General features: G+C 54.3%; 58 protein-coding genes, 4 pseudogenes and 1 riboswitch (1 of these 63 only partly in view). Of the genes and pseudogenes, 43 read left to right on the top strand and 19 right to left on the bottom strand.

Features of this window, described 5'->3' with window-relative positions; translation table 11 throughout:
* Positions 1-1,298, top strand: partial view of a conjugal transfer protein TraG N-terminal domain-containing protein gene (locus C8R14_RS00315; RefSeq protein ID WP_011633206.1) — the 3' portion only. It extends 208 nt beyond the left edge of the window; 1,298 of the gene's 1,506 nt are visible here — the last part of the coding sequence; its start codon lies beyond the left edge, outside the window; its stop codon occupies positions 1,296-1,298.
* On the opposite strand, the gene C8R14_RS00310 is transcribed toward C8R14_RS00315, so the two are convergent.
* From C8R14_RS00310 to C8R14_RS00300, 3 genes are read right to left on the bottom strand one after another with little or no spacing between them, the layout of a single operon-like run.
* Positions 1,295-1,663, bottom strand: coding sequence for a DUF3742 family protein (locus C8R14_RS00310; protein WP_041353624.1), 369 nt, complete (start codon positions 1,661-1,663; stop codon positions 1,295-1,297). The genes C8R14_RS00315 and C8R14_RS00310 overlap by 4 nt on opposite strands.
* 19 nt (positions 1,664-1,682) lie before the next feature.
* Positions 1,683-2,099 carry a PIN domain-containing protein gene (locus tag C8R14_RS00305; RefSeq protein ID WP_011633204.1) on the bottom strand — a complete coding sequence of 139 codons (417 nt, stop codon included), beginning with the start codon at positions 2,097-2,099 and terminating at the stop codon, positions 1,683-1,685.
* Positions 2,086-2,319: an AbrB/MazE/SpoVT family DNA-binding domain-containing protein gene (locus C8R14_RS00300; RefSeq protein ID WP_011633203.1), complete on the bottom strand. Its 234-nt coding sequence runs from the start codon at positions 2,317-2,319 to the stop codon at positions 2,086-2,088. Before C8R14_RS00300 ends, C8R14_RS00305 begins: the two co-directional genes overlap by 14 nt.
* A 269-nt stretch (positions 2,320-2,588) precedes the next feature.
* On the opposite strand from C8R14_RS00300, the gene mobH reads away from it, so the two are divergent.
* Entirely contained in the window at positions 2,589-4,454 is a 1,866-nt protein-coding gene (mobH, locus tag C8R14_RS00295; protein ID WP_011633202.1) for a MobH family relaxase, read from the top strand.
* Between the two features lie 46 nt (positions 4,455-4,500).
* Here the strand turns inward: mobH and cueR are convergent, their stop codons facing one another.
* Together cueR and C8R14_RS00285 are read right to left on the bottom strand one after the other, a co-directional pair.
* Positions 4,501-4,908 carry a Cu(I)-responsive transcriptional regulator gene (gene cueR / locus C8R14_RS00290; protein ID WP_049753072.1) on the bottom strand — a complete coding sequence of 136 codons (408 nt, stop codon included), beginning with the start codon at positions 4,906-4,908 and terminating at the stop codon, positions 4,501-4,503.
* A gap of 19 nt (positions 4,909-4,927) precedes the next feature.
* Positions 4,928-7,441 carry a heavy metal translocating P-type ATPase gene (locus C8R14_RS00285; RefSeq protein WP_011633200.1) on the bottom strand — a complete coding sequence of 838 codons (2,514 nt, stop codon included), beginning with the start codon at positions 7,439-7,441 and terminating at the stop codon, positions 4,928-4,930.
* A gap of 402 nt (positions 7,442-7,843) precedes the next feature.
* Between C8R14_RS00285 and C8R14_RS00280 the strand changes: the two genes are divergently transcribed.
* The 23 genes and pseudogenes from C8R14_RS00280 (at position 7,844) to C8R14_RS13410 (ending at position 27,480) form a co-directional block, all read left to right on the top strand.
* A complete protein-coding gene (locus C8R14_RS00280; protein WP_011633199.1) occupies positions 7,844-8,893 on the top strand; it encodes a YVTN family beta-propeller repeat protein in 1,050 nt (349 codons plus the stop codon).
* Positions 8,894-9,011: 118 nt separating this feature from the next.
* Complete coding sequence (locus C8R14_RS00275) at positions 9,012-9,824, top strand: class I SAM-dependent methyltransferase (protein ID WP_041353621.1); 813 nt, start codon at positions 9,012-9,014, stop codon at positions 9,822-9,824.
* Positions 9,825-9,831: 7 nt separating this feature from the next.
* Positions 9,832-10,254, top strand: coding sequence for a hypothetical protein (locus C8R14_RS00270; protein WP_041353393.1), 423 nt, complete (start codon positions 9,832-9,834; stop codon positions 10,252-10,254).
* 206 nt (positions 10,255-10,460) lie between these two features.
* Positions 10,461-11,075: a cytochrome c biogenesis heme-transporting ATPase CcmA gene (gene ccmA / locus C8R14_RS00265; RefSeq protein WP_011633196.1), complete on the top strand. Its 615-nt coding sequence runs from the start codon at positions 10,461-10,463 to the stop codon at positions 11,073-11,075.
* The gene (ccmB, locus tag C8R14_RS00260; protein WP_011633195.1) at positions 11,072-11,755 is read left to right on the top strand and encodes a heme exporter protein CcmB; all 684 of its coding nucleotides are present in this window, start codon (positions 11,072-11,074) and stop codon (positions 11,753-11,755) included. The genes ccmA and ccmB overlap by 4 nt, the downstream gene beginning before the upstream one ends.
* Before the next feature lie 11 nt (positions 11,756-11,766).
* Positions 11,767-12,504, top strand: a complete 738-nt coding sequence (ccmC, locus tag C8R14_RS00255; RefSeq protein WP_011633194.1) for a heme ABC transporter permease CcmC — start codon at positions 11,767-11,769, stop codon at positions 12,502-12,504.
* Positions 12,399-12,683, top strand: a complete 285-nt coding sequence (ccmD, locus tag C8R14_RS14290) for a heme exporter protein CcmD (protein ID WP_309147351.1) — start codon at positions 12,399-12,401, stop codon at positions 12,681-12,683. The genes ccmC and ccmD overlap by 106 nt, the downstream gene beginning before the upstream one ends.
* Positions 12,680-13,126, top strand: a complete 447-nt coding sequence (ccmE, locus tag C8R14_RS00245; protein WP_011633193.1) for a cytochrome c maturation protein CcmE — start codon at positions 12,680-12,682, stop codon at positions 13,124-13,126. Before ccmD ends, ccmE begins: the two co-directional genes overlap by 4 nt.
* 5 nt (positions 13,127-13,131) lie before the next feature.
* Positions 13,132-15,093, top strand: coding sequence for a heme lyase CcmF/NrfE family subunit (locus tag C8R14_RS00240; RefSeq protein WP_011633192.1), 1,962 nt, complete (start codon positions 13,132-13,134; stop codon positions 15,091-15,093).
* Positions 15,090-15,614, top strand: a complete 525-nt coding sequence (locus C8R14_RS00235) for a DsbE family thiol:disulfide interchange protein (protein ID WP_011633191.1) — start codon at positions 15,090-15,092, stop codon at positions 15,612-15,614. Before C8R14_RS00240 ends, C8R14_RS00235 begins: the two co-directional genes overlap by 4 nt.
* Positions 15,611-16,060: a cytochrome c-type biogenesis protein gene (locus C8R14_RS00230; RefSeq protein WP_011633190.1), complete on the top strand. Its 450-nt coding sequence runs from the start codon at positions 15,611-15,613 to the stop codon at positions 16,058-16,060. The genes C8R14_RS00235 and C8R14_RS00230 overlap by 4 nt, the downstream gene beginning before the upstream one ends.
* A gap of 2 nt (positions 16,061-16,062) precedes the next feature.
* Positions 16,063-16,920: a c-type cytochrome biogenesis protein CcmI gene (gene ccmI, locus C8R14_RS00225; protein WP_011633189.1), complete on the top strand. Its 858-nt coding sequence runs from the start codon at positions 16,063-16,065 to the stop codon at positions 16,918-16,920.
* 297 nt (positions 16,921-17,217) lie between these two features.
* The gene (locus tag C8R14_RS00215; protein ID WP_146208354.1) at positions 17,218-17,556 is read left to right on the top strand and encodes a TlpA family protein disulfide reductase; all 339 of its coding nucleotides are present in this window, start codon (positions 17,218-17,220) and stop codon (positions 17,554-17,556) included.
* Between the two features lie 43 nt (positions 17,557-17,599).
* Complete coding sequence (locus C8R14_RS00210; protein WP_011633188.1) at positions 17,600-18,346, top strand: cytochrome c biogenesis CcdA family protein; 747 nt, start codon at positions 17,600-17,602, stop codon at positions 18,344-18,346.
* A gap of 147 nt (positions 18,347-18,493) precedes the next feature.
* Complete coding sequence (locus C8R14_RS00205; RefSeq protein ID WP_011633187.1) at positions 18,494-18,982, top strand: hypothetical protein; 489 nt, start codon at positions 18,494-18,496, stop codon at positions 18,980-18,982.
* Positions 18,983-19,030: 48 nt separating this feature from the next.
* A complete protein-coding gene (locus tag C8R14_RS00200) occupies positions 19,031-21,295 on the top strand; it encodes a DUF3141 domain-containing protein (RefSeq protein WP_011633186.1) in 2,265 nt (754 codons plus the stop codon).
* 50 nt (positions 21,296-21,345) lie between these two features.
* Entirely contained in the window at positions 21,346-21,825 is a 480-nt protein-coding gene (locus tag C8R14_RS00195; RefSeq protein WP_011633185.1) for a c-type cytochrome, read from the top strand.
* Positions 21,826-21,886: 61 nt separating this feature from the next.
* Entirely contained in the window at positions 21,887-22,303 is a 417-nt protein-coding gene (locus C8R14_RS00190; RefSeq protein WP_011633184.1) for a DUF411 domain-containing protein, read from the top strand.
* Between the two features lie 103 nt (positions 22,304-22,406).
* Entirely contained in the window at positions 22,407-24,743 is a 2,337-nt protein-coding gene (locus C8R14_RS00185; RefSeq protein ID WP_011633183.1) for a heavy metal translocating P-type ATPase, read from the top strand.
* A gap of 443 nt (positions 24,744-25,186) precedes the next feature.
* Positions 25,187-25,873, top strand: coding sequence for a multicopper oxidase domain-containing protein (locus tag C8R14_RS00175; protein WP_011633182.1), 687 nt, complete (start codon positions 25,187-25,189; stop codon positions 25,871-25,873).
* A 373-nt stretch (positions 25,874-26,246) separates the two neighbouring features.
* Positions 26,247-26,546 (top strand): DUF4148 domain-containing protein, encoded by a 300-nt coding sequence (locus C8R14_RS00170; protein ID WP_082211232.1) that lies wholly within the window; start codon positions 26,247-26,249, stop codon positions 26,544-26,546.
* 239 nt (positions 26,547-26,785) lie between these two features.
* Positions 26,786-26,995: pseudogene (locus tag C8R14_RS14500) on the top strand (cytochrome c biogenesis protein CcdA); the annotation flags it as partial.
* Between the two features lie 329 nt (positions 26,996-27,324).
* A complete protein-coding gene (locus C8R14_RS13410; protein WP_166484977.1) occupies positions 27,325-27,480 on the top strand; it encodes a hypothetical protein in 156 nt (51 codons plus the stop codon).
* A 117-nt stretch (positions 27,481-27,597) separates the two neighbouring features.
* Here the strand turns inward: C8R14_RS13410 and C8R14_RS00155 are convergent, their stop codons facing one another.
* Positions 27,598-27,873, bottom strand: a complete 276-nt coding sequence (locus C8R14_RS00155; protein WP_041353617.1) for a metal/formaldehyde-sensitive transcriptional repressor — start codon at positions 27,871-27,873, stop codon at positions 27,598-27,600.
* A gap of 66 nt (positions 27,874-27,939) precedes the next feature.
* Between C8R14_RS00155 and dmeF the strand changes: the two genes are divergently transcribed.
* Positions 27,940-28,872, top strand: a complete 933-nt coding sequence (gene dmeF, locus C8R14_RS00150) for a CDF family Co(II)/Ni(II) efflux transporter DmeF (protein WP_011633178.1) — start codon at positions 27,940-27,942, stop codon at positions 28,870-28,872.
* Positions 28,873-28,915: 43 nt separating this feature from the next.
* Here dmeF and mntP read toward each other — a convergent pair whose 3' ends face one another.
* Complete coding sequence (mntP, locus tag C8R14_RS00145) at positions 28,916-29,506, bottom strand: manganese efflux pump MntP (protein ID WP_258332273.1); 591 nt, start codon at positions 29,504-29,506, stop codon at positions 28,916-28,918.
* A gap of 24 nt (positions 29,507-29,530) precedes the next feature.
* Positions 29,531-29,658, bottom strand: a riboswitch (yybP-ykoY riboswitch).
* Positions 29,659-30,005: 347 nt separating this feature from the next.
* On the opposite strand from mntP, the gene C8R14_RS00140 reads away from it, so the two are divergent.
* The 3 genes from C8R14_RS00140 (at position 30,006) to C8R14_RS00130 (ending at position 33,333) form a co-directional block, all read left to right on the top strand.
* Positions 30,006-31,007, top strand: coding sequence for a glycosyltransferase family 2 protein (locus C8R14_RS00140; protein ID WP_219997556.1), 1,002 nt, complete (start codon positions 30,006-30,008; stop codon positions 31,005-31,007).
* A 302-nt stretch (positions 31,008-31,309) separates the two neighbouring features.
* Entirely contained in the window at positions 31,310-32,005 is a 696-nt protein-coding gene (locus C8R14_RS00135; protein WP_011633175.1) for a heavy metal response regulator transcription factor, read from the top strand.
* The gene (locus C8R14_RS00130; protein ID WP_011633174.1) at positions 31,999-33,333 is read left to right on the top strand and encodes a heavy metal sensor histidine kinase; all 1,335 of its coding nucleotides are present in this window, start codon (positions 31,999-32,001) and stop codon (positions 33,331-33,333) included. Before C8R14_RS00135 ends, C8R14_RS00130 begins: the two co-directional genes overlap by 7 nt.
* Before the next feature lie 142 nt (positions 33,334-33,475).
* Here the strand turns inward: C8R14_RS00130 and C8R14_RS00125 are convergent, their stop codons facing one another.
* Positions 33,476-33,760: a DUF4148 domain-containing protein gene (locus C8R14_RS00125; protein WP_011633173.1), complete on the bottom strand. Its 285-nt coding sequence runs from the start codon at positions 33,758-33,760 to the stop codon at positions 33,476-33,478.
* A 1,085-nt stretch (positions 33,761-34,845) separates the two neighbouring features.
* On the opposite strand from C8R14_RS00125, the gene C8R14_RS00120 reads away from it, so the two are divergent.
* The 3 genes from C8R14_RS00120 to C8R14_RS13405 all read left to right on the top strand — a co-directional run bounded on the left by C8R14_RS00120 (position 34,846) and on the right by C8R14_RS13405 (position 37,117).
* The gene (locus C8R14_RS00120; protein WP_041353389.1) at positions 34,846-35,997 is read left to right on the top strand and encodes a glycosyltransferase; all 1,152 of its coding nucleotides are present in this window, start codon (positions 34,846-34,848) and stop codon (positions 35,995-35,997) included.
* Positions 35,998-36,437: 440 nt separating this feature from the next.
* On the top strand, positions 36,438-36,950 hold the full coding sequence (locus tag C8R14_RS00115; protein WP_011633171.1) for a cupredoxin domain-containing protein: 513 nt from the start codon (positions 36,438-36,440) through the stop codon (positions 36,948-36,950).
* Between the two features lie 14 nt (positions 36,951-36,964).
* Entirely contained in the window at positions 36,965-37,117 is a 153-nt protein-coding gene (locus tag C8R14_RS13405; RefSeq protein ID WP_166484976.1) for a hypothetical protein, read from the top strand.
* 129 nt (positions 37,118-37,246) lie between these two features.
* On the opposite strand, the gene C8R14_RS13660 is transcribed toward C8R14_RS13405, so the two are convergent.
* Both C8R14_RS13660 and merR read right to left on the bottom strand, forming a co-directional pair.
* Entirely contained in the window at positions 37,247-37,585 is a 339-nt protein-coding gene (locus tag C8R14_RS13660) for a DUF305 domain-containing protein (RefSeq protein WP_049753071.1), read from the bottom strand.
* A gap of 129 nt (positions 37,586-37,714) precedes the next feature.
* Positions 37,715-38,191 carry a mercury resistance transcriptional regulator MerR gene (merR, locus tag C8R14_RS00105; protein WP_011633169.1) on the bottom strand — a complete coding sequence of 159 codons (477 nt, stop codon included), beginning with the start codon at positions 38,189-38,191 and terminating at the stop codon, positions 37,715-37,717.
* 71 nt (positions 38,192-38,262) lie between these two features.
* Between merR and merT the strand changes: the two genes are divergently transcribed.
* Genes merT through merE form a run of 6 tightly spaced genes read left to right on the top strand, consistent with a single transcriptional unit; the run spans position 38,263 to position 41,294 of the window.
* Positions 38,263-38,613: a mercuric ion transporter MerT gene (merT, locus tag C8R14_RS00100; protein ID WP_011633168.1), complete on the top strand. Its 351-nt coding sequence runs from the start codon at positions 38,263-38,265 to the stop codon at positions 38,611-38,613.
* A 15-nt stretch (positions 38,614-38,628) separates the two neighbouring features.
* Positions 38,629-38,904 carry a mercury resistance system periplasmic binding protein MerP gene (merP, locus tag C8R14_RS00095; RefSeq protein WP_011633167.1) on the top strand — a complete coding sequence of 92 codons (276 nt, stop codon included), beginning with the start codon at positions 38,629-38,631 and terminating at the stop codon, positions 38,902-38,904.
* A 2-nt stretch (positions 38,905-38,906) separates the two neighbouring features.
* Positions 38,907-39,098: a mercury resistance system transport protein MerF gene (gene merF, locus C8R14_RS00090; RefSeq protein ID WP_011633166.1), complete on the top strand. Its 192-nt coding sequence runs from the start codon at positions 38,907-38,909 to the stop codon at positions 39,096-39,098.
* Positions 39,099-39,145: 47 nt separating this feature from the next.
* A complete protein-coding gene (merA, locus tag C8R14_RS00085) occupies positions 39,146-40,798 on the top strand; it encodes a mercury(II) reductase (protein ID WP_041353388.1) in 1,653 nt (550 codons plus the stop codon).
* Between the two features lie 17 nt (positions 40,799-40,815).
* The gene (locus C8R14_RS00080) at positions 40,816-41,061 is read left to right on the top strand and encodes a MerR family transcriptional regulator (RefSeq protein ID WP_011633164.1); all 246 of its coding nucleotides are present in this window, start codon (positions 40,816-40,818) and stop codon (positions 41,059-41,061) included.
* On the top strand, positions 41,058-41,294 hold the full coding sequence (merE, locus tag C8R14_RS00075) for a broad-spectrum mercury transporter MerE (RefSeq protein ID WP_011633163.1): 237 nt from the start codon (positions 41,058-41,060) through the stop codon (positions 41,292-41,294). Before C8R14_RS00080 ends, merE begins: the two co-directional genes overlap by 4 nt.
* On the opposite strand, the pseudogene C8R14_RS13905 reads toward merE, so the two are convergent.
* Positions 41,289-42,104, bottom strand: a pseudogene (locus tag C8R14_RS13905) (DUF4396 domain-containing protein). The gene merE and the pseudogene C8R14_RS13905 sit on opposite strands and share 6 nt — an antisense overlap.
* A 410-nt stretch (positions 42,105-42,514) precedes the next feature.
* Between C8R14_RS13905 and C8R14_RS00065 the strand changes: the two are divergent.
* The gene (locus tag C8R14_RS00065) at positions 42,515-42,847 is read left to right on the top strand and encodes a DUF4148 domain-containing protein (RefSeq protein ID WP_041353387.1); all 333 of its coding nucleotides are present in this window, start codon (positions 42,515-42,517) and stop codon (positions 42,845-42,847) included.
* Between the two features lie 403 nt (positions 42,848-43,250).
* Positions 43,251-45,500 carry a heavy metal translocating P-type ATPase gene (locus tag C8R14_RS00060; RefSeq protein ID WP_242500182.1) on the top strand — a complete coding sequence of 750 codons (2,250 nt, stop codon included), beginning with the start codon at positions 43,251-43,253 and terminating at the stop codon, positions 45,498-45,500.
* Between the two features lie 21 nt (positions 45,501-45,521).
* On the opposite strand, the gene C8R14_RS00055 is transcribed toward C8R14_RS00060, so the two are convergent.
* From C8R14_RS00055 to C8R14_RS00025, 7 genes and pseudogenes are all read right to left on the bottom strand, one after another.
* The gene (locus C8R14_RS00055; RefSeq protein WP_011633161.1) at positions 45,522-46,007 is read right to left on the bottom strand and encodes a c-type cytochrome; all 486 of its coding nucleotides are present in this window, start codon (positions 46,005-46,007) and stop codon (positions 45,522-45,524) included.
* Positions 46,008-46,088: 81 nt separating this feature from the next.
* On the bottom strand, positions 46,089-46,670 hold the full coding sequence (locus tag C8R14_RS00050) for a M23 family metallopeptidase (protein ID WP_011633160.1): 582 nt from the start codon (positions 46,668-46,670) through the stop codon (positions 46,089-46,091).
* A gap of 201 nt (positions 46,671-46,871) precedes the next feature.
* Positions 46,872-47,384 (bottom strand): cupredoxin domain-containing protein, encoded by a 513-nt coding sequence (locus C8R14_RS00045; protein WP_041353613.1) that lies wholly within the window; start codon positions 47,382-47,384, stop codon positions 46,872-46,874.
* Between the two features lie 63 nt (positions 47,385-47,447).
* Positions 47,448-48,296 (bottom strand): annotated as a pseudogene (locus tag C8R14_RS13645) (copper resistance protein B).
* Between the two features lie 314 nt (positions 48,297-48,610).
* A complete protein-coding gene (locus C8R14_RS00035; RefSeq protein WP_011633158.1) occupies positions 48,611-50,494 on the bottom strand; it encodes a copper resistance system multicopper oxidase in 1,884 nt (627 codons plus the stop codon).
* Between the two features lie 350 nt (positions 50,495-50,844).
* Positions 50,845-51,816, bottom strand: a complete 972-nt coding sequence (locus C8R14_RS00030; RefSeq protein ID WP_011633157.1) for a F510_1955 family glycosylhydrolase — start codon at positions 51,814-51,816, stop codon at positions 50,845-50,847.
* Positions 51,817-51,891: 75 nt separating this feature from the next.
* Positions 51,892-52,167: a DUF2933 domain-containing protein gene (locus tag C8R14_RS00025; protein ID WP_146208353.1), complete on the bottom strand. Its 276-nt coding sequence runs from the start codon at positions 52,165-52,167 to the stop codon at positions 51,892-51,894.
* Between the two features lie 312 nt (positions 52,168-52,479).
* On the opposite strand from C8R14_RS00025, the gene C8R14_RS00020 reads away from it, so the two are divergent.
* From C8R14_RS00020 to C8R14_RS00010, 3 genes are all read left to right on the top strand, one after another.
* Entirely contained in the window at positions 52,480-52,680 is a 201-nt protein-coding gene (locus tag C8R14_RS00020) for a heavy-metal-associated domain-containing protein (RefSeq protein ID WP_011633156.1), read from the top strand.
* A gap of 385 nt (positions 52,681-53,065) precedes the next feature.
* On the top strand, positions 53,066-53,749 hold the full coding sequence (locus C8R14_RS00015) for a heavy metal response regulator transcription factor (RefSeq protein ID WP_011633155.1): 684 nt from the start codon (positions 53,066-53,068) through the stop codon (positions 53,747-53,749).
* 5 nt (positions 53,750-53,754) lie between these two features.
* On the top strand, positions 53,755-55,167 hold the full coding sequence (locus tag C8R14_RS00010; protein WP_011633154.1) for a Cu(+)/Ag(+) sensor histidine kinase: 1,413 nt from the start codon (positions 53,755-53,757) through the stop codon (positions 55,165-55,167).
* Positions 55,168-55,386: 219 nt separating this feature from the next.
* On the opposite strand, the pseudogene C8R14_RS00005 reads toward C8R14_RS00010, so the two are convergent.
* Positions 55,387-55,716: pseudogene (locus C8R14_RS00005) on the bottom strand (IS5-like element ISNieu4 family transposase); the annotation flags it as partial.

Genomic DNA, 55,716 nt, shown 5'->3' with positions numbered 1-55,716 from the left:
GAGTGTGGGTGGCGGTTGTCGTGGTGCTGTTTGCCGGCATTCCGTTCATCGATGTGGATCTGAGCCGGGTGCGCTTTGACGATGCCCGCTCCCGTCAATGCGGAGTGAGCGTACCGCAGCCCTCCGATACGGGCTGGAGCCAGTCCTTCACCACCATCAACGACCAAAGCGCGAAAGTTCCCGTCTGGTGGGCATTTATGCACGCGCTCTCACGTGGCCTCACCAGCGCCTCGGTCGCAGCGATTCCATGCGGTACTGAACTACGGCAAATGCGCATGGAGATCGACGCCACACGCATCGATGACCCGGTGCTGGCTCAAGAGGTATCGGACTTCTCACACGACTGCTATGGCCCGGCCCGCGCCAAGCTGTTTATGAGCCGCCCAGAACTGGATGAAGCGCAGATGCATGATGTCACCTGGATTGGTTCACGGTATTTTGTGGCCTCGGCGGGTTACTACGACACCTACCGTTCACGCACCCCGCGCGACGCCTGGCCGTATGATAGTGGTCGCGATGCGGGGCTGGCCCAGGTACCCAGTGGCGGCGGTTACCCCACCTGCCGGCAGTGGTGGAGCGATGGGAGTGACGGTCTGCGGATGCGCCTGCTGTCCCAGGTCGATTCCAGCTTGCTCAATCGCGTAGCCAGTTGGGCCGGTTTTCTGAGCCGCAATGAGGTGGACGACTCGGTGATCCGTGCGATCGCCGCGCCGCGCCAGCAAAAACTTAACCAGGGGGCTGTCTATACCGACTACGGTGGGCAGATCGATAAGACAGCGCCAAACATCGTGACCCGTGCCGCCAGTGACCTCGGCATCACGATTGGCTCGATCGGTTTTTTCCCGGCCATGGATGTGGTGCGCCAGGCGCTGCCCATGGTGTTGTCGTTTCTGAAGATGGCGCTCGTGATCTGCATCCCGCTGGTGCTCATTATCAGTACCTACGAGCTCAAGGCCGTGGTAACTGTCAGCGTGGTGCAGTTCGCTCTGTTCTTTGTGGATTTCTGGTTTCAGCTTGCACGTTGGATCGACAGCACGATTCTGGATGCGCTCTATGGGCGGGGCTGGGGATGGAATCGACCCGTCACCAACTTTGATCCGCTGATGGGGTTGAACAACAGCTTTGGCGATATGCTGCTGAACTTCGTGATGGCGACGATGTTTCTGATATTACCTGCCTTTTGGATTGCAGCGCTCGCGTGGGCCGGAGTGCGGGCTGGTAATATTGCCCAGATGATGGCTACCTCAACCGATGGGGCCAAGGCCGCGGGAAGCAAAGCCGCCAATAAAGTAGTCTAGTTTTCATCATCCGGCTGACCGGGGTCCACACGCGTATCGCCGCGGTAAAGACCGTAACCGGATAAGCCCACTCGCCATTCCGCGAGCTCATCGTCATCAGAAGAAGTATTGTTAATGGCCCAGGAAGCGATCACTGCAAACATCAGCAACATAGCCAACCAAAACGCGGTATAGAGCAACCCCGCCGCCACGGCTAGTTTGACGATCCACAGTAGAGCGGCGGCAACGGTTGCAGGCAGGCCTTTTGCCACCAACCAGCTAATAGCCTGGTGTTCGCGGCGTTGCAGCCAGCGTGCAGAACGGCTCACAGCACGGCCTAGCCGGCGTGCGAACTGTCCTGTTGGTTTGCGTACTGTCTGCATCATCGTCTCCTTCATGGCTAGACTATACGGTGGAAAATGGATTCCTGAGACTCAAGCTATCTTCCAGTATCTGCCCGTGGTTCATGTCCTCACTATAGAGCGTCTGGCAACCCGCTGCCACAGCTGCTGCGACGATGCAGGAGTCGTAGAAGGACAGCTTATGTCGCTCAGCGATCAATCGGGCCTGATCATGGATGGTTTCCGTGAGTGGGACGACCTTGCAAAAGCTCCGTATCAGTTCCAGGAACTGCGCGATCTCGTCCCAGCTCATTTTGAGCTTGCGTACGCAGACATTCGTCACTTCGTTGAGCACTTGCACGCTGATGACTGGCCCGGCTTTCAGCAGGCTTTCGGCCTTGTCCGCTTTGGTCGAGTCCTCCGACAGCAGGTACAACACCACATTGCTGTCCATAAAATGCTTGAACTTAGTCACGCGCATTGGCCTCGTCCCGGCTGAAGCGGAAATCCGCCGGCAGTTTGCCCCGGAAGGTGCGCAGGCGCTTCAACAAGGCATCGGCGCCTGGCTTTTTGCGAACCGCGAACGCGCGCGGGCCGTCCACGACGATCTCAATATCGTCACCTTCTTGCAACTCCAGCGCTTCTACCAGGCTGGCCGGAAGGCGCACGGCCAAGCTGTTGCCCCATTTGGCGACTTGCATGCTAATAACTCCTGAATTTGATATACATTTTTATTGTATATCTATAAGAGCAAATTGCAAGATATGTGCTGACAGGCAACAGGTTTGGTTGCCAATCCGAGTCTGCCTGTCTCGCATTGATGGTGGCACAGGAAGGGGGGATTGCCCTATACCTAAAGGGTTCAAAGGCTAAAGGGCCAGAAAGAGGCAAGGGAATGGAGCCAAGGGGAAAGGCCCTACCTAAAAAGGCCAAAAGGCGCTCTTGCCAGCCTATCACCAGAGGTTTTGCGATGCTCTCGCTGTTTCAGCGCAAACGGTTACTGCCAACTACCGATATGGCGCCGATGCCTTCGACCGCACCACCGAAAGGGCCGATGCGGCCAGAATCGGCCGCTTCGTTGTTGGCGACCCCGCGACGCCAACGTCTGCTGGAACACATTTGGCAACGCACGTCACTCTCGCGTAAGCAGTTCGCATCGCTGTACCGCGCACCGTTGGAACGCTATGCCGAGCTGGTGCAGCTCTTTCCCGCCTCGGAAAGCCATCACCACGCCTATCCAGGCGGTATGCTTGATCATGGGCTGGAGATCGTCGCCTATGCCCTGAAGCTGAGGCAGTCTCATCTGCTGCCTGCGGGCACAACCCCCGAAGACCAGGCCGCTCAGGCAGAAGCCTGGACAGCCGCCACGGCCTATGCCGCGCTGTTGCATGACATCGGCAAGATTGCGGTGGATCTGCATGTGGAGCATGAAGACGGCAGCCCCTGGCATCCCTGGCACGGCCCGCTGACTCGACCATACCGCTTTCGCTACCGGGAAGATCGTGAGTATCGGTTGCATAGCGCGGCCACCGGACTGCTCTACACGCGGGTGCTCGATGGCGACATCCTGGACTGGCTCAACGGTTTTCCGTCGCTCTGGTCTGCGTTGCTCTATGTGCTGGCCGGACAGTATGAACACGCCGGGGTGCTGGGCGAACTGGTCATTCAGGCGGATCGCGCCTCGGTGGCCCAGGCATTGGGTGGCGATCCCGCGCGTGCCATGGCCGCGCCCAAGCATGCACTGCAGCGCAAACTGCTGGAAGGCCTTCGCTACCTGCTAAAGGAAGAGCTGAAGCTGAACCAGCCCCAGGCCTCCGATGGCTGGTTAACCCAGGATGCACTTTGGCTGGTCAGTAAAACCGTCTCGGATAAACTGCGTGCGCACCTGCTCTCGCAGGGGATCGACGGTATCCCGGCGAACAACACCGCCGTCTTTAATGTGCTGCAGGACCACGGCATGCTGCAGCCGACCCCCGAAGGCAAGGCCATCTGGAAAGCGACGGTCACCAGCGAAAGCGGCTGGTCGAACACGTTTACTTTCTTGCGCTTGTCGCCCGCGCTCATATGGGAGTCTGGTGAACGGCCCGACCCTTTCTCGGGCACCGTAATGATTGATATAACGCTCACCAGCGAGGCGGCAGACCGTAGTGTGGAGGAATCGCTGCCCGTGGCGAGCCCACTGTCATCGTATCGGGAAGCCTCACCCTCAGCCAGCAACACCACAGCCTCATCGACCTCGACAGTGTTTCCGGTGCCGCTCCAGGATACGCCCAGTACGTCTGATGTGATGGATGATCTGCTGAGGATGATTGCCACGGAACCACCTTCCGAAGCGGCCGACGATGAGGGCGCTTTGTCCATTACGATGCCTGAGCAACCAGCGCCAGAGTCGCCTATCCCGCCCACGGAGCTGACGCTCGCGCCCGCCGTCAGCTCGTCGGCTCCGATGGCACAACCGTCTGGTGAGCACTTCATGATGTGGCTTAAGCACGGGGTCACCTCACATAAGCTCATCATCAATGATGCGAAGGCGTTGGTGCATACGGTGAGCGATACCGCTTACCTGGTCAGCCCAGGCGTGTTCCAACGCTATGCCCAGGAACACCCCCAGGTCGCTGTGCTGGCCAAGCAGGAGAAGCAGCAGGATTGGCAATGGGTGCAAAAGCGCTTTGAGAAGCTACAGCAGCACCGGAAACAACCCAATGGGCTGAACATCTGGACGTGCGAGGTCACCGGACCGCGTAAGTCGCGGCGGCTGCATGGCTACCTGCTACAAATTCCCAAGCACTTGTTTGACGAGTTACCGACGAATAATCCCTATCTCAATCTCGAATGATTTAATTTGGGCCGCAACGAACTAGCCAGCAATCGCAGCGGGCTAGCTACAATTGCTGTCTATCGGCTGTGTTCTCGAGGTCATCCAAAATCGGACAATCGGGACGGTCATCGCCGGAGCAACACTCGATCAGGGTCTGAAGCGTACTGGCAATTTGTTCCAGGCTGTCGATCTTCTCGCGCAGCTCTGTTATGTGAGCCGTAGCGATACGTTTTACCTCGGCGCTCTGGCGCGATTTGTCACGCCAGAGGCCTAAAAGTTCATTGATCTGTGCCACCGGGAAGCCAAGATCACGCCCTCGGCGGATAAACCGCAGCATGTGCACATCAGACGCAGAGTAATTGCGATAACCCGACTCCCTGCGATTGGCCGGGGGGATCAGTCCAGTTTGTTCATAATATCGGATCATCTTCGCTGAGACACCTGAGGCTTTCGCTACTTCCCCAATATTCATTTCAATATCTCCTTTCCAACTACGCCGTCGTCGGCAGTTGAGAGGATTTGGTAGCTTCTATCGGTGGGCGAAACCCGCGCAGGCGCAGCGCATTGCCCAGGACGAAGACACTGGAAAGCGCCATTGCCCCAGCCGCGAAGATCGGCGACAAGAGGATGCTCCAGGCCGGATACAGCACGCCCGCCGCCACCGGAATCAGGGCGGTGTTGTAGGCGAAGGCCCAGAACAGGTTCTGACGGATGTTGCCGATCGTCGCCCGCGACAACGCGATGGCGGTGGGCACACCCATCAGGTTGCCCGACATCAACACCACGTCGGCCGCCTCGATGGCGATATCCGTGCCGGTGCCCACTGCAAGACCCACATCCGCTTCGGCCAGCGCAGGCGCATCGTTGATACCGTCGCCGACGAATGCAAGCTGTCCATGTGCAGCTTTCAGCTTGCGCACCGCCTCGACCTTGCCTTCCGGCAGGACCTCGGCGATCACTTCGTCGATGCCAAGCTGGCGCGCGATGGCTTGTGCTGTGCGACGGTTGTCGCCGGTGATCATCGCGACCTTCAGGCCAAGGTTGTGCAACGCGGCGATGGCATCCGGCGTCGTTTCTTTAATCGGATCGGCCACCGCGACGATCGCAGCCAACCGGCCATCGATGGCCGCATAGAGCGGCGTCTTGCCTTCATTACCCAGGCGCTCGGCGGTTGCCGAAAAAACATCAACCTTGAGCCCCAGTTTGCGCATGTAGCGGTCCGCTCCGACTTCAATCAGTTCCCCGTTCACGTGTGCTTTCACGCCGAAGCCGGTGATCGATTCGAAGTCCGTGATGTCGGGAATCGCGATCCCCTCGTTGTCAGCCGCCTCGACGATGGCGCGCGCGATGGGGTGCTCGGACTTCGCCTCGACAGCGGCGATCCGACTGAGTACGTTCTGGCGCTGGAAGCCATTGGCGACTTCGAGATCGGTCAACGTCGGGCGGCCCTCGGTCAGCGTGCCGGTCTTGTCCACGGCGACGACTTTTGCATCCTTCAGCAATTGCAGCGCTTCGCCTTTACGGAAAAGAACGCCCAGCTCCGCACCGCGCCCTGTGCCCACCATGATTGAGGTCGGTGTCGCCAGGCCCATGGCGCAAGGGCAGGCAATGATCAACACGGCCACGGCATTGACCAGGGCAAAGGTCAGCGCCGGCTGTGGCCCGAAGACGAGCCAGACGAGGAAGGTCAGCACGGCAACACCCATAACGGCGGGCACGAACCACATGGTGACCTTGTCCACCAGCGCCTGGATGGGCAGTTTCGACCCTTGTGCCTGTTCGACCATGCGTATGATCTGCGAGAGTACCGTTGCACCACCCACCGCCGTTGCGCGGAAGGACAGTGCGCCTTTCTGATTGACGGTGCCCCCGACCAGCTTGCTGTCTACTGTCTTTGCAACCGGGATGGGTTCGCCGGTGATCATGGATTCATCGACATAGCTCTGGCCTTGCGTGACCTCGCCATCGACGGGAATGCGTTCTCCGGGGCGCACCTCGATGATGTCACCGGCTGCGACGTCGGCGATCGGAATTTCGATCACGGCACCGTTGCGCTGGACGCGTGCAGTTTTCGCCTGCAGCCCGACCAGCCGCTTGATGGCCTCGGAGGTGCGGCCCTTGGCGCGCGCCTCCAGAAAACGGCCAAGCAGGATCAGCGTGACAATGACAGCCGCCGCTTCGTAGTAGACGTTGACGGTGCCCACTGGTAGTAACGATGGCGCGAAGGTGGCGACCAGGGAATAAGCATAGGCCGCGAGGGTACCGACCGCGACCAGCGAATTCATGTCAGGTGCCAGACGAAACAGCGCCGGAATACCTTGCCGGTAGAAGCGGATGCCCGGTACAGCCAGCACCAGCGTCGTCAGTGCGAACTGGATGTACCAGTTCCATTGCGCGCCGATGGTGCGCAGGATCAGGTCGTGTACGCCGGGAATAAGGTGTGAGCCCATTTCCATCACGAAGACCGGCAGTGTGAGAACGGCGGCAAGGGTCAGGTCGCGCTTGAGAGCCGCGCGCTCAGCGTCTTTACGCTCGTTTGCGGCGTCCTCGTCGGTGGATGCCCCAACATCTATGGGTTGCGCCACATAACCGGCCGCCACGATCGCCGTGATCAGAGCGTTGGAATCCACGCTGCCGCGCACGTGGGCGCGTTCAGTCGCCAGGTTTACTGTGGCTTCGGACACACCGGGAACGGCTTTGAGCGCGCGCTCGACCCGGCCCACGCACGATGCGCAGGTCATGCCCTCGACCGCAAGGTCGATGGTGGTGGCGGGTACGCTGTAACCTGTGGCTTCGATGGTGTTGACGAGCACTTGGCGGTCAAGCGGGCCGTTCGCCTTGATGTCGGCCCGCTCAGTCGCCAGGTTGACGGTGACCGAATCAACGCCGTCGACTTTGCTGAGGGCTTTTTCCACGCGGCCTACGCACGATGCACAGGTCATGCCTTCGATCGGCAGACTGATCGCGGTTGTCAAGGCGCTTTCCTGTATGGTCAGGGTATTCAAATCCCATCTCCTTGTCGTTTAGTTCAAATAGATTAAGAGAAGGATATAGGTTCCCATCGTTGGAAGGTCAAGCGTAAAAACTATGCCCTGCGGTAATTGTGCAAAGTACGCCTGCGCCCCATAGTGTCACGCTCACCAATCGCCATTGTGAGCGCAAGTCTGGGGGCGGGCGTAGTGGATCTAATGCTGGTGCATTACGAAAGAGTAATGGTGCAGTCATCGGTTTGTCAGTGGTCGATCAATATAGTTGTCATCAAGCGGCACTGCTGCCACCTTTGAAGCCAAACCACTTTGCTCATATTGGAGATTCAACAATGTTTAAAATGCGTCCCGTACTTGTTGCCATTGCCTTTGCTCTATCTGCAAGCGCAGTGAATCGACCAAGGTTTACTAGACACATTTTTGCCTCATTGGACTGCCCCGCAATTTAAGACACTTTGCCAGCCTCACGCTGCAAGCTTGCCAAATGGCGTCGTGTATAGCGCCAATGAGGGAGACGGCTCTATTAGCGAAATCACCCTAAGTACAGGTGATGTGCGTACAGCTCAAATAGTTGTCCTACCTCACAATGTTCAAATTTCCCCCGATGGTAAGACACTGCTTGCTGTCGGTACATCAGCGGCGAAGACGGGTGGTCACGGGGCGCATGGCGGGGAAGGCAAGGCCGCGAATGATGGCAACGCCGATTCTCACTCTGGCAGTGGCGCCAGTTTGCTGATTCTAAATGCCAGCAACGTTGAGCAGGTACTGCAAACGCTGCCTTCAGGGAGCCATCCGGCTCACGTCGTCACCAGTCCAGATGGCAGTCGCGCTTATATCACCAACTCTGATTCCGATCGGGTTTCAGTGGTCGATATCAATCAAAAGAAAATCATTGCCGAAATTCCGACTGGTAGTTTTCCGCATGGCCTGCGTTTAAGCCCTGATGGGCAAGAAATCTACGTTGCGAATGTTACCGACAATACGGTTTCGATCATCGATACCCAAAGCCTTAAAGAGGCTGAGCGCGTTTCTGTCGGCAAAGCACCGGTACAAGTGGCCTTTACGCCCGATGGCAAACATGTCTATGTGTCGCTACGAGATGAAGACAGTGTGGCGATCATAGACACTTCCACCAGAAAAGTCGTGAAGAACGTAAGCGTTGGACGTAACCCCATTCAGCTCTATGCAGCAGCTGGCGGCAGCAAAATGTACGTAGCTAACCAGGGAAGCGATAGCAATCCAGATGACACGGTATCGGTGATCGACACGAAAAGCCAAAGCGTTATAAATACAGTGGTCACTGGCAAAGGCGCACATGGCGTGGTCGCGAGCACTGATGGCGGTTTCATATTCATTACAAACACCAAAGACAACACCGTAAGTGCAATCGACACAAGCACTCAAGATGTGGTTGCTACTTATCCAGTTGGCCCCAATCCCAATGGGATCACATACCGCAGCATTCGGTGAGACCAGCACTTTCGATGTAGCCCCGGTATGCTGGGGCTACTCAATGGCAAGCCCGATTTGGCAAACTAAATTCGGGCTTTTTGCGAGATTGGAATGTGTGTGTGATCAGGAGAACTCAGTGAGCCAACAATCAAACCTTAGTCTGGCAGAAGTATATGAACGCTACCTTAGCCGTGCTATCGCAGATCCTTGGACGCGCGTACTGCTTGAATTTGCATCACCCAAACCCGGTGAGCGAGTTCTGGATCTTGCCTGCGGTACGGGAAGTGTCGCACGGCAGGTCGCTCCCATGGTTGGGGTAAGCGGTCAGGTCCTTGCTCTGGATATCAATTCAGAAATGCTGGATGTGGGTCGTGCACAACCGCCGCCGGCTGGTGCTTCGATACTTTGGCAAGAGGGTGATGCAACTCGCCTCGAACTTCCCGATGACGCGTTTGATCTTGTGCTGTGCCAACAAGGATTCCAGTTCTTTCCCGACCGAGTGGGTTCAGGTCGTGAAATGCGTCGCGTGCTACGCGATGGCGGTAGCGCAGTTATCAGTGTCTGGCAGTCCCTGAACAGCCATCCTGTGTATGAGGCGTTGTTTACGGAAACCGCACGCCTTCTTGATGTGCCCACCACTGACGTCGATGTTGCCTTTTCATTATCTAACTCCGAGGAGCTATACACATTGCTCAGCGAGGCGGGCTTTCAATATATCGAAATTACTCCACGGGCGCTGTCTATTCGCATGTCTGAGCCAGAAAGGTTTGTTCAGTTTTCGATACTGGGCGCAGCCACGTCAGTGCCAGCGTTTGCATCTATGGATGCCGTAGAGCGCCTCGTTCTTGTGGAGGCAGTAAGGGATGAGACGCACGCTATCGTGCAACACTTTCGGGATGGGGATTTTCTCGCGTTTTCTATGGAGACAAACATCGCGATTGTAAAATAAGCGACCCATGGTTTCTACTTTTCATACCCTCGTTTGTAAGACACGCTTTTCACTTGGTACAATCGTTCTTGCAATGAAGAAATTTCTCCTTATTTTTATGCTGGTCATGCTGCCGCTCCAGGCCTCCTGGGGCGTTGTGAGTGTGTATTGCCAGCCAGAAAGGGAGACTTGCATCGAGCCCTGTTATACCGAAGCTCAAGAGCAGCGTGTCTATTTAAGCGATGGGGCCGAGCAGACTGGTTCAACCTCGGGTTTTTTGGACCAATACGAGCATTCTTGCCAAGCCCCAGCGGCGTCGATTATTTCATCTTCAAATCAAACCATTCCTTCCTTATCGGCTGGCTTGGCCCTTCAGTTTCAAGAGGCGCCTTTGAGCTTGCCGACCTTGTCTGAGCGGCCCGAGCGGCCCCAGTGGCTTTTCGTTGCCTAAGCTGGCACGCCGCTGATTCGACTTTTCTCCTGCCCCACACCTACGTCCTCAGCGTCGTCGCGTTCAATTGACTTTGCGCGCGCGCCCAGCTACTTGCGACGGTAGCGCTTAGCCCCGCATGTAACGGACGGTCCGTTGTATGTTGGCGCTTCGCCAAAATACCGATGTCACCTAGTGATTAACGTTTTTGCGAGCAAAGGTCGACGGTGCTTCAAGCCATCAATCTGGACTGCGTGCGCGGCGAGCGGCGCCTATTTCATAATTTAAGCTTTCAGCTCAAGGCAGGCGAGTGCCTGTTGGTGCACGGCGAGAACGGTAGCGGCAAAACCAGTCTTTTGCGCATGCTGGTGGGGCTAACGCCTACGGCTACCGGCGCAGTTCATTGGCAGGGTAGTCCGATAAAAAAGCTGGGCGATGAGTACCGTCGCGAGCTACTTTATTGTGGCCATCCTTTGGGTCTTAAAGATGCGCTAAGTGCCACGGAAAACTTAATTTCCAGCATGGAGTTGAATGACGAATCGGTTACCCAGGACGTTGTGCACGAAGCCTTACGCCAGGCTGGATTGCAGGGCAGGGAGCATCTATCAGTGCGAGCCTTGTCGCAGGGGCAAAAGCGCCGTGTAAATTTGGCCAGGCTACTGCTGCAAAAGCGTGCTTTGTGGGTGTTGGATGAACCCCTGACGGCATTGGATACCCAAGCCAGCCTATGGGTAGTGGGGCTGATTGACCAGCATCTGAGCAATGGCGGGATCGCAGTTTTGACGACGCATCAGGATTTGACCTTGACAGGCACGACGCACGTTATACGGGTAGGCATATGAGCGACACCATTGGCTTATCCGTACTTCGCGGGGTAATACATCGAGATTTAAGGCTCGCCATGCGACGCAAGTCCGATGTGCTAACACCGCTTTTTTTCTTTGCCATCGTGGTCAGCCTGTTTCCGTTGGGCATTGGTTCTGAGCGCGACACGTTGCGACAGATCGCTCCAGGCATTTTGTGGGTGGCGGCACTGCTGGCGTCTATGTTGTCGCTTGACCGGCTGTTTGAACAGGATTACGCCGACGGCACCTTGGAGCAAATGGCCCTTTCTCCCGCTCCGCTGGGGATGCTGGTGCTGGGCAAGGTGGTCGCGTATTGGCTATTGACGGGTTTGCCCTTGACCTTGCTGGCTCCGCTGCTGGCCTTGCAATTCGACTTGGCAACCCCTTCCTTACTGGTGCTGGCTGCGTCGCTGGCCATTGGTACCCCTGTACTTAGCTTTATTGGCGCGATCGGAGCGAGTTTGACCCTGGGCCTGCGAGGCGGCAGCGTCCTTGTCGCCTTGCTTGTACTTCCGCTTTATGTGCCGGTCTTGATCTTTGGCGCGGGTTCCGTAGACGCTGCCGCTGTCGGTCTGGGAGCTACGGCGCATCTGTCGTTGCTCGGCGCCGTGCTGGTTTTAACGGCTTTTTTTGCACCGTGGGCCACAACCGTGGCATTACGGATTGCGTTGGAATAATGAGTAAATGAATGATTAATTGGTTTAAGTATTCATCGCCCAAAATGTTTTACCCCCTGGCCGGCAAGCTGATTCCATGGTTTGCCGTCGCCGCCGCGATGCTGACGATCATAGGGATGTACGTGGGTTTCTTCATGGCGCCCACCGACGCCCAGCAAGGTGAGGGCTATCGCATCATCTTCCTGCACGTGCCGGTCTCCTGGATGTCGATGTTCATTTATTTGGTCATGGCGTTCTGGGCTGCGATAGGGCTGGCATTTAACAATCGTTTAGCCGCCATGATGGCCTCGGCCTTGGCCCCCACCGGCGCCATGTTCACGTTTCTTTCACTCTGGACGGGCGCCTTGTGGGGCAAGCCCATGTGGGGGACCTGGTGGGTCTGGGATGCGCGCCTGACCTCCGAGCTGATTCTTCTCTTTTTGTACATCGGTTTTATGGCGCTTCAGTCAGCGGTTGATGAGCCACGGCGCGCGGATAAGGCCGGTGCTGTCCTTGCTCTCGTCGGCGTGGTCAATATTCCAATTATTTATTTTTCAGTGCAATGGTGGAACACCTTGCATCAAGGCGCATCTGTTTCGCTGACACAAGCCCCCTCAATGGCGGCACTCATGCTAATTGGCATGCTGCTTATGGCCTTGGCGTCATGGATGTATACGGTGGCGATCGTGCTGATGCGCGTGCGCTGCATCATTCTGGAGCGCGAACAGCATGCCGGGTGGTTAGACGAATTGAAGGAGGTAAAGCAATGAATTGGACGAGTCCCGCTGAATTTTTTGCCATGGGCGGCTATGGACAGTACGTATGGGGTTCATTCGGTGTCGCCCTGGTCGTTCTGTGCGCCGAGTGGCTCCTGCTGCGCCAGCGCCGCCAAGCGGCTTTATCGCAAGTAAAGCGCCAGTTAATCCTAAGGGAAGAGGAATCTCGATGAAAAATCGCCATAAGCGCCTCGCGCTCATTGCTGGCGGCTTGGCCGCGTTCGGCATTGCCACAGCGTTAGTGCTCAATGCTTTTCAGAGCAACCTTGTGTTTTTCTTCACACCTACGCAGGTGAGTGCGGGTGAAGCCCCCCAGGAGCGGACGTTTCGTGTCGGAGGTATGGTGCAAACCGGCAGTGTGCAGCGCCAAAGTGATGGGCTCACGGTGAAGTTCGTTGTCACCGATACCGCCAAAATGATACCGGTCAGTTATACGGGAATATTGCCCGACCTGTTTAGTGAAGGCAAAGGGGTGGTGGCTCAAGGCAAGCTCGGGGCCGATGGATTGTTCCGGGCGGAAGAGGTGCTTGCCAAACACGATGAGAACTATATGCCCCCTGAAGTGCAGCATGCGCTGGATGAGGCCGCCAAGAACACGATTACTGCGAGGCCATAACGCTCATGATTGCTGAACTCGGTCATTTTTCACTGATTCTGACGCTATTCGTGGCGCTTGCGCAGGGCTGTTTAGCCCTCGCCGGCGCGGCGCGTGACAATGCTGTCTGGATCGCCTTTGCTCGACCCGCCGCGCGCGCGCAGTTTCTTTTAATTATTTTCAGCTTTGCGACGCTGGGTTGGTCCTTCATCGTTAAGGATTTTTCGGTGGCTTACGTCGCCCAGAATTCCAACTCGCAACTGCCCTTGCTGTACCGTATCGCCGCCGTCTGGGGTGGTCACGAGGGATCGCTCTTGCTGTGGCTACTGATGCAAACAGGCTGGGCATATGCAGTAAGTGTGTTCTCAAAGCAGCTGCCCGATGTCATGGTGGCACGCGTCTTGGGGGTGTTGGGCCTGGTCACCGCTGGATTCCTGCTCTTTGTGCTGCTTACCTCTAACCCGTTCGAGCGCCTGGTACCTGCACCCATAGAGGGTATGGACCTGAATCCGCTACTGCAAGACATCGGACTGATATTTCATCCGCCACTGCTGTACATGGGCTATGTCGGATTTTCGGTAGCATTCGCGTTTGCCATTGCCGCACTGCTGGCGGGGCAGCTCGATTCGACATGGGCACGTTGGTCTCGGCCCTGGGCGACGGCAGCGTGGCTGTTCCTGACCTTGGGTATCGCCTTGGGAAGTTGGTGGGCCTATTACGAACTGGGTTGGGGCGGCTGGTGGTTCTGGGATCCGGTAGAGAACTCTTCGTTTATTCCTTGGCTGGTGGGTACCGCGTTGATCCACTCCCTGGCGGTGACTGAAAAGCGTGCCAGCTTCAAGAACTGGACGGTGCTGCTTGCTATCAGTACGTTCTCGCTTTCATTACTAGGGGCTTTTCTTGTACGGTCTGGCGTGCTGACGTCAGTACACGCCTTCGCCACCGATCCGCGCCGAGGCGTATTCATTTTGATGCTATTCGCCGTGGTGGTGGGCTCGTCCTTGTTTTTATTTGCACTGCGCGCACCCAAGGTGGGCATGGGCGGGCGGTTTGAACTGATATCGCGTGAATCTCTCTTGCTGGTGAACAACGTATTGTTGGCCGTAGCAGCAGGGGCCGTCATTCTCGGAACCTTGTATCCGCTTTTCATTGATGCGCTCGGGTTAGGCAAACTTTCCGTGGGGCCGCCATACTTTAATGCCGTTTTCATACCGCTGATGGTGCCGGCGCTGCTTCTCATGGCGGTAGGTCCGGTGGCTAACTGGAAGTCGGCCAAGATAAGCGCTCTGATGAAACACCTTCATGTTCCGGCTGTAGTGGCGCTTGTGGTCGGTGTTGGCGCACCGTTCTTGCTGGGGCGTTGGTCGGCGCTGGTGGCGTTAGGTCTGGCACTGGCCACGTGGATTGCCACTGCGGTGGTTAAGGGCATCGTTGACCGTATGCGGGCTACGCGCACTGGGCTGCGAGCCCAACCGCGTAGCTGGCTAGGCATGCATCTGGCCCATTTAGGTATTGCCGTGTTCGTGGCTGGCGTGACGCTCGTCATGGGCTATGAAACTGAACAGGACGTTCGTATGACGCCCGGCAGCACGGTAAGCACAGGGGGCTATGACTTGAAGTTTCTAGGCGTCAATAAAGCACAGGGACCTAATTATGTTGCAGACATCGGTGACATCGAGCTGTCACGCGATGGTCGGGTCTTACGTTTGCTTCATCCCGAAAAACGTAGCTACATCTCCTCGGAAATGCCCATGACAGAAGCAGCCATTGACGCCAACGGCTTGCGTCATGTGTACGTCGCCTTGGGTGAGCCGCTCGCCGACAGCGCCTGGAGCGTGCGTGTTTACTACAAACCATTCGTTGATTGGATCTGGATTGGTTGCATTTTGATGGCGCTGGGTGGGTTGTTAGCTATTAGTGATCGTCGTTATCGACTTAAGCGCCGCGAACGTAAGGCTGCTTTGGTCGCAGCAGGAGCCACAGCATGAGCCGCTTTGTATGGCCGTTGGTCGGCTTTATCGTACTCGTTGGCTTCCTGGCTTTCGGTTTGACCCTCAAGCCCAGCGAAGTCCCTTCGCCTTTTATTAACAAGCCGGCACCAAGCTTCACCTTGCCCCAGTTGGCATCCCCAGAAGACACGTTTTCACCAGAAGCCATGAAAGGCAAAGTGTGGCTGCTGAATGTGTGGGCCTCCTGGTGTTATGCCTGCCTTGAAGAGCATCCCGTGATTACGGCGTTGGCTAAAACACATGGGGTACCCATTGTCGGCCTTAACTACAAAGATATACGCGGGGAAGCTATTTCGTGGTTGGAACGCCATGGCAATGGATATGTGTTGTCCGTATCCGATACGCAAGGGCGCGTGGGCATCGACTATGGCGTTTATGGCGTGCCCGAGACCTTTGTTATCGATAAGGACGGCTTCATTCGTTACAAGCATATCGGTGCAGTAACCGATAGTGCGGTACGCGACACGATACTACCGCTGATACGGGAGCTTGAGCAATGAAACGTTGGTGGCTGACATTATTGTGCGCGGTCATCGCCTTGCCATCGTGGGCGGATAACGGCGCGGCGGAAAAGCGCATGTTGGATATTGCTGGCGAGCTGCGCTGCCTGGTGTGCCAGAACGAGTCTATTGCGGCGTCACGCGCCGACCTGGCCGTGGATTTGCGTCAGCAGATACGCGAACAGATTCAAGTGGGCAAAAGCGATGCCGAGATTAGAGCCTATATGGTTGATCGCTATGGTGATTTCGTACTCTATCGCACGCCATTAAAAGCCACCACGCTATTGCTATGGTTTGGCCCCATGTTGCTGCTGGCCTTTGGGCTCCTCGTTCTGGCGACCACATTGCGTCGCCGGAAAAGCAGTGTGGCTGACGCATTGTTAAGCGACGATGAGCGCAAGAGGGCGCAGGCGCTGCTGGCGCAAACCACGGACAACGGAACATAACCATGAATTTGATTTTTATCCTAATTGCTGCATTACTTGCTTCTGGTGTCACCTTGTGGCTCGGGCTTGCTCTGTGGCGTGGCCCCAAGCTGAATAGCAGTATCGAGCATCACGCCGTCAATGCGACGGTGCTGCGCGACCAATTGGCTGAGCTGGAGCAGGACCGTGCTAACGGTATATTGTCTTCGCATGATCACGCTGTGGCCCAACAAGAGCTCCAACGACGTGTGCTCGATGAAGCAACGCCGGCCCAGAGTACTGGGCTACGGCGCCAGAGCAGCAAGCAAGCTGCGATGGCGCTGGCCATCGTCCTGCCAGTAGCGGCAACGCTTACCTATCTGTCGATAGGGAATCCTGCAGCGATCACGCCACCGCCGGCGCGAAGTGCTCCTGCCATGACACAAGCCGATGTGCAGGCCATGGTGGATTCGCTCGCGGCGAGGCTGGCGCGCAATCCTGATGACGCGCCTGGCTGGCTGATGCTGGCGCGCTCTTATCGCTATTTTGAAAAGTATGAAGATGCTGCCGCAGCTTTTTCTAAAGCGGCTAGCGTCATCCAGACGGATCCTTTGGCGCTGTCGGAATATGCCGAAACACTCGCCAGAAGCAGCCCCGCAGGATTTAAAGGGGAGCCGACGCAATTGCTGGAGCGCGCGCTATCGCTTAATCCTCGGGAACCATTCGCTCTGACCTTGGCGGGCGCCGCAGCACGTGAGCGCCAAGACTATCCGGTAGCTATCGATTACTGGCAACAGTTACTCGGACTGCTTCCAGCTGATTCGGACGCCGCGCAGGCCGTCGCAGACACGATAGAGCGGGCTCGCCGAGAACAAGCCGAAACGGCGACCGCCAAGAACTGATGGGTGCTGAACATTAACAATGAAGAACTCTTTTAAGATAATTGCATGGGCGGCGATGGCGTTAATTTGTGTGATCGCCATCGCGACAGCTTTATTTTTTTACCAACGTAATAATGCCTCGAAAAGCCTTCTTAGTGGCGTAGTTAATGTGTCGGTGGACATAGGAGGGCAGCGCTTCATGCGCTGGCATACTCCACGCGAACTGCCTTTGATCTCCTTTCAGGATGAGACGGGTAAGACGGTAACTTTGGCCGATTTTCACGGGCGTGTCATATTGCTGAATCTATGGGCGACCTGGTGTCCCCGTGTCGAGAGGAGATGCCATCGTTGGACCGGTTAAATGCCAAGCGTGGCGGTCCAGACTTTGAAGTCGTTGCCCTGTCGATTGATCGGGATCCCGATTTGATCAAACCGTTCTATCAGGATTTTGGCATTCGAACGTTAAAGCATTACGTTGACCCGACGACAAGGGTTTCAGACACGCTGCGTGCGCCGGGCGTGCCAACAACTCTACTAATTGACCGAGAGGGCCGAGAAATCGGCCGGGCGATGGGGCCCGCCGCCTGGGATGGCCCGCAAGTCGAAGCCCTAATTGATGGCGCACTGCTGCGCCCCTCTATTCGAGATTCAAAGTGATGAGATATAAGAATAAAGCAGACTACCTACTGGGAATGATGCGATGCTTGAATTAACTGTCATTGGGCTATTAACGGCGTTTTTCGCCGGTATTGCTTCCTTCCTATCGCCCTGTGTTTTACCGCTCGTGCCAGGTTACCTCTCCTATATTGCGGGCGATTCGGTTCAGTCCAGTGCCTCTCATATCGAAGCACGTGTGGCTCGCTGGCGAGCATTGGGCCTTAGTGCGTGTTTCGTTGCTGGCTTCTCCATGGTGTTCCTGATTTTAGGAGCCAGCATTACTGTAATCGGGCGTTTGTTTTTATCGTATCGCTACGAACTGAATATTGCCGCGGGCGGCGTTATTGTCGTCGCTGGCCTGATGGTTATGGGCGTTATACGTGCCCCGCTATGGATGCAACGTTACTACCGCTTTGAACCGCAGGGCGGCGGCGGTAAGCCTTGGTCGGCGACCGTGCTTGGTATGGCGTTCGGCTTCGGTTGGACGCCATGTATTGGTCCCGTGCTTGGCGGTATTTTGATACTCGGCGCCACGTCTGAGAGTCTCGGGCAGGGAATATTGCTTTTGGGTATTTACGCACTGGGCTTAGGTGTGCCGTTCTTGCTTTCCGCGTACTTCATGACGCCGTTTATGCGTCGAATAGGTTCATTGCGCCGAACGGGTCGCTACCTTCAGATAATCACCGGCGCGATTCTGGTGCTGATGGGTATTGCGGTAGCAAGTGGGCAGTTGGTGCGTTTTGCGATTTGGTTACTGAGGACGTTTCCTGCGCTTGGGGCAATTGGGTAGTTGCGTGGTTTTGCGCGTAATAAATAAGCGAAGAGGGACACCACATGACATCTTTGTAATGACGGCGTCATCTTCGTGACAGACCGCTATCAGTATAGTGAATTCAGTAATCGAACCATCAACTGATCACGTATAGGAATCATCGCCATGACCATGAGTAAGTTCCGTTTAGTTGTTTCTTCCATTATCTTAAGTTCGGCTAGCGCTCTAGCCGTGGCTCAAACCGCAGACGAACACAATGCCCACCACCCTGAGCCGGCCACGACGGGCGAGACGTCAACAACTGCTCAAACACCTGTGGATCCGGCTTTGTTAGAGAAGCAAATGAATGACCACATGCAGACGATGCATGCTTTTCATGAAAAACTTCAAAAGACAAGCCCTGATGAACGACAAGCACTGATGTCCGAGCACCATGAGTTAATGCAGGAAGGCATGAAAATGATGGGAATGGCTTCTGGTGGAATGCAAAGTATGGGAATGATGGGTGGTATGCATTCCCAAGCAGCTAAAAACCATTCCACAGAAGCATCAACGGCACATCACACGATGATGCTAAAGCGCATGGACATGATGCAGTCGATGATGCAAATGATGATGGATCGTATGCCTGCACCGAATAGTCCAAATAAATAAGCTAGCCTTCTTAAGGACCATAACCTGACCACCGAGGGATAAATCGACGTGATTACCAAGAAATCGTACCGATCGCACGAAACAGTCCGCCCTGAAGCAGCTGAAGAAGGCGGTACAGCTGACTCACCGGCAAACTCTTTTGGATTTTTTCCAGCAACTGGACTGCCTCAGGTGCACGCGATAACGGAGTACGCAGTCGATACGTGGCAGCGAAGTGTTCTCTACGCGGATGTGATGCGCCAACGCGGAAACCAGTATCAAGCGCACCTTACCGAAGAGGTTCCAAATGTTTTGGACTTTCCGTCAGAGGTGATCCTGTCCGGTCAGGACTTGCCTCGTCCTGTGAACTATTGGTTGGTCCGAATCGTACCGCCCAAAGATAAGCCGACCGACAACATGAAGCGACCATTCGTGGTGATAGACCCACGCGCCGGTCACGGACCCGGCATTGGTGGCTTCAAGGTCGACAGTGAAATCGGTGTGGTGATCGATGCCGGACATCCCTGCTATTTCATCGGTTTCTTACCTGACCCGGTGCCTGAACAGACTATTGAGGACGTGATGCACGCTCAAGCGGCTTTTATGGAAAAGGTACTTGCGCTACATCCGTGTCGAGAAGGCAAGCCCGCCGTCATCGGAAACTGTCAGGCAGGATGGCAGATTTTAATGACGGCGGCAATGCGACCGGAATTGTTTGGTCCGATCATAGTGGCTGGTGCACCACTATCCTATTGGGCAGGCTGGCGTGGGCGCGACCCCATGCGCTATACCGCAGGACTGCTGGGCGGAAGCTGGTTGACGGCCTTGACCAGTGATATTGGTGGTGGACGGTTCGACGGCGCCTGGTTGGTACAGAATTTTGAAAATCTTAATCCCGCCAATACGCTATGGAACAAGCAATATCACCTGTACTCGAACATCGACACCGAGGCCCAGCGCTACTTGGGGTTTGAAAAGTACTGGGGCGGATATGTTTTCCTTAATGATGTGGAAATGCAATACATCGTCGATAACCTGTTTATCGGTAATCGCCTTGCCACGGCCGAACTGATCACTTCCGATGGTGAGCGCATAGACCTGCGCAACATTCGCTCGCCGATTGTGGTGTTCTGCTCCTATGGCGATAACATTACGCCGCCTCCACAGGCGTTGGGCTGGATTACTGATTTATATGGTGATGACGAAGATGTATTAACGCACGACCAAACCATTGTTTATGCTACCCACGATAGCGTCGGCCATTTGGGAATCTTCGTCTCGGGGGCTGTCAGTCGAAAAGAGCATCATAAGTTCACCACTAACATTGACTTGATCGACGTGTTGCCAGCAGGCACCTACCGCGCAACGATTGCGGGAGACGCACCAAAAAATAGTGGACCGTCAATTGGCAATTATGAATTATCGATAGAACCTACGCGTATGGTCGATTTGCGTGACATTGTGCAGCCCGATCCTGAGAGTGATCGTCGCTTTGCCGCAGTGGCGCAATTATCCAAGACCAACCTTGCTCTGTACCGTCAGTTTGTGCAGCCTTGGGTGCGTCAAGCGGTGACGCCGCAGACGGCGCATTGGGTACAAACCATGCATCCGTTGAGACTTTCTTACGAATGGTGGTCCGATCACAATCCATTGGCACCGTTGGTAGCCGATACTGCAAAGAAAATCCGCGAGCAACGAGCCCCCATTTCTGAGGACAATCCTTTTCTGCAATTCCAGGGGATTTGGTCGGATGCCATCGTAAAGACGTTGAATCTCTGGCGAGACGCTCGCGACGACGCCTGCGAAAAGGCTTTTGAATGGACGTACAGCTCACCTTGGGTACAGGCGCTCGCCGGACAATCGGGCGATGATGAACCCATGCGCCAGCGACCCAGCGTTACACCTGAACACCGCGCCTTTGTGGCGCAGGAAATCGAGGAGCTTCGCGATGCGGTAACCGAAGGTGGTGCCATTGAGGCAGGCATTCGAGCCGTATTCTATATTCACCGCTTCTGCAGTTCGATTGACGAACGGCGTGCCAACCTGACACTTGAACTGCATCAGCCTAACTGTGATCGTGGTTTTGATATGGACTCTTTCCGAGCGATCGTACGTCGACAAGCCAACATCATGCGTCTTGACACCGACGCAGCAATCACCGCCTTGCCGCAATTGCTCGCGCATGAGGAGCCGGGGCGTATTCGCGAAGTTGCGCGAACGCTAGAGCGCTTGCGCAGCATAGGGCCGCTTTCGACTGCCGAAGAAACGAGCCTCACGCAAATGCTGGATGTCTTTGAGGTTGCTGCGACGGCTCAAGACACTGTTTTATCCTAAGCACTTACTACCTACCATGTGGCACTGTCCGAATAAACAAGCGCATTGATATGGCAAAGAAAAAATTAAGCTTTGGGGTACTCGGTGTCATCATCATTGGTGCCGGGGCCGCCCTTTACAGCACGATGCAAGAATCCGGTCCTGCATTCATTGATCCTGCGGACACGAATCTTGTAATGCAGGGCAAGGCCATCTACGCAAATAACTGCGCATCATGTCACGGCGAATCATTAGAAGGACAGCCAGACTGGCGACAACGATTGCCCAGCGGCAGGTTGCCTGCACCACCACACGATAAGTCTGGCCATACTTGGCATCACCCTGACGCCATGTTGGTCGACATGGTCAAAAATGGGCTCGTTCCGGGGAAAACCGCCCCGCCACGTTACGAAAGTGATATGCCCGCTTATGGTGAGGTCTTGACCGATGAAGAGATTGTGGCGGTCATTACTTATATAAAAGGTAGTTGGCCTCCAAAGGTATTGCAGGCGCAAAAGGAAGCCACGCTGCAGTATCAGCGTCAGAAATGAGAAGTCCGTTTGACGGCTCTCCTATTAAAAATTCGAGCACTATTTTTTTGGAGTTGATGTAATGAAATTATGGCTAGCAGCGATCGCGATGACGGCCGCCTCTTCTTTTGTACATGCCGCCGACAAAGCCATGACGGTGTATCAGGATCCCAACTGTGGATGCTGTGGCGCGTGGGTCGAGCACATGCAAGATGCTGGTTTCGAGGTGACAACAATCAAGACCACCGACATCGTATCAGTTAAGAAGAAGTTGGGCGTACCCATGGAACTAAGCTCGTGCCATACGGGTGTGCTGGCAAGTACAGGACAGCTTGTTGAAGGACACGTACCAGCCAATGTGGTGCATAAGCTTATTGCCGATGCTTCGATAAAGGGCGTTTCTGCTCCAGGCATGCCGCTGAATGCACCGGGAATGGGTGCGCTTAACGGCAATTTGGTCACTGTCGATTTTAACGGTAAGCCATTTTCTCGCGATTAATAGTTGTCTTTTGTATTCGCCCCAAGCGCAAAAATGTCCATGCTTACGCTGGTCGGCACTCGCTGTCCTCTGGTAATCCTCTCCTGGAAAGGTTTTTATAGTCATGACACAGAATAAGATTGAACACTCCCACCGTCATCATGTAGAGCAGTCGAACTCTGGTTCACAACTTACCGATCCGGTGTGCGGCATGAACGTAACCGAAGACTCTCCTAATCAGTTGGAACGAGAAGGAGAAACCTTCTATTTCTGCAGCACAAAGTGCCTGGAAACGTTTAAACATAATCCAGAAAAATTCACTGGAGTACAAGGTACGGGCCCTGACGCTGTCGAAGAAGCGGCTCCTGGAACAATTTACACCTGTCCGATGCACCCAGAGATTCGCCAGGATCATCCGGGTAGCTGTCCTAAATGTGGTATGGCACTTGAACCGTTGATGCCAACGCTGGATGATGACAACCCGGAGCTCAAAGATTTCTCGCGACGGTTTTGGTGGACGCTGCCTTTTACCGTCGTCGTCACCGTCCTTGCCATGTTCGGCCCCCAGCTTGGCTGGTTCGATATAAGAACACAAACATGGATCGAGCTCGTATTATCGATTCCGGTCGTACTATGGGCGGGTCAACCTTTCTTCGTCCGTGGCTGGCAATCGATTATTAATCGCAGTCCTAATATGTGGACCCTTATCGGCTTGGGTACAGGCGCGGCATTTATCTATAGCACGCTTGCGACAGTAGCCCCTGGCCTATTTCCCGACACGTTTATGTCTATGGGGCGCGTGGATGTCTACTTCGAAGCAGCAGTGGTCATCATTTCGCTGACGCTACTCGGCCAAGTCCTTGAGTTGCGTGCGCGCTCCGAAACGTCTGCCGCGATCCGCTCCTTGCTCGGTCTGGCACCCAAGACGGCCCGCCGTATTAACGCCGACGGAACAGAAGAGGATGTCCCGCTGACACATGTCCATGAAGGTGATCGTTTGCGCATACGACCTGGGGAAAAAGTACCGGTTGATGGCGTCGTGGAAGAAGGCTCCAGTTCATTGGATGAGTCTATGCTAACGGGGGAGCCTCTACCCGTCAGCAAGGGTCCTGGTGATAAAGTTATAGGCGCGACCATGAATACGTCTGGCGCACTGGTGATGCGTGCCGAAAAAGTGGGCTCAGCAACAGTATTGTCGCAAATCGTTCAGCTCGTGGCGCAAGCACAGCGCTCGCGTGCGCCGATGCAGCGCATGGCGGATCTGGTAGCGGGTTATTTCGTCATGGCCGTTGTTGCCATTGCGATCGTCACCGTGTTCGTCTGGGGATTTTGGGGGCCGCAGCCAAGCTGGGTCTATGGACTGATCAACGCCGTAGCCGTGCTAATCATCGCATGTCCTTGTGCGTTGGGGCTGGCTACACCAATGTCCGTCATGGTCGCAACGGGCCGTGGTGCCACCCAGGGCGTACTATTTCGCGACGCAGCGGCAATAGAAAATTTGCGTAAAGTCGATACACTTATTGTCGACAAAACCGGTACGTTGACAGAGGGCCGTCCTGCCTTTGATCAAGCCGTCTCCGCTGGCAGCCTAGAGGACAGTGAAGTACTGCGCTTTGCTGCGAGTCTGGACCAAGGCAGTGAACATCCCCTGGCTGATGCTATTGTCAGCGCAGCGCGTGAACAAGAATTGGCTCTCAGTTCCGTAGATAACTTCGAATCAGGCAGTGGTATAGGGGTTCGCGGTCAAGTTGATGGTAAGTTCCTGGTGTTGGGCAATACAGCGCTCATGCAGCAAGAAAACGTTGATGTAGCCGAGATGACCGATACAGCAGAAAACTTCCGCACGCAGGGAGCTAGTGTGATGTATCTAGCCATTGATGGTCAGTTGGCAGGCTTGTTGGCCGTCTCTGACCCCATCAAGCAAAGTACGCCCGAAGCGATGCAGATGTTGAAGGATGCAGGAATCCGCGTCATCATGGCCACCGGTGATGGGGTAACGACCGCGAAGGCCGTCGCAGAACGCCTGGGTATTGAAGAAGTTTTTGGTGAAGTCAAACCCGCCGATAAGCTTGACCTGGTCAGTAAGCTTCAAGCGCAAGGGCGCATTGTTGCGATGGCGGGTGACGGTATCAACGATGCACCTGCTTTGGCGAAAGCTGATGTTGGTATTGCAATGGGGACCGGAACTGATGTCGCCATGAGTAGTGCGCAAGTGACGCTGGTTAAAGGCGACTTGCGCGGTATCTCCACGGCCCAGAACTTATCTAACAAAACGGTTGCCAATATGAAACAAAACCTGGGCTTTGCATTCATATACAACGCGCTGGGCGTGCCGCTGGCGGCGGGTATGCTGTACCCGTTTATGGGGCTTTTGCTCTCGCCCATGTTCGCTGCATTGGCCATGAGTTTAAGTTCCGCGTCAGTAGTTTTTAATGCACTACGCCTTCGCAACTCAGTTTAAAAAGTTAAGGCTTGATCGCCACGGTTGTCGTGAGATCGAGCATCAGCATGATCGGCCGAGCACACGGCCCTCATGCGATTTTCGTTCGGATACATGAACTCCAAAACAGCTCAGGTTTTCTTCCCCACCTCTGTGGGTCATCTTGCAACCGATATTGACAATTCGCCAGCCGTCGACATCGGACAGCATCACGTCTAGGATGATGTGGAGATAGGGCTCGGCCAGTGCCAACTATCATGCAGAGTCGAGCGACGGGCGCATCCAGCAAGTTACGCCCGCTGGACATTGCCATCTCCTGAATTGTCCATTTGGCATCCAGACGCTGAGTTGCAAAAAGCGAAACCGAGTATCGCGACACTATGGCGGATGGTATGGCAGGCATGAACCTGAATAGGACCATGGCCGGTGGAAACGCGATGATGGGCGCGTAGGATATGCCTAGCATGAAGATGGATCAGAACGATATCGAGTTCGACGCGTGTCTCGCTAATGACCGCGCCCTCGACGATCTAGAAATCATCCGAGTCGCCCAAGGTGGGAAAATTCGCTTGTGCATTGTCAATGGCGCTACTTCGACCAATTTTCATTTCGATCTTGGTTCATTGCAATGCACGATTGACGGCAATTTGGTAAAACCATTGACAGGACACCGCTTCGGTTTGGCTATGGCCCAACGTATCGACACCGTGGTCGATCTGCTGAAAAACGCCGGCGCTTGGCCTATCCTGGCGATGCAGGAAGGAGCCGGGCAGCAAGCAGATATTATCCTTGCTACTGTTGGGGTAAAAAACGTCGGCAAGCTGGCGAATATGGCGGACACGATGGCCGGCCCTCTGACCTTCGACTTGGAAATGCAATTATCTGCGCTTACCGCATTGGAGTTTCGTCCGGATGGCACCCACTCCGCGTTGAGATTGAAAGGTTCCATGGCACCAAATAGCTGGGGTATCAACGGAAAAGGTTGGAACAACCGGGATGCCGTGAAGATCAGGAAAGGACAACGCATATTGATCACTTTTCAGAATACAACGATGATGGCACACCCTTTGCACTTGCATGGCCATGCTTTCCAGGTTGTCGCGCTAAATAGCAAAGCATTTGCTTTAGGGTTTGGAAGGTTGAGATTCTGAGGGATTACTCTAGCGGTGATTTTCAAACTAACACTTCGGTGTTCGTGTTGAGAAGCATTTAATTAGCCTTGAGGATCAGTGGACCTCCAGTGCCTCTCGAAAATGAACTTTACCCCGTGATTTAATCGGCCAAAAAATGACATGCGCCGTGAGTAGTAGGAGGGCCGGCGAGCGTTACCTCTACCATATAAAAAAAAGTGACAAAAAGCTAACTGCCCTCATAAAGCTTACAGAAATGTAATCCAGGTGCTGGAGGTTTGTCCTTATGGCTAAAGTAAAATATCCACGGGCTTTCAACCAACTGGTTCAAGGTGAATTGAGTTAGTTCGATGAGCAACGATGCGATGAGATTCGAGTGTTTGGAGCAAGAATTATGCCTATGTCAAAAATTCTTTTGGTAACGGCTGTCCTACTCAGTGCAGCCGCGACCACAGCGTGTACATCACAGATACGTCAGTCAGTGGACTCTGGCGTCTACGGAGAATCCAAAACACGCGCAGAGGTTCAGGCTGATCTAGTGCTCTGGAAACGCGCGGGGCTGGATAAGTTCTGGCGGGGTCGCGGCTCCCCGGATACTTTTAGGCCCCAATATAAAGCTGCCTATGCAGAATATGTCCGTTTGCGTTCGGGGCCTGAATATCAACTAGAAGTGCAACGACAGTCTGCGAAGTAAGTACAGTTGATAAAATCTTTCTTAGCAAGAGGATGCCATTGATCACTTGGCTTGCTCAGCTCATCTTCGGCATAAATTCATCGACGTCAGACGCATACAACCTAAGGGAAAACGGAGCCGCAACGACCGAGCCATCGACTACTTTGTCCGTCTGTACCGGATTGAGCGAAGTTAAAGACCTGCGCGATGTGGGGCTCGCTCGTCAATATGCAGCGCTGATGGTGGTGGCCCAGTGTTAGCTGGACGGCTTGAATTATTACGAATCCAACCTGCGCATTGGGGAGTATTACACCGACACGGCGCGCTTCACCGATCACGTTTTCGCGCTAATGCACCTGCTCGGATACGCTTTTCTCGGGATGGGTGTTCCGCTTCTGATCTTTGGCACCACAGCGGGTGCACTTTTGCTTAAGGCTGGACGTTGGGTGACGTCAGTGCGAATCTTTTGAGATGTCATGATGCTGGCTGTGGCCATCTTCCTGATTTTCCCGGTTATACCTTCCTTCGTCCATATGAGTTTATAGGCCGTCTTGCTCATTATTTCTGCGATCTGCTTGAAGGTACAGGATCCGCTGCCTGATGGCTCACTCGGGTTTGCGTATTTAGGTAAAGAGGAATCGGGTATTACACTAATTTCGGGTATTGCTTTCCTCGTTGGCGTGTTGTCAGGAGGCTGTGATGTGCTGAAGCCTCTGAACGGTCTTAGGGGGCCAAGTGTTGCAACCACGCAAAATATCGGCTCGCCCGAGCTGCAGTTTAAGAAAGTTAGGGGCCTTTCATGTTTACAGGCTCACAGGTAAGAAAGCGCCTCAAAGACGCCGTGCTGCCCAAGACCGATGTGATCGCAAACAATGCCGACGATCAGGCACTGCTCAAACGTTTTGGGCTTTTTGGATCGTCTGGCATCGTCTTCTACGACAGGCAGGCCGCATAGATCGACTTCCAGGTCGCTGGGTTTCCAGCACTCGAGAAGCTTTTGCGCTATTTAGATTCGGTCGTGCCAAGTCAGTGAGGTCGAGAACCAGACGCGTAGTTAAGTCAGCCCGAGGCTTTACTTCAGGTAGGATCGCAGCACTTCAGCCAACTGGTTGACCTCTTGTTCGCGCTCTGCAAGTGATAAGTTTTCGGCCGCCACGTGCTCGCGAATCTGGCCTTCCAGCACCTCGACCATGAGGCCATGTACCGCTCCGCGGATAGCTGCAATCTGCTGGAGTATCCCAAGACACTCGTTTTCCGCTTCTATAGCGGCCTCCAGGGCAGCCGTCTGACCATGAATTCGCCGCACCCGTGCTAGGAGGCGGCCCTTGCTTTTAACTGTGTGCGCCATTTGAATTTCACCGTAAATAATAGGGTACTGGGGTATAGTATACGTTGACATAAACTAGAGGTCCTCATGATTCACACATCAGCTCATCGTTGGCAGCATTCCCACGTATTTGATCAAGGTAATCCTGTTGCTGAGCGTAGGACTCGCTGGGCTGTATGGCTCACGGCTACCATGATGGTCGCCGAGATAGTGGGCGGTTGGTGGTACAACTCCATGGCGCTCCTGGCTGACGGTTGGCACATGAGCTCGCACGCTTTAGCGCTTGGGCTCTCTGTCCTTGCATATGCCGCAGCCAGGCGCTACGCCGATGATCGACGTTTCGCCTTTGGAACCTGGAAGATTGAGATCCTAGGTGGATACTCCAGCGCCATCATGTTGTTGGGTGTGGCCGGTTTGATGCTTTTCCAGTCAGTCGAAAGACTCTTTTCTCCCACTGAAATCCACTACAACCAAGCAATTAGCATTGCTGTCGTCGGCTTGCTGGTGAATCTGGCCTGCGCGTGGCTGTTACGAGGAGATCATGGGCACCATCACGCGCATCATGCAGGAGAGGGCACAGCGCACCACCATCACCATGATCTGAACCTGCGTTCAGCGTACCTGCACGTCATTGCCGATGCGGCGACCTCTGTCCTGGCGATAATCGCTTTGCTGGGCGGAAAGCTGTGGGGCGCAGCATGGCTCGATCCTCTTATGGGGATTGTTGGTGCAGCCCTCGTGGCGATGTGGGCAAAAGGCCTATTGCGCGAGACCGGGCGCGTCTTGTTGGACGCGGAAATGGATATCCCGGTGGTAGAGGAAATCCGAGAAGCTTTACGTCAAACCCCGACGGTGCAGATCACCGATCTTCATGTATGGAGGGTTGGCGCAGGAAAGTATGCGTGTATTGTGTCGCTCGCCACGTCAAGCTCGATTACGGCAGACCAGATTCGGCAGCAACTGAGCATTCATGATGAACTTGTCCATGTAACCGTGGAAATAAACAATCTACATACATAAGTATTAGGCGTAGCCGCTCAGCGTCGCCTAATTCATTCGCTTCTTACATGGTGAGGTGCTCATACAGAATGACCGTACCGACACCCATTAGCGCTAACCCGCCAAGAATTTCTGCCCATTTACCGGCCACATTGCCAATCAACCGGCCGACCATGACACCTAGCGTCACCATTAGGAACGTCGCTAAGCCAATGGCCGCAGCCGTTATCAGAATATTGTTATCGATAAATGCCAGACTGACGCCCACGGCCATCGCATCAATGCTGGTGGCGAATCCCGTGGCGGCAAGTAACCAAAACGAGTGACGGATCGCAGGAGTGGCTTCGGGCTCTTCAGCCCGAAGGCCGGCGCGGATCATCAACAGGCCCAGAATCAAGAGGAGAGTGAAAGCGATCCAATGATCCCAATCTGCGACGGAATCAGCTGCGATGGACCCCAGAGCCCATCCAACTAACGGTGTGAGGCCTTCGATTACACCAAAAATAATTCCAGTGCGTAGCGCTTCCGATAGGCGAGGATTGCGAAGGGCGGTGCCTTTGCCGACGGCGGCCGCAAACGCGTCGGTTGACATGGCCAACGCCAGGATCATCGTAGAAAAAAAATTCATGCGGGAGTGGTTCCAGCCGAGCGACACATGGACTTTCCGGTACGGCTCGGCAGCGTACTGGAAAAGTCTATCGTCTCGCCATGCCTTTCGGCCGCTTGCGCCATGGCTTTGGAGCCAAGAATGTTGACGCAACCCTTTCGCGCTAAGTTGAAAGTAGGCTACTCCCCAAAGAGGAAAGTCAATTCTATCACTTGGCAGCAAAGTCCAGGAATGCCCGACGATTTGAACTGAACCGTGAGGTGCAAAGCGTTAGAGTATGAACGGTAAATTCCAACTCGAATAGGGAATCATGGAGTTGGCGATCCGAGACTCCAAAGGCATTGCCAATCGACCGACCAGCTTACGTTCCAGATGGATTACAAAAAGGTAATTGAGCCGTCACTGAACTGACGGTTTTGCTTAATTAGAATTAAAACTATATGGCGAGAACCATGAACGGCTCGTTTCCTACACCAACGCCGCAATTGCGGTGATGAGTTTTATTCGTTACAAAGGATTGTGTTCCATGAACGCGTTGGTCGAGAAAATGGGCCCTGACTTGGATAAGGCTGACATGACGGAGTTGTCGGTGGTGATTCCGTTGTACAACGAGCAGGAGGTGATCACGGTTATGTACGAGCGGCTGACCGCAGTGCTTGCCGAACTGCAGGTTGCTTATGAGCTGGTATTAGTGGATGATGGTAGTCGCGACGGTACGCCCGCTATGATGAGGCGGCTGACCAAAGATGATTCTGCTGTCACAGCTGTATTCCTAAGCAGAAACTTTGGAAAGGAAGCGGCTCTGACAGCAGGTCTAGCGCATGCCGTCGGCGCTGCGGTCGTCATCATGGATGCCGATTTGCAGGATCCTCCAGAGTTAATCCCCCAAATGATGCAAGCCTGGAACGAGGGTGCGGACGTCGTTTGTATGCGCCGCAGCTCAAGAGCAGGCGAAACCTGGTTCAAGCGCCGCAGCGCACATCACTTCTACCGAGTGCTCAATGCTGTCAGCGACGTGGAGATCCCACCCGATACCGGTGATTTTCGCTTGTTAAGCCGCAAGGCTATCTATGCCCTGCAACAGTTGAACGAGCGGAATCGCTACATGAAAGGCTTGTTTGCCTGGATAGGCTTGCCCACGACAGTCATTGAGTATGATCGGATGCCGCGTGTGGCGGGCACTACCAAATGGAACTACGCCAGCCTGTTTAACCTCGCCTTTCAGGGCATTACTTCTTTCTCCACCGCTCCGCTGCGCCTTGTCGTCGCTGGAGGCCTGCTGACGGCATTTCTTGGCATTATTTTCGCCCTGTGGATTGTTGCCAAGACGCTTGTCTTCGGCGACCCAGTGCAAGGTTACCCTTCCCTCATTGCCATGATTACATTTCTTGGTGGTGCCCAATTGCTGTCAATTGGGCTGCTTGGCGAGTACATCGGCAAGACTTATTACGAAACTAAGCAACGTCCCGTGTATTTGGTGCATGAGGTGCTGAAGCGAGGAAGAGTAGTGGACCAAATGACTGCCAGTTCCGAGCGCTCACATGCATAAAATAGTCTCATATAGACCACTTGAACGGTGACGCATTGCGACGAGGCCTAAATATGTCAAAAATGTGATGGTAGCGACCATCCCATTGTTAGTGGCAGTTCACACGCCAAACTACATATGCGGCCGAGATTACGAATTTGTAATGATTGTGTTCGTCTAATGACAGGCTGAATAACGTAACGTATACAGTTGCGAGAATACCGTGCGTTAGGAACGAGCTGCTAGTTACGACAGCAGATGCGGTGTCGCCTCACGCGCCACTGTGCGCTCAGCCCTTATCCCATGGAGGAATCACACCCGCAATGAAAGTTCTTGTGGTCGAAGATGAAAAAAAGCTTGCGGATTACTTACGTCGGGCGTTGACGGAGCATGGCTATGTGGTTGATGTTGCTGGCGACGGCAGGGAAGGTCTATATTTCGCACAGGAAACCCCATACGATCTTATCCTCCTTGATGTAATGTTGCCGGGTATGGATGGTTTTCAATTGTTACGCGAATTGCGCAAAAAGAGTCGTGTGCCAGTGATAATGCTCAGCGCAAGAGACCGGGTTGAAGACCGGGTTAGAGGGTTGGAGGATGGCGCTGATGACTACCTTCCCAAGCCCTTCTCGCTGACCGAGCTCATGGCTCGGATCTTTGCGCTGGCTCGTAGGAACGATCCCGCAAACTTGGCTGAGGCCCACACGAATATCGTTCGCGTAGCCGATCTAGAACTAGATCTTCAGCGCCGACGCGTCTATCGGAACGAGCAACCGATCAGCTTGACTTTGAAAGAGTTCGCTTTGCTCCAGCTGTTCATGCGTAAGTGTGGCCAAGTCTTATCGCGGCAGACTTTAGCGGAACAGGTATGGGATATTAACTTCAACAATAATACTAACGTAGTTGAAGCGGCTGTCCGACGGTTACGCGCAAAAGTGGATGGCCCGTTCGAGAGCAAACTCATACACACCGTGCGCGGTATGGGCTATGTGATTGAGGCTCGGGATCAAGAATGTTGAGTTGCTCAAACTCAATTCGAGGCCGACTTTCACGTTGGCTCGCGATACATACCTTGGTAAGTGTAGGACTGATCTGTACAGCTGTTTATCTTGCTATTAGTTCGAACTTCGCGACCCGCCAGACTGAGCTGTTGGCGGAAAAGAAGAGGGCAATTCAGCATTTAGCGACGGAAAGCGTATCTAAAGATAGCTCGGAATCGTTGCAACATCAGCTCTTGGATTTCTTCCACGGCCATCCAGAGCTTTCGTTAGTCCTGCAGAGTAGCAGTGTGACCAATACGTTTGGAAAGAGACCGTTAAACGCTGAGGCAAAGATGTTTCGACAGCTGACGTTTACGCTGCCGGAACATGCGTTATCGACCGGACCGATCCAGGCGCAACTGAGCATGGACATCACTTCCGACGTTCGCTTTCTCAGGCGCTTGGCATTGGCCCTATTTATTTGCGCAATTTTAGGCGCAGTGCTCGCGTCATTAGGTGCCGCATGGTTGGTTCGCAGGGCCCTGGCCCCGATCGATGCATTGAGTAGCCAGGTCGTAAAGCTGTCTCCGGAGCGGCTTGGCGAGCGGCTTGAAGCGAAGGACTCTGCAGTAGAAATTCGCCCCTTGATTGCCCAGTTCAACGCGTTACTCGAGCGTATCGAGGGTGCCTATGCTCAGATGGAGGAGTTTAATGCCAATCTGGCACATGAGTTAAGGACGCCGTTAGCAACGCTGATTGGTGAAACCGAGCTGGCATTAAGCTCTAAACGCTATGAGCGCTCGCTTGAAGAAATGCTTGTTTCTAACCTGGAAGATCTACACAGAATGGAAAGAGTCATAAGCGACATATTGCTCCTCGCGCGGGCCGATGGCGGTACGAGGATCAAGACAGAACCGACCAACAGTATTGCCATTACCATCCGGGAGGTAATGGATTATCACGAAGCCCAAGCCGAAGAAGCTGATGTGAAATTACTGCTAGTGGGCGACGCCTCAGCCATGATTAGCCGTACGCTTTTTCAACGCGCCGTGTCGAATCTGATATCAAACGCGATCCGGCATGCCGACCCGTTTAGCGACGTGCTGATTGTAGTAGAAACAGCAGGCGAAGAAGTGCGGATCGCAGTTTGTAATCTTGGCACTCCTGTTGAACAAGAGCACCTGGTAAGGTGTTTTGAGCGGTTCGTCAGATTACCGGCAGGGCGAGTGTCTAGCGATCAAGATCATTTTGGGCTGGGGTTAGCAATCGTTGCCGCGATAGCTCGAATGCACAGCGGCAAAACGTTCGCCCGGTCGGTTGATCGATTGGTCACGATGGGATTTACAGTGGCTAGACCAATACATTAGCTTCGGTTTGCGTGTGAGGATATTAAACGCTCCACACATGGATATGACCGGCTGGAACATTGGAAAAAAAACCGCGCACAAATGTAGCCGTGCGCGGTGACTACCGCTATCCCATCGCGGAGAAGAGCGTCGTCAAATCGAACTAAAGTCCCGATTGCCGCTGGACCTCTGCATTATATTCAGGGCCACTACGCAGCCGCACATACTCGGCGTAGGCGGACCTGTATTCACGGCTAAAGGTATCTGGGGTACTCTCGCCAGCCCAGAATTTATCAAGCCCTGCTTTTTTCCACAATTCTAGATCCGCTCGTACCTCCGCACGCGTCTTGGGCTCTCCAAAAACTGAGGTATGCGGCTGTGCGCTGACCGCCATCGCCGTTGTGGCCAGCAGCACTGCTGCGAAAAGTTTCTTTTTCAAGTTGGTCATACGTTTACTCCTAGAATTTACGAACTCATGCGGCTGCGCAATGGCGCGTGATGAAAGTTAAACCGCTTGAATGAATTGTAGGAAATCAGCCTAGTCAGTTTCCGAACACGCGCATTACTTTTTTGTTATCCAACTCGATGCATAATGATGTTTGCCTGAGTGGTTCTGGCAGGCGTACACAGTCCATCTCGTCGAAGAAAATTATTATCGGTAGTTCACTGAATGGTCGCCTTTGCGGCCAAACATGCATGCCTCCATTACGCTCAGGGCGCTTCATCTCACCGATGAACAACGTCGGAACAGTTGATATCAGCGTCACTAGCGAAGCGGCTGCGAACCATTACCAAACCGTACGACCAGTTTGAACTATCGCTTTAGACATGCCTAGTTTCTTCCCCGACATGCCGCCGTTTCGGAAAGAAAAACCACACACCATAGCTGCTATCGAGTCAAGCGTAATCTCCCATCAGCGCGCATGGGGTTCTGCACACTGATGGATATCATGCCAACTTAGACGCTGTGGCACAGGCCGACGCCAATCGACTGAGTCTTTCTACCTTAGCGCTGCGTGACTAAAAACGTGAATTGAACCATGTTCATGGGAGTGGCCGCTATTGAGCTGCCGGAAGTCTGCAGTCTTCAAAGCTGCCTATCTGGATGGGCGCGCTTCTAATGTGCATTGCAAAAATGTAATCCTAGGGTTTGACGTTTGTCACGTCTGTACGCTTACCATTCGCGTCTTGCAGACGAAGAGCTAGCCATGCCCCACAGCTGTGGCTTTGCTAAGAAAGCTTTGATCTCGGCAGTACTTTGGACTGATGCTCCGTTTAAGCAGACGTAGCTTGGTCAAGGCTTAGGTTGTTTTCTGGCGTTGATAAACAGCGAGTCGGCAGTTCTATGTGAATGCGTGAAGGCGTCAAAGTGGAAAGTTGGCTGCAAAGGAAGGCTAGGCGGATTCTCCAAATTCCGGGTCAGAAGCATTTCAAGCTCTAGCAAACATCTCGTGATGTGCTGAGTCATTTCTAAGCGATAGCGACCATTTCGAATATGAAAAAGATATCTTGTTTCACCGCACCGCAGTCATTATGAAGATTCTCTATACCAACTTTCATCGAGGTGACGGCGGAGGACACACTACTTACATTCTCTCGCTTGCGCGGGAACTCAGCAGTGTGCACGAGATCGTTATTGCAGCACCCAGAGGGAGCCGACTTTTCGAATCGGCTGCGGCTTTGCCAGGCGTTCGGACTATGCCGCACGAGTTCAAAGGGGGATTGCTAAAAACGATGCTGGGCATTCGGCGGCTGAGAGCGTCCTTGCGACGTGAGCAATTTGACATTATTCATGTTAACGGCGCGGCAGATCATCGTGCTTGTATGCTCGCGTTGACGGGATCCGGCGCTTGGCGCCCAGTGCTCGTGTATTCCCAACATAGTGACCGCCTGTCTCGAAGCCTCGGAGCGCTAGCTCGTGCAAAGCTTGCTACGGATCATGTCATTTGCGTCTGCGACCATACGCGGAAAAAGTTGGTCGAATCATACTTCAGCGGGTGCCGCCTGCACGTAATCCGAAATGGTGTTGACTTAGACAGGTTTGCTCCCCCATCGCGAGAGGAGCGATGGGCTGCGAAACGTTGCTGGATTCCGACTCACTTGGCGGGGCGGTTAGTCGTAGGTAGCAATGCGGGGACTGCGGAGTACAAGAATTGGCCGGATATGGTCGAAGCCGTCTCCCTTCTTCCTGCTGTGCTACGAAGCCAAATCGTCATCTTGATTGCCGGCGTACTTCCATCAGATGCTCAGCGCGCCAGAGTCGAGGCACTAAACATGCGCAATAGTATCGTTTTTACAGGGCTTTTGGATGATGTCCGCTCATTCTTGGCAGCGTTGGACGTCGGGTTCGTTGTGTCATCAGAAATAGAGACTATTTCGTTTGCATGCCGAGAAATGATGGCTATGGGTATACCTGTGATCGTAAGTGATGCGGGCGGCTTACCAGAGAACGTCGACAATGGACATGATGGTTGGATTGTGCCAATCCAAGATCCGCAGGCGATAGCTTCGGTTCTAACAAAGGTGTTGGAGAGCCCCACGGATCTGGTTTCCATGGGCTTGCGGGCACGACAGAAGGCTGTTCAGGAGTTCTCGATTGGTTCTTTCGTCTCGTCTACGCAGGAGGTGTACCTACGAGGCAAAGTTTCGTCCAGGAAGAGTACTTGGATTGTGCGCCCTGACTGAACGCCAACTGCCTGAACCGCGCGCATGAAACAAATATGTTTATGAACGGTTACCTGCGCAAAAGCGGCCGAATGCATGAAGGCATTGCTTTCATCGAGTTAAACATCCAGCAGTCTGTTATAGATCGTGCTGTTTTGAAACACGGTCATAAACGAACCGCAGACTAAATATGGAGAAGGTCCATGGTAACTCCATATAAACCGCCGACTAGAACAGGAGCTGACATTACTAAATTGTAATCTACAAGTCTGCGGATCGGCAGTTGTACTTCGTTAAAGTGCGATTGATTGCTCAATGCTGTTGCCGTTAAAGCGACTAACTTGAGGCTATGAATCAGGAAGCCTGTTTTGTGGCCGGCTTGAGTTTTCGATTTCGATACTGTTTTTTACTGCGGCAGCTTGAAATGGCTGCCTACCTAAACAAACTCTAGGAGAGTATTCATGATGAAAAAGACCCTTTCTGTTCTGGCTTTGAGTGTGCTTCCAGTCCTCGCATTGGCTGCGGGGAACCATGCAGGGGAACATGGTGCGCCGACGCACGGCATGCCTGGCCACGATATGTCCACGATGTCGAATGCGCCTTCGGCAACTGGCCAGCCGGGCGATGCATCCAAAGTGACACGTACGATTGAGCTGACGATGGACGACACCATGCGATTTACGCCTGATGAAATCAAGGTGAGCGCTGGCGAGACCGTTCGTTTCTTTATCAAAAACACCGGAAAAATTCCTCATGAAATGGTAATCGGGTCCATTGCCGATCTAAAGGCCCATGCGGCCGAAATGCAAAAAATGCCAGGAATGCAGCACGCAGAACCGAATATGATCACATTGGCCCCGGGTAAGATAGGTGGCTTGGTGTGGCAGTTCGACCAAGCGGGCACTGTTGATTTTGCCTGCCTGCTTCCAGGCCACATGGAAGCAGGAATGGTTGGCAAGGTGAAGGTCAGCTGACTTATTGCATTGAAATGTCACAGAAGGAGTTGATCTTCGGGGTGGACGGCGTCGTTATAGTCGGTGCCGTCGCTGTTCTGCAGATGCATGGCGAGATGATGCGCGCCATGGGCGACATTATGATTAAGTATGCCGACAAGCTTGAAGTGCTGTCCTCGCCTCAATAACGAGACTTGAGTTCGACCCAAAGACCTGTCAAGCAAGCTATTTCGATGGCTTTGGATGCGCTGCGAACCATTCATCGAACTTCGCGATTTCTTTTTTCTGGGCTGCGATGATTTCTTTGGCCATCTGTTTCATCTCGGAATCTTGTCTTTTTTCAGCTTTAGCTCGGCCATGTCTACAGCGCCCTGGTGGTGAGCCTGCATCATGGCGGCAAAGTTATAGTCAATATCACCTGAGGGCTTCATAGCATCCATGCTTGTGCGCATTTCCATCATGGAGCCCTGCATATCCATGGGCATGCCGCTCTTGGCCGCCTCCGAATCTGTCACAGGCTGGTTTGGTTGAGTGGCTGGCGTTTGAGCTGGCGCTGAAAACGAGATGACTGCCATGCTCGCTCCCAGCAGCAACGGCAACAGGCGATGTATCGCCCGGGTGCTCGCACGTCGTGTTATTTTCGGTTGAATGTGCATGATCATTCCCGGGAAAGTTAGCCAATGTTGGCGGTACGGTACTTCCCAGCAAGTGTCATGGCGTTAACTGATGCCGACGGCCTTCGACATGGAGATGGTCGTTCAATTGCAGTTTCTATTTGGGGTGTCTCAGAATTCGGAAAATAAAGCAGGCTGCGTAGTCAACCCATGACCACTCTGCACCGACACCGCGAGGTTCGCTCCGTCTTGCAGTGACGCAATCAGCGGGCAGGTAACGTTTCCCTTCCGTGAGTGGCAGGCGCACACCAGTTCAGACAGCACGGCCTCCATGCGCGCCAAATCGGCCATCTTTTCGCGCACATCCTTGAGCTTGTGCTCGGCTAGGCCGCTGGCTTCCTCGCAATGTGTTCCGTCATCTAGCCGTAGGAGCTCGGCGATTTCATCCAGGCTAAAGCCCAGCCGCTGGGCCGATTTCACAAAGCGCACCCGTGTTACATCCGCCTCGCCATAGCGGCGAATGCTGCCATAGGGCTTGTCTGGCTCCGACAGCAGGCCCTTGCGCTGGTAGAACCGGATGGTCTCCACATTGACTCCGGCCGCCTTGGCAAAAACGCCAATAGTCACATTCTTAAAATTAGTTCGCATATCTCTTGACTCCGTACATAACTACGGAAGTAAGCTTAAGCTATCGAATACAAATTTGAAAGGACAAGCGCATGTTTCCACCACAAAGCGGGCGCGGCGTGCTCTTCACCGGAGGGCTAGCCGCCATTCTTGCGTCAGCCTGCTGCCTCGGGCCGTTGGTTCTGATCGCCTTGGGCTTCAGCGGAGCATGGATCGGCAACCTGACGGTGCTGGAACCCTATCGCCCGATCTTTATCGGCGTGGCGCTGGTGGCGCTTTTCGTCGCCTGGCGGCGCATCTACCGGCAGACAGCCGCCTGCAAGCCGGGCGAGGTGTGCACGATTCCGCAAGTGCGAGCTACTTACAAGCTCATTTTCTGGGTCGTAGCCGCGCTGGTTCTGGTCGCGCTCGGATTTCCCTATGTCGTGCCGTTTTTCTACTAATCAGAGAGGTCTACCATGAAAAAACTGTTTGCCTCCTTCGCACTCGCTGCCGTTGTTGCTCCTGTGTGGGCGGTCACCCAGACCGTCACACTCTCTGTACCCGGCATGACTTGCTCGACCTGCCCGATTACCGTCAAGAAGGCGATTTCCAAGGTCGAAGGCGTCAGCAAAGTTGACGTGACCTTCGAGACACGCGAAGCGGTTGTCACGTTCGATGATGCCAAGACCAGCGTGCAGAAGCTGACCAAGGCAACCGGAGACGCGGGCTATCCATCTTCAGTCAAGAACTAATCATGAAAGCCCCGAAGACACTGCTGTGGGTCAATGTCATTGGTACGGTTTTCGTGGCGCTATGTTGTTTCACACCCGTACTGGTCATTTTGCTCGGGCTGGTCGGTTTGTTCGCTCTCACCGACTATCTGAACAGTGTGCTGCTGCCTGCGCTGACGATTTTCATTGGTTTAACCATCTACGATATCCAGTGAAAACACCAAGTCGATGCCTGTTGCACCCCTCAATCTACTGGAAAAAAATGACTGAAATCACCGTGAATGGTATGACCTGTATATCCTGTGCCACCGATGTCAAAGTTGCTTTGGAAAAAATTCCCGGCGTGAATGGCGCTGTGGTGTCCTATCCCGAAAGTCGCGCGCGGGTCTCGGCAGACGCTGCCGTGGCCGTGAGCCATGACCAAATTCTGGCCGCTATCGCGGCATTGGGTTATCAAGGTTCGATCCGCGTTGGCGATTTCAAAAGTGATACGAAAAGTCGTGATGCTCTTGAGGGGGCCGGTTTACACATTGCCGTCATTGGCAGCGGTGGAGCCGCGATGGCGGCAGCACTGAAGGCCGTCGAGCAAGGCGCGCACGTCACGCTGATCGAGCGCGGCACCATCGGCGGCACCTGCGTCAATATCGGCTGTGTGCCGTCCAAAATCATGATCCGCGCTGCCCAGATTGCCCATCTGCGCTGCGAAAGCCCGTTCGATGGCGGTATCGCGGCTACTGTGCCTGCGATTGATCGTAGCAAACTACTGGCCCAGCAGCAGGCCCGCGTCGATGAGCTGCGCCACGCCAAGTATGAAGACATCCTGGACGGCAATCCGGCCATCACCGTTCTGCACGGTGAAGCGCGTTTCAAGGACGACCAGCGCCTAGTCGTCCGTTTGAACGGTGGTGGCGAGCGTGTAGTGGCGTTCGACCGCTGCCTGGTCGCCGCGGGTGCCAGCCCGGCAGTGCCGCCGATTCCGGTCTTGAAAGAGTCACCCTACTGGACTTCGACCGAAGCCCTGATCAGCGACACCGTTCCCGAACGTCTGGCCGTAATCGGATCCTCGGTGGTGGCGCTGGAATTGGCGCAGGCTTTCGCCCGGCTGGGTAGCCAGGTCACGATCTTGGCACGCAACACGCTGTTCTTCCGCGAAGACCCTGCCATTGGCGAGGCGGTCACAGCCGCCTTCCGTACCGAAGGAGTTCAGGTGCTGGAACACACGCAAGCCAGCCGGGTCGCCCATGTTGACGGCGAATTCGTGTTGACCACGGGGTTCGGTGAAATACTCGCCGACAAGCTGCTGGTCGCTACCGGACGGACGCCGAACACGCGCAGCCTGGAATTGGAAGCGGCGGGTGTCGCTGTCAATGCCCAAGGGGCCATCGTCGTCGACCAGGGCATGCGCACGAGCAACCCGAACATCTACGCGGCTGGCGACTGCACCGACCAGCCCCAATTCGTCTATGTGGCGGCAGCGGCCGGCACCCGTGCCGCGATTAACATGACTGGCGGCGACGCGGCCCTCGATCTGACCGCGATGCCGGCCGTGGTGTTCACCGATCCGCAAGTGGCGACCGTGGGCTACAGCGAAGCGGAAGCGCATCACGACGGGATCGAGACCGACAGCCGGTTGCTCACGCTGGACAACGTGCCGCGTGCGCTCGCCAACTTCGACACGCTGGGCTTCATCAAGCTGGTGGCCGATGCCGGCAGCGGGCGCTTGATCGGCGTGCAGGTAGTGGCACCGGAAGCGGGCGAGCTGATCCAGACGGCGGCCTTGGCAATTCACAACCGCATGACAGTGCAGGAACTGGCCGACCAGTTGTTCCCCTATCTGACGATGGTCGAGGGGCTGAAGCTCGCGGCACAGACCTTTAGCAAGGACGTGAAGCAACTGTCCTGCTGCGCCGGATGAGGAAAAGGAGGTGCTCAATGAGCGCCTACACAGTGTCCCGGCTGACCCTTGATGCGGGGGTGAGCGTGTATATCGTGCGCGACTATCTGCTGCGCGGATTGCTGCGGCCGGTCGCGTGCACCACGGGCGGCTATGGCTCATCTGCACAGCTTGCGGTGCTGCGTCAGCTCGTCGAACGTCGGCGCGAGGCGTTGGCCAGCTTGGAAATGCAATTAGCAGCCATGCCAACCGAGCCAGCACTGCACGCGGAGAGTTTGCCATGAACAGCCCCGAGCGCTTGCCGTCTGAGACGCACAAACCGATCACCGGCTACCTGTGGGGCGTGCTGGCCGTGCTGACCTGTCCCTGCTATTTGCCGATTCTCGCAATTGTGCTGGCCGGCACGACGGCTGGCGCGTTCATTGGAGAGCATTGGGGTATTGCAGCCCTCATGCTGACCGGCTTGTTTGTCCTGTCTGTGACGCGGCTGCTGCGAGCCGTCAGAGGCCGATCATGAGCGCTTCCCAGTCAATTGAATGGACAGTGGCGCAACAGGCGTGTCCCACCCCATGATCATGCCGGGCGACATAATCGCTCCACCCACGTCGCGAGCTGAGAGGCGCATGTTTACAAACAGTGCCGGAAAAGTCATGCCTCTCAATGGCATTAAGTCAGTGGCCATGGTAACAGCGGCTAATTGCGTGTGCGTGACATTAGGTTGCATGGCATGATGTCCCTCCGCAGAGGGCTTTACTGATGTATGGCCGTTACTTGAGTGGTTGTTTTTTGTCTGTTTTGTTTCGTCTGGGCGTTCGGTCTTCAAGCCGTGTTTCATCTGCCTGGCTACCCTCCAGCCATTGACGGGGTAAGTTACGGCAAAACCAGCAATGTTACCAACTGACATGACGCCCCAAAACAGCAGTTAGACCGGCTCCATCGCCCGCATGTTGCGTGCAGTTATTAGCAGCCTCATGGTGGGCGCTATGCCTGCCATCATGGCATTCATACTAATAAATTCCGGGATGAAGGACTTTTTGACACTATCCCAGTAGCTGCCGCCAATCATGCTTTCCATAAAAAGAGACTGGAAGATGAAAAGACCAAACGCGCCCCCCGCTAAATAGTCAACAATGCGATCCAACCACATCGGTAGCCCCAGCGCTGCCGTGGTCGCCGCCGTCAGGATAGTGCCAGTGGCGTCGCCTGCCACGCAGTGGATGGTTGAGCATGCGCTTTGTTTCCACAGTGGCTTGATGAATTGCTCATGCGCGCCTGACCTGGGCTCTTCATCGGCTATTACATACAGCAGCAAGCCGATCGGCCCCATATAGAGATCACCAACACGAAGCTCCACTTCATTACCACCGGCTCGGGATTATGGTGAAACGGATCCCACGCAACGCAGGCTGTGGATATAGTCGCTAGAGCAAACCAGACAATAAGAAAGTAATCGATAGGTTGGGCGATAATAGGAATCTTGAAGCAATAACGCACGGGTTTCAGTCCGCACTTACTGCTCGAACCTTGTTCGTCAGCAATTTCTGTGCTGTTACCGGGTCATTACCTCGATGCGGCCTACATTACAAAGGTAGACCAAATAATGACGTATTCGTCATACCAGCGTCATCGGACTGTTGGGCGCTGCTCGCTAAAGTGGAGTCCTGACCAGAAAGAACTGGCAGAGCGATCGCGCAGTATGACAGCGCTTCGCGGCAACGACTCTCAATGGAACCTACTATGTCATTTCGTTCAAAAACTCTTTTCGCCTTGCTAGCCGCTGCATTAGCGGTTCCCGCCACCAGTTTTGCTTATTGGATTCCCGATAATAGTGAGCAGGGCGGTACCGAAGTGCAGGATTGGTCCAACATGAAGAGTCGAACGCAGGTGCTCCAGGAGCTTGAGCACGCCAAGGCAGACCCTACTTGGGCTACACGTCAAGGAGAAGCGACAGGTATTTGGCCTCAAATCAACGCTGAGCCAATGAAGTCACGAGCACAGGTTCAGCAGGAATTAAAGGCACTGACCGCTAGAGAAAAAGCATACATTCAAAGCTTTTATACGGGCGCTTAATGCCTCGTATACGATGGTTCATTGTTTTGGTGCATGTGTATCTTTAATTTATAGATGTCTACTAAAATGCGATCCGTCGATTAGCTATTGTCGTCATTATTCATGACAAAAATGTAATGAAATTGACCGCAAATTGTCAGTTTCGCGAACAGTAAAGTGTGACATGATCAATACACCTGCCATCCGGTGCGATCTAGGGCTCTACGCTGTTTCAGGGTGGTGATAGCGGTCAGCGTAGCCCAATACCAAATGGGAAAGCGGCTACGTCATGACAGCACATGATCACAAACACACTCATCTCGGCCAACCCGGTGACTTAAGCGGCGGATCTACGCCACTTGGCGAGAACCACGCTAAATTGCCTGAGTCCCCGGTCTCGACGTTAAAGGACCCAGTGTGCGGAATGTCGGTGACCGAACAATCGCCACACCATCTTGAGCTTGACGGCCAGCTGTTTTATTTCTGCAGCACTGGCTGCCAAGCCAAATTCAGTGCCGGCCCGGCCAAATATCTCTCTAAAAGCCAATCGAGCGAGCAATCAACTCAGGCAGCCGCACCGGGCACGATCTATACCTGTCCGATGCATCCCGAGATTCGCCGAGATCACCCTGGAAACTGTCCTAAGTGCGGCATGGCGCTGGAACCGCTTATGCCTACACTCGATGACGATAATCCCGAGTTGGCGGACTTTACCCGCCGGTTTTGGTGGACCTTGCCTTTAACGATAATCGTCACGACGCTGGCCATGTTTGGCCACCAGTTTGGCTGGTTTGGCATGACCGCCCAAAGTTGGATCGAGCTGGTGCTTTCCTTGCCTGTCGTGCTGTGGGCTGGCTGGCCGTTCTTTGTGCGCGGCGTTCAGTCGGTGATTAACCGTAGCCCCAATATGTGGACGCTCATCGGCTTGGGAACAGCGGCGGCTTTTATCTATAGCGTCGTGGCGACGGTTACGCCGGAAGTGTTTCCCGACACGTTCTTGTCCATGGGACGCATCGCAGTATATTTTGAAGCGGCGGTTGTCATCATCTCCTTGACGCTTTTCGGGCAAATCCTTGAGCTAAGAGCCCGCTCACAAACCTCGGCGGCCATCAAGTCGCTAATGGGATTAGCCCCGAAGACGGCGCGGCGTATCCTGCCAGATGGTACCGAAGAAGATGTGCCGCTGACCCACGTTCACGAAGGCGATCGCTTGCGTGTGCGTCCGGGCGAAAAAGTGCCGGTGGATGGGGCGGTGGAAGAGGGGGCGAGTTCAATTGACGAATCCATGCTGACCGGCGAACCGCTACCCGTCAGCAAACGCGTGGGCGATAAAGTCATTGGCGCCACGATGAATACATCGGGTGCACTGGTGATACGCGCCGAAAAAGTGGGCGCGGCTACAGTGTTGTCTCAAATCGTGCAGCTTGTGGCGCAAGCACAGCGTTCCCGAGCGCCTATGCAACGCATGGCCGATCATGTGGCGGGCTATTTTGTCATGGCGGTGGTCGCTATCGCTGTGATTACGTTTTTCGTGTGGGGGTTCTGGGGGCCACAGCCCAGCTGGGTGTACGGTCTGATCAATGCGGTGGCCGTGCTGATCATTGCCTGCCCGTGTGCGCTAGGTCTCGCGACTCCTATGTCTATTATGGTCGCCACTGGTCGTGGTGCGACGCACGGCGTCTTGTTCCGGGATGCCGCTGCCATCGAGAACTTCCGCAAGGTCGATGCCTTAATCGTCGATAAGACCGGCACCTTGACAGAAGGGCGGCCCACGTTTGAGCAAGCGGTTCCCGTCCAGGGCGTTAGCGCCGACGAGGTGCTGCGCCTGGCTGCCAGCCTGGATCAAGGCAGTGAGCACCCGCTGGCCGACGCTATCGTTAATGCCGCGCGAGAGCAGGGCATTGCCCTGGCCACGGTAGATGAGTTTGAATCCGGCTCCGGGATTGGCGTTCGCGGAAAGGTTGAGAGCAAGCGTTTGGCGCTCGGTAATACCGCATTGATGCAGCAAGAAGGCGTCGATGTGGCGAGACTGAGCGAAAAGGCAGATCGCCTGCGTGTGCAAGGCGCGAGCGTCATGTATCTGGCCGCGAATGGCGACCTGTTGGGCTTGCTTGCTGTGTCAGACCCCATTAAAGCCAGTACACAAGAAGCCTTGAATGAACTGAAGGCCGCTGGAATTCGCGTCATCATGGCCACGGGAGATGGGGTATCGACGGCCCAAGCCGTGGCGCAGCGTCTGGGTATCGATGAATTTCATGGTGAGGTAAAGCCAGCCGATAAGCTCGATCTTGTCACAAAGCTTCAAGACCAAGGGCATATCGTGGCGATGGCGGGGGATGGCATTAATGATGCCCCTGCCTTGGCCAAAGCTGATGTGGGCATTGCCATGGGTACCGGCACCGATGTCGCCATGAATAGCGCCCAGGTCACGCTGGTGAAAGGCGATTTGCGAGGTATCTCGATTGCCCGCCATTTGTCTGACGCGACCATCGCCAATATGGAGCAAAACCTGGGATTTGCCTTCGTGTATAACGCTTTGGGCGTGCCACTGGCGGCGGGTGTGTTGTATCCGTGGACGGGGCTGTTGCTCTCGCCGATGTTTGCTGCGCTGGCGATGAGCTTGAGCTCGGCCTCGGTGGTGACCAATGCATTGCGGTTGCGTAAAGCAAAATAAAAGGCTTTCACGCCTAATGAGTTACTGTGGCCGTTGCTGCGTGATTTCTTTTTGAGCAACTAACGCCTGCTTGGGCCAAGAACTCTTGATATAAGCGAGCACAGCCCGAATGTCGTGATCGGTCAGTAATTTGTTATAGGCCGGCATATCGCTCACATATCCGGGTGGGGCTGTCACGCCAGGCACCAGGCCATTTTTAGTGATGTCAATCAACACGGCGTCCGGATGATGCCAGGTATGGCCCGTTTCGTCGTGCGGTGGCGCAGGCAAACGACCATTGGCTTGACGTACCCGCCAGTCAGGCTGGCCTTCCAGCTTCGCGCCATGGCAGGATAAGCAGTTGTTGGCGTAGATGTCTTTGCCGATGGCTACGAGTTCTTGATCGGAAGGATCAATAAATACCGGTCTTGAGTCCATCAAGGCTTCATACATAAACAAGCCGGCTCCGAGCGCCAGGGCACCAAGCACACCAATCATCACGCCTGTTTTTTTCACCGCTATTGCCATTGGAATTATCCCCACTCACTTTGTTGCACGATCAATCTATGTGATTTTCAGCTACCGCTATTCGGGCGGCACAACGTAGCCTCATCTTTGGACATAGGAGGCAAGTTGCCGTTTTTCCTGGATGGGGTCTATCGGTTGATTGTTGACGCGCAGTTCGTAATGCAGATGAGGGCCACTGGATGTTCCGGTTGAACCGACATAGCCAATGATTTGTCCCTTTTCTATGTTGGCCCCTTTCCTTAGACCATTCTTAAAACGACTTTGATGCGCATAGACAGTGGAATAATTATTGTCGTGTTCTATGAAAATCACTTTGCCATATCCATTTTGAACACCAATGAAAGAGATTTTTCCCTGAGCCGTTGCGCGGATGGGGGTGCCTTTTGGGGCAGGGTAATCAAGACCTTGATGGCCTGCCCACTTGCCCGAAACGGGATGTAGCCGGTAGCCAAAGGCTGAATTGATACGAGCGCGTTCGCTCAGTGGCGTGTTAAGAAACATTTTTCGCAAGCTCTCGAGCCGAGGACTTGCCTTATGAGAGTGTTTGCCGAGTGTGTGAATAGGGCCTTCGATGATAGAAGTCTGCCTGACCTCCGATGCCACGGCGGTATTCGTCACAAGGTAACCGACGATGAGAAGCAGGCTTTTTAATATCGTATGCATGTCATATAGAAAATATTTGGCTGGTGCTCGCTCGTGGCTCGCCTTTTGTGGCCGGATCGACTCTGGTTGGTGTGGGGAAATAAGTATTGGCAGCACTGCGTATGCAGTGCTGCCCACTGGGGGAGCGCATTGTAGCTACTGTGCCTGGTAATCCATCACGAAGTGGATGAGTAATCAGGCCGTCGTCGCCTTTATGGCGCCTTATCCGACTTTTACCTTACCGATCATGCCCGCTTCCATGTGCCCAGCTACGAGGCAGGCAAAGTCAACAGTGCCGGCTTGGGTAAACTGCCAGACTAGGCCGCCTTTCTGGCCAGGGTTAAGCGAGATCATATTGGGCTCGGCATGTTTCATGCCTGGCATTTTCTTCATCATGGCGGCATGATCGCGCATCTCGTCGGCTGAGCCGATCACCATTTCGTGAGGAACTTTGCCGGCATTTTTAATTAGAAACCGGACAGTATCACCAGCTTGCACGTTGATCTCGCCCGGCGTAAAACGCATGGTGTCGTCCATGACGAGCTCAATCGTACGCGTGACCTTGGCGGCATCGCCCGGTTGTCCCACAGCCGAGTCGCCTTTGTTCATGCTGGACATGTCGTGACCTTGCATCATGGTGCCGTCTTTCATCTCATGACCTCCGCCATGGCTTCCGGCGGCCATTGCCAGAACGGGTAACGTGCTTAATATCAATATAGATAGTGTCTTTTTCATAAAAATCACTTTTGGATAAGGGAAAAATAAGAGCATCAGGCGTGATGTTCCCTGGTACAACCGCTAAAATCTAAAATTTAAACCGGCCACGAAACGGGTTTCCTGCTTGGAGTCGCCCGCTGCGCGTGCATAATCCGCCGTTTTTCCGAACTTGCTGGACCACTCCACGCCCACGTAGGGCACAAACTGACGTGTGACTTGGTATTTGAGGCGCAAGCCTGCGGTGCCGTCCGTCAGGCCGCTGCCGATGCCCCGGCGTTTATCGTCCTTGCCGTAGAAGTTCACTTCCACACTCGGTTGAAGGTAGAGCTTCTGAGTCAGCAAGATGTCGTACTCCGCCTTCAACCCCAGAGCGGTTCGTCCGCTGGAGCCAACATAAGCGGTGGCATCGACTTCAAACCAGTAGGGCGCCAACCCTTTAAAGCCAAACGCCATCTATTCCCGGTTTGGCGCGCCCTGAGCGTGGTCGAATCGCACGCCCAGTTCCGTATTCCAGAATGTTGAAATTGCATGACGCCAAAGCAGTTGCGTCTCGGACTCTTGCAACTTGCCGCTGGCTACTTCGCCTTCGGCCTTGATCACGGCACGGTTATAGGTGCTGCCATACCAGGCCTCGCCTTCATAGGCAGTCCACTCTCTGCCTCGCGCCTTGACATATTCGAGCCGGTCGAAGCGAACCGACCCGAAGTTGTGCATGTCCGACATGACCAGCGCTTCTGAGGGTGGCAGCGCATACTTGCCCGCATTACGCACGTAGCCATCGGAGTAGGCATTTGGATCGCGGGCATCTGGCGGGGCCGAGCCCCCTTGCATCTGCATATCGCCATGATCCATTTCGCCACCGCTCATGTCCATGGCTCCCATATCGTGTGCAGTGGCCGTTGGAGCGGTGTTGGCTTGACCATGGTTCATACCCGGCATGGACTCTGCTGGCTTAGTTGCGGGGGTTGACTTCATATGCATGGCACCGTGATCCTGGCCACTCATATTCATCGTGCCATGGTCCATGCCAGGCATATTCATTTTGCTGTGATCCATGCCGGGCATGCTTGCCGCATCGGCAGGAGCCGAGCTGGTCGGCATGGCGGTATGGTCACTATGGGCGTTATGCGCTTGGGCGTAGGCAAGAAGCGGAGTGGCTCCCAGCGTTGCGATAGCGGTTGCAAGAATGCGTTTTCTTATATGAGTATTCACGGTCAAGATTCCCTTTTTCTCGTTTACTGAGCTCATGCCACCACCACTTCGCGAAACATCCCCGCATCCATGTGCAGCATCAGATGGCAATGCCAGGCCCAGCGACCCAGTGCATCGGCGGTCACAAGAAAGCTGATGCGTTGCGCTGGCTGCACCGGAATCGTGTGGCGGCGCGCCTGGAAGCTGCCGTCAGGCGCTTCTAGCTCACTCCACATGCCGTGCAAGTGCATGGGGTGCGTCATCATGGTGTCGTTGTGCAAAATAACCCTGACCCGCTCGCCGTAGCGAAAATGAACGGGCGTCGATTTTCCATATTCCACGCCGTCGAATGACCAGGCATAGCGTTCCATGTTGCCGGTCAGATGGAGCTCAATTTCACGCTCCGCGCCGCGCGGATCCATTGCACCACCCACGGTGTGCAAGTCCGATAGCGTCAATACTCGGCGGCCGTTGTTGCGCAGCCCAATGCCGGGATCGTCCAGGTTGGTGCGCGGCATGTCGACCCGCATATCAATGCTGGGGCCATACTCGGTCCTGGCGTGGCGTACTTGGGTGCTGGCGCCAGTTGCTGTCATTGCGCCATGATCCATACCAGCCATGCCTGCGTGATTCATGCCCTGCATACTGCCATGATTCATCCCAGCCATAGCACCGTGATCCATACCGCCCATGGACGATTGGCCGGACCCACCATGGCTCATTCCTGCCATGCCCGCGCCCATTGAACCCATCATGTCCGCCATGGTGAGCCATTCCACTGGGTCAAGCGCGGGCACGGGCGCGTCGAGACCGGCACGCGTAGCCAGTGTGCCCCGTGCATACCCGGTGCGGTCCATGGCTTGCGCAAAAACGGTATAGGTATCGTCTTTGGGCTGGACCAGCACGTCGTAGGTTTCCCCTGGACCAAAGCGGAATTCATCCACCGTTACGGGCTCTACATTGACGCCGTCGGCCTGAACCACCGTTAGCTTCAGACCTGGTATACGCACGTCGTAAAAAGTGTTGGCTGCCCCGTTGATGAAACGCAGGCGGACCCGCTCACCGGGACGGAATAATCCCGTCCAGTTGCCGGCCGGGGTTGTGCCGTTCATCAAATAGGTCAACACATTAGCCGACAAGTCCGCCAGGTCGGTTGGACTCATGCGCATTTCGTTCCACATCTTGCGCTTGTCGATGGCCGCTTTCAGGCCATCTCGTGACACGTCCTGGAAGAAATCAATGGCGGTGGGCTGGTTGTAGTTGTAGTAGTCGCCTTGCATTTTGAGCTTGGCCAGGACTCGCATCGGATCCTCGTCGGTCCAGTCAGAAAGCTGAACGACGTACTCGCGATCGGCCCGTATGGAGTCGGTTTGTGCCGGGTCGATAATGATCGCCCCATAAACGCCGGTCGCCTCCTGCATGCCAGAATGGGAGTGATACCAGTACGTGCCGCTTTGTTCAACTTTAAATCGGTAGGTAAATGTTTCTCCTGGAGCAATGCCCGTAAAACTGATACCTGGCACGCCATCCATTTGGAAGGGCAGGATGATGCCGTGCCAATGGATGGAGGTGGCTTCCTTCAGACGGTTCTTGACGCGAATAGTGACCGTATCGCCTTCGCGCCAGCGTAAGGTAGGCGCAGGAAGCGAGCCATTCACCGTCGTTGCGATGCGTGGGCTGCCGGTGAAATTGACGGGCGATTCACCGATATCGAGGTTGAACTCGGTCCCCGTCAGCACAGCGGCCGAACCGGTACTCGTATTGACGGACGGAACTCCGGCGGCTCGGGCAAAGGGCGATAAGCCCAACAATACGCCGCCAGCCGCAAGGCCCTGAACGAATCGGCGACGGGGCAGTATAGGCAGTGCAAGCGAGTGCGGTAGCAAGTGTTTCACGTGAGCGTATCCCAAAGTCGAAAGAGGGTAGATATCAATCATCCTTCGATGATCAAAGCCTCAAATTAAATTGATGACATGCACTTTAACGAAATGTGCATGTCGGCCCAATGACGCTGGCATTACATTTTTGTAATGCGAGGGTGTTCGTCAGATTGGTCGTGTGGTTGCATTTTCGATACTGGCGGAAGCGGGGTGACACTTAATCGTGTCACGTTCACATCAAGTGCCCATCATCCAAAACATCATGGCTCCCATGCCGACGAGAGCAAAAACAGCCAAGAGTCCAATCGCCGCCAGCGCGATCACAATGATTTTTATCAGCTTATTGCTCATGGGATTGTCCAAGCCATTTGATGGGAGCTAGATGCCAAAATTTAGAAGGGCGGACCTTATTTATCGAGGGCCGTGCCACCGTCAGCGATTTGCGTCCACGTTGCACCTCTATCTTTAGTGATATAGGCGCTACGCTTGAAGGTCGCAATAGCAACTTCTTCGTGGCGGGTAGGGTTTTGAGCAATGAAGGCCACCGCGTCTTTGTTCAATGCAGGAAGCTTGATTTTTTCATTCGCTCCGCCATCACTCAGGCCCATGCGACTCAGCACGGGGGCGTTTGCGTAACTGCTAACCCAAAGGTGCTCGCCATTCAGATCGAACCACTGTGCTAGTACCTGCGTGCTTCGAATCAATAGCTCAAAATGGTTGCCCGCGTCACGAGACAAGTACAACCCGTCGGCGGCACCCACGGCAACGACGTTGGCATCGCGTGGATGCACCGCTAAGCTGTTGATTTTGGCCTTCAGACCATTAGCGGCTGCTCGCGTCCACGTCAGGCCGTCTGTTTGAGTCATATACAGGCCAGCTTGGGGCATCCGGGTATTAGGCCCATAATTCAGAACATAAACCGCATTGGTTTCATAGCTTGTGGCCAAGGTATGAAAATCGGACTCTCCTTCTAGCCCCAACTGCCGCCAGGTTTTTCCTGCATCCGTACTTTTAATAAGGCCAAACGGATTAATTAGGTTAGAGCCTGCTGCTGGATGCCCGCTGCTGTAAAACGCCTCTCGGGTGGTGGCAAATCCCATGTAATCATGCTCAGGCCCGGCCATTTTTGCCCATTGACCATCCACATACGCCGCGATGCCATGATGGCTCGGGATAAGCAGCTGTTGACCGTCTGCGCTATAGGCAAGCCCGTGCAGGTGGGTGAGTTCAATCGGCGCAGCCCGTGCCAAAGTCTTTATGGCTTGTGTATCGGCTAAGGATGGCTCGGTACTTGCGGTTGCTACGCCAAGTCCGCCGAACATAAATAGCGTGGCAACGCTTGTTGCCGCCAAGGTGGTAAAAATCGTTTTAGAACTCATCACGTGATATCCGTTAATCCAAGTGCTATCCCATCATGAGTCCGCCATGAGTAGAGTGGGACGGCTGTGCGCCGACTAATCTTTGAGCGGCGAGTGTCCGACCAATGGTGTGGTGGGAGCTTTGTCGGCTTGGTTTTTTTCCGCCCTTTGGTCCTTGTCGCAGGAGTGCATGCCTTTCATCATGAAAAACATCATCAAGGGGCAAATCAGAAGGAATAAAAACGGAGCACCGGCGGCAATCCATCCACGGGCGGCGGGCATAGTCGCGTACGCCACGGCAACGACTACGCCTAGGCCAAGGGCCGTCTTCATCATGGTTTTCATATCACATTTCATCATCGTTTCCTTCAAATAGGCAGGTTGCTTTATATCCGCCCGGCAGTGATGAGTAGGCGGTGACAAATACACTGTAGCCAACCAGGGCTGTCAGTCCGATTACGTTGTCATTACATTTTTGTCATGTCCGTGCCAAGTTTCACGGTAGTCAAGCAACTGGCTGTTACTTAAAGGAAAAAAGAGATAGCAACTGCGGTCGCTCGAGTGGCGCAAATATTTGATCTTAATGCAGAAAATGCTCGGTAAATGCGACGTTGGGCCAGCTTGACATTGTCGTCGTGGGAAGGTTTAGTATTGTCATGCTGCACTACCTAAGGAGATAGCAGAATGATTGAATTTGAAGTGAAAGATATGACTTGTGGCCACTGTGTGGATACCATCACGCGCGTGATCAAAGAAACGGCACCGGCGGCCAGCGTTGGCATTGATCTTCCCGCTCATTTGATTCGGATCGATGGAGTTCTCAATGCAGATACCATTGAACGCGCCATTCGAGAAGTTGGGTATACGCCGAAACGTGTATCTTAGAGGGTCCGGCACCGTTAAACTGCTGAGCCCTAGCCCATTTTTTGACATGCTTTAGGGGTTTTTCGGCACAATACTCGTGATAGATCATCTGAGGCCAGCGATATTATTGGTCACGTGCTTGGCAGATGTTCATAACTATCTGGTAAAACGCTTGGGTAAAATCACTGCCGTGCGCCAAGTAACTGGCCGCGCAGACGGAACGTCTGCGCGCTGTTCATAAAAGAATTCCTTCGAATTATCGGTATATTACAATTTTGTAATTCATCCGTCATCGTACTGTCAGCTTGCCACGGGTAGAGTCTCGTCATGAGTTCTGACGCTTCTAGGTCAGGGGGCAATCCCTTAAGTCAGGCACAAAACAGAAGCCTATCGCAGGAGCGATCCCATGAAATTGCTCGTCGTTGAAGATGAGATAAAAACTGGCGAATACGTACGCCAAGGGCTGGTTGAGTCCGGTTTTATAGTCGATCTGGCCCGTACGGGCCTGGATGGGCACCACCTCGCCCTGACAGAGGACTATGATTTAATCATCCTAGATGTCATGCTGCCAGATGTTGACGGTTGGCGTATTGTTCAAGCCTTGCGTGAAGCGAAATCGGCGACACCGGTATTGTTTTTGACGGCGCGCGATAGCGTAGAGGACCGGGTTAAGGGTTTGGAACTAGGCGCCGATGATTATTTGATTAAACCTTTTGCATTTTCGGAGCTGCTCGCACGAGTGCGTACACTGCTGCGCCGAGGCGCAGCGCCCGCTCTGAGTGATCAATTGCAAGTGGCCGACCTGGTGCTGGACATTCCACGTCGGCGGGCGAGGCGGCAAGAGGTACGCATTAACCTGACAAACAAAGAATTTGCGCTTCTGGAGCTTTTGGTGCGCCGCCAAGGTGAGGTGTTACCGCGCTCTCTGATTGCCTCACAGGTGTGGGACATGAATTTTGACAGCGACACCAACGTCATTGACGTGGCGATTCGGCGCCTGCGCGCCAAAATCGATGACGCCTTTGAACCCAAGCTGATCCATACCGTTCGCGGTATGGGATATATGCTTGATGTCAGCAGCGTAGGTTGAAAAGAGTGGCACGCCGCCCTGCGTCGCTGGCCCTGCGTCTGACCGTATCCATTGGAGCGGTCATCACAGTGGTGCTTCTCACGTTTGGATGGATGGTCCAACGATCCATTAATAGTCACTTCGTTCAGCAGGATGTTGATGAGCTTAATGCTGTTGTTCAATCGCTGACGCAGTCGCTCTCCGAGCCGTCAGCCAGTCAAGAGTCGGATGTATTGAAGCGTCGGCTGGCGGCTGCGATCTCAGGTCATCGTAATGCACAATTTCGAGTGTCGGATAGTCATGGCAATGTGATTTACGCTACGCCTAATTCGGATCTGGATGGTTTTACACGGTTGGTTCCCTTTACCGGCGTAATCACCATTGACTCGGTGAAAATCTGGCGGGATAAGGGAGAGACCTATCGAGGTGCTGTTGTGCAGCTAATGAACAAAGGTCTTCAAGGCGCCGAGCCTTTAACCTTAGCCGTTGCCACTGGCATCAATTTTCACTTGCACTATCTTGAAAGCTTTCGCAGTTACCTGAGAGTTATTACGACCGCAGCCTGTCTGATTGCTATTCTGGCGACATGGTTTGCTGTGTATCAGGGTCATGCGCCGATACGGCGCATCAGCCGAGAGATTCGTCGAATCAAATCTGATCAGCTTTTTATTCGGCTCGCACCTGGTACCGTTCCGGTGGAGTTAACTGAACTGGCCGTGTCATTCAACGACATGCTGGATCGCATCGAAGATGGTTTTCAACGCCTGTCGAACTTTTCGGCTGATATCGCTCATGAGCTGCGTACGCCCATAACGAATCTGAAAACGCAGACGGAAGTGGCACTCTCTCAATCGCGCGATGTCGAGCAGTATCGAGAAATTTTATATTCGAATCTGGAAGAATACGAACGTATGGCCAAAATGGTCGGCGATATGCTGTTTTTGGCGCAAGCCGATAATAATCAGCTCAAACCGGAACTGGTCAGCGTGAATTTGGTTACTGAAGTCCAGGAGCTATTTGATTACTTCGAGGCATGGGCCGAAGAACGCTCCGTTTCATTGATATGTAAAGGTCCAGTTATATGTGTTCAGGGTGATAGATTGATGATGCGCCGCGCGCTAAGCAATCTTTTATCCAATGCCATACGTTACACCCCTCCAGGGAGAGCAGTTACAGTCTCGCTAGCTGCTAACAGCAACGACACGATTGCTATTAGTGTAGAAAACCCGGGACATACGATCAATTCCGAGCATCTACCAAGATTGTTTGACCGGTTTTACCGCGCGGATCCTTCACGTCAACGTAAAGGGGACGGAGCTGGTTTAGGTCTAGCTATTGTCAAGTCAATTATTGACGCACATGGCGGCACCATTACTGCAAAAGAGGTGGATGGAAATATGATTTTTGAGGTCGCTCTTCCTAAAGCGACGGCCAAGTAAATTTTTAACTAGGTATCGCTGATTAACAATGTGCTACACGCTGTAGCGGCTCTGGTTATAGCGGTGGGTACAGAAATAATTTGGCTGAGGAATACAACATGATGCACGGAATGTATATGAATGGGATGGCGTGGGGGTTTGGTCTCCATTGGTTAGTTATGCTGCTCGTGGCAGCTCTCATTTTGCCGCCCTTTTGGAAAATATTTTCTGAGAACCTGTTCAAAGTCTTTTGAGTAGAAGGGCCAGGAAGGCCAGGTGAATAAACTGCAAGCTGGTGTTGAGTAAGCGCTCACAGTTCTTCCACAGCCGTCGATTCTTCTCCAACCAGGCAAAGCTGCGTTCCACTACCCAACGCTTGGGGATAACGGCGAAGGTATGCAACTCACTGCGCCTGGCGATCTGAACCGCGACAGTCTCGCTCAGCACATCGCGTACACCTTGAGCAAACGGCTCTCCCACATAACCGCTGTCCGCCAACACCGCCACCACCCGGCCCAGGCCTGAACGACAACGCCGGAAAGCCTGCAACGCACCTTTGCGATCGGTCAC

It is taken from the genome of Nitrosomonas eutropha, from assembly GCF_003201195.1.
Taxonomy (GTDB): Bacteria; Pseudomonadota; Gammaproteobacteria; order Burkholderiales; family Nitrosomonadaceae; genus Nitrosomonas; species Nitrosomonas eutropha.
The sequence above is the reverse complement of the archived record's forward strand: the minus strand, read 5'-3'. Positions and strand labels throughout refer to the sequence as shown.

Excerpts from the sequence above, each read along its gene's own strand:
- C8R14_RS00055 (WP_011633161.1), bottom strand. The coding sequence starts at position 46,007 with ATGGCAATAGCGGTGAAAAAAACAGGCGTGATGATTGGTGTGCTTGGT.
- C8R14_RS00205 (WP_011633187.1), top strand. The coding sequence starts at position 18,494 with ATGACCATGAGTAAGTTCCGTTTAGTTGTTTCTTCCATTATCTTAAGT.
- C8R14_RS13660 (WP_049753071.1), bottom strand. The coding sequence starts at position 37,585 with ATGCACATTCAACCGAAAATAACACGACGTGCGAGCACCCGGGCGATA.
- merT (WP_011633168.1), top strand. The coding sequence starts at position 38,263 with ATGTTTCCACCACAAAGCGGGCGCGGCGTGCTCTTCACCGGAGGGCTA.
- ccmD (WP_309147351.1), top strand. The coding sequence starts at position 12,399 with ATGGATGTATACGGTGGCGATCGTGCTGATGCGCGTGCGCTGCATCAT.
- C8R14_RS13405 (WP_166484976.1), top strand. The coding sequence starts at position 36,965 with ATGTCACAGAAGGAGTTGATCTTCGGGGTGGACGGCGTCGTTATAGTC.
- C8R14_RS00060 (WP_242500182.1), top strand. The coding sequence starts at position 43,251 with ATGTCGGTGACCGAACAATCGCCACACCATCTTGAGCTTGACGGCCAG.
- mobH (WP_011633202.1), top strand. The coding sequence starts at position 2,589 with ATGCTCTCGCTGTTTCAGCGCAAACGGTTACTGCCAACTACCGATATG.
- merE (WP_011633163.1), top strand. The coding sequence starts at position 41,058 with ATGAACAGCCCCGAGCGCTTGCCGTCTGAGACGCACAAACCGATCACC.
- C8R14_RS00065 (WP_041353387.1), top strand. The coding sequence starts at position 42,515 with ATGTCATTTCGTTCAAAAACTCTTTTCGCCTTGCTAGCCGCTGCATTA.
- merR (WP_011633169.1), bottom strand. The coding sequence starts at position 38,191 with ATGCGAACTAATTTTAAGAATGTGACTATTGGCGTTTTTGCCAAGGCG.
- C8R14_RS00235 (WP_011633191.1), top strand. The coding sequence starts at position 15,090 with ATGAGCCGCTTTGTATGGCCGTTGGTCGGCTTTATCGTACTCGTTGGC.
- C8R14_RS00045 (WP_041353613.1), bottom strand. The coding sequence starts at position 47,384 with ATGAAAAAGACACTATCTATATTGATATTAAGCACGTTACCCGTTCTG.
- C8R14_RS00015 (WP_011633155.1), top strand. The coding sequence starts at position 53,066 with ATGAAATTGCTCGTCGTTGAAGATGAGATAAAAACTGGCGAATACGTA.
- C8R14_RS00035 (WP_011633158.1), bottom strand. The coding sequence starts at position 50,494 with ATGATTGATATCTACCCTCTTTCGACTTTGGGATACGCTCACGTGAAA.
- ccmI (WP_011633189.1), top strand. The coding sequence starts at position 16,063 with ATGAATTTGATTTTTATCCTAATTGCTGCATTACTTGCTTCTGGTGTC.
- C8R14_RS00125 (WP_011633173.1), bottom strand. The coding sequence starts at position 33,760 with ATGACCAACTTGAAAAAGAAACTTTTCGCAGCAGTGCTGCTGGCCACA.
- C8R14_RS00155 (WP_041353617.1), bottom strand. The coding sequence starts at position 27,873 with ATGGCGCACACAGTTAAAAGCAAGGGCCGCCTCCTAGCACGGGTGCGG.
- C8R14_RS00270 (WP_041353393.1), top strand. The coding sequence starts at position 9,832 with ATGGTTTCTACTTTTCATACCCTCGTTTGTAAGACACGCTTTTCACTT.
- C8R14_RS00300 (WP_011633203.1), bottom strand. The coding sequence starts at position 2,319 with ATGCAAGTCGCCAAATGGGGCAACAGCTTGGCCGTGCGCCTTCCGGCC.
- C8R14_RS00305 (WP_011633204.1), bottom strand. The coding sequence starts at position 2,099 with ATGCGCGTGACTAAGTTCAAGCATTTTATGGACAGCAATGTGGTGTTG.
- C8R14_RS00210 (WP_011633188.1), top strand. The coding sequence starts at position 17,600 with ATGCTTGAATTAACTGTCATTGGGCTATTAACGGCGTTTTTCGCCGGT.
- C8R14_RS00310 (WP_041353624.1), bottom strand. The coding sequence starts at position 1,663 with ATGATGCAGACAGTACGCAAACCAACAGGACAGTTCGCACGCCGGCTA.
- C8R14_RS00020 (WP_011633156.1), top strand. The coding sequence starts at position 52,480 with ATGATTGAATTTGAAGTGAAAGATATGACTTGTGGCCACTGTGTGGAT.
- C8R14_RS00170 (WP_082211232.1), top strand. The coding sequence starts at position 26,247 with ATGCCTATGTCAAAAATTCTTTTGGTAACGGCTGTCCTACTCAGTGCA.
- C8R14_RS00185 (WP_011633183.1), top strand. The coding sequence starts at position 22,407 with ATGACACAGAATAAGATTGAACACTCCCACCGTCATCATGTAGAGCAG.
- ccmC (WP_011633194.1), top strand. The coding sequence starts at position 11,767 with ATGATTAATTGGTTTAAGTATTCATCGCCCAAAATGTTTTACCCCCTG.
- merF (WP_011633166.1), top strand. The coding sequence starts at position 38,907 with ATGAAAGCCCCGAAGACACTGCTGTGGGTCAATGTCATTGGTACGGTT.
- dmeF (WP_011633178.1), top strand. The coding sequence starts at position 27,940 with ATGATTCACACATCAGCTCATCGTTGGCAGCATTCCCACGTATTTGAT.
- C8R14_RS13410 (WP_166484977.1), top strand. The coding sequence starts at position 27,325 with ATGTTTACAGGCTCACAGGTAAGAAAGCGCCTCAAAGACGCCGTGCTG.
- C8R14_RS00195 (WP_011633185.1), top strand. The coding sequence starts at position 21,346 with ATGGCAAAGAAAAAATTAAGCTTTGGGGTACTCGGTGTCATCATCATT.
- C8R14_RS00130 (WP_011633174.1), top strand. The coding sequence starts at position 31,999 with ATGTTGAGTTGCTCAAACTCAATTCGAGGCCGACTTTCACGTTGGCTC.
- C8R14_RS00140 (WP_219997556.1), top strand. The coding sequence starts at position 30,006 with ATGGGCCCTGACTTGGATAAGGCTGACATGACGGAGTTGTCGGTGGTG.
- cueR (WP_049753072.1), bottom strand. The coding sequence starts at position 4,908 with ATGAATATTGGGGAAGTAGCGAAAGCCTCAGGTGTCTCAGCGAAGATG.
- C8R14_RS00115 (WP_011633171.1), top strand. The coding sequence starts at position 36,438 with ATGATGAAAAAGACCCTTTCTGTTCTGGCTTTGAGTGTGCTTCCAGTC.
- ccmE (WP_011633193.1), top strand. The coding sequence starts at position 12,680 with ATGAAAAATCGCCATAAGCGCCTCGCGCTCATTGCTGGCGGCTTGGCC.
- C8R14_RS00135 (WP_011633175.1), top strand. The coding sequence starts at position 31,310 with ATGAAAGTTCTTGTGGTCGAAGATGAAAAAAAGCTTGCGGATTACTTA.
- C8R14_RS00190 (WP_011633184.1), top strand. The coding sequence starts at position 21,887 with ATGAAATTATGGCTAGCAGCGATCGCGATGACGGCCGCCTCTTCTTTT.
- merP (WP_011633167.1), top strand. The coding sequence starts at position 38,629 with ATGAAAAAACTGTTTGCCTCCTTCGCACTCGCTGCCGTTGTTGCTCCT.
- C8R14_RS00050 (WP_011633160.1), bottom strand. The coding sequence starts at position 46,670 with ATGCATACGATATTAAAAAGCCTGCTTCTCATCGTCGGTTACCTTGTG.
- ccmB (WP_011633195.1), top strand. The coding sequence starts at position 11,072 with ATGAGCGACACCATTGGCTTATCCGTACTTCGCGGGGTAATACATCGA.
- C8R14_RS00030 (WP_011633157.1), bottom strand. The coding sequence starts at position 51,816 with ATGAGTTCTAAAACGATTTTTACCACCTTGGCGGCAACAAGCGTTGCC.
- C8R14_RS00175 (WP_011633182.1), top strand. The coding sequence starts at position 25,187 with ATGAAGATGGATCAGAACGATATCGAGTTCGACGCGTGTCTCGCTAAT.
- C8R14_RS00120 (WP_041353389.1), top strand. The coding sequence starts at position 34,846 with ATGAAGATTCTCTATACCAACTTTCATCGAGGTGACGGCGGAGGACAC.
- C8R14_RS00230 (WP_011633190.1), top strand. The coding sequence starts at position 15,611 with ATGAAACGTTGGTGGCTGACATTATTGTGCGCGGTCATCGCCTTGCCA.
- C8R14_RS00240 (WP_011633192.1), top strand. The coding sequence starts at position 13,132 with ATGATTGCTGAACTCGGTCATTTTTCACTGATTCTGACGCTATTCGTG.
- C8R14_RS00080 (WP_011633164.1), top strand. The coding sequence starts at position 40,816 with ATGAGCGCCTACACAGTGTCCCGGCTGACCCTTGATGCGGGGGTGAGC.
- merA (WP_041353388.1), top strand. The coding sequence starts at position 39,146 with ATGACTGAAATCACCGTGAATGGTATGACCTGTATATCCTGTGCCACC.